This window comes from Xenorhabdus santafensis (genome assembly GCF_033949405.1).
Taxonomy (GTDB): Bacteria; Pseudomonadota; Gammaproteobacteria; order Enterobacterales; family Enterobacteriaceae; genus Xenorhabdus; species Xenorhabdus santafensis.
Map to the genome: position 1 here is coordinate 57,672 of NZ_VCDN01000046.1, position 57,671 is coordinate 115,342.

At 41.9% G+C, this 57,671-nt stretch carries 55 protein-coding genes and 1 other annotated feature (2 of these 56 cut by a window edge); of the genes, 35 read left to right on the forward strand and 20 right to left on the reverse strand.

The genetic code is table 11. From position 1 onward, the window contains the following. Positions 1-700: the 5' portion of an aminodeoxychorismate synthase component 1 gene (gene pabB / locus FE392_RS12460; RefSeq protein ID WP_319930544.1), read on the reverse strand. It extends 671 nt beyond the left edge of the window; 700 of the gene's 1,371 nt are visible here — the first part of the coding sequence; its start codon is at positions 698-700; its stop codon lies beyond the left edge, outside the window. Between the two features lie 177 nt (positions 701-877). On the opposite strand from pabB, the gene FE392_RS12465 reads away from it, so the two are divergent. The 3 genes from FE392_RS12465 to pip all read left to right on the forward strand — a co-directional run bounded on the left by FE392_RS12465 (position 878) and on the right by pip (position 2,568). Then, positions 878-1,057 carry a YoaH family protein gene (locus tag FE392_RS12465; RefSeq protein ID WP_092509303.1) on the forward strand — a complete coding sequence of 60 codons (180 nt, stop codon included), beginning with the start codon at positions 878-880 and terminating at the stop codon, positions 1,055-1,057. Between the two features lie 107 nt (positions 1,058-1,164). After that, positions 1,165-1,536, forward strand: a complete 372-nt coding sequence (gene yebF, locus FE392_RS12470) for a protein YebF (RefSeq protein WP_319930545.1) — start codon at positions 1,165-1,167, stop codon at positions 1,534-1,536. Positions 1,537-1,614: 78 nt separating this feature from the next. Next, positions 1,615-2,568, forward strand: a complete 954-nt coding sequence (gene pip, locus FE392_RS12475; RefSeq protein WP_319930546.1) for a prolyl aminopeptidase — start codon at positions 1,615-1,617, stop codon at positions 2,566-2,568. Between the two features lie 83 nt (positions 2,569-2,651). On the opposite strand, the gene FE392_RS12480 is transcribed toward pip, so the two are convergent. Then, positions 2,652-2,882, reverse strand: coding sequence for a DNA polymerase III subunit theta (locus tag FE392_RS12480; protein ID WP_319930547.1), 231 nt, complete (start codon positions 2,880-2,882; stop codon positions 2,652-2,654). A 328-nt stretch (positions 2,883-3,210) separates the two neighbouring features. On the opposite strand from FE392_RS12480, the gene ftnA reads away from it, so the two are divergent. From ftnA to htpX, 8 genes are all read left to right on the forward strand, one after another. Further along, positions 3,211-3,723: a non-heme ferritin gene (ftnA, locus tag FE392_RS12485; protein WP_319930548.1), complete on the forward strand. Its 513-nt coding sequence runs from the start codon at positions 3,211-3,213 to the stop codon at positions 3,721-3,723. Positions 3,724-3,946: 223 nt separating this feature from the next. After that, entirely contained in the window at positions 3,947-4,333 is a 387-nt protein-coding gene (gene copC / locus FE392_RS12490; protein ID WP_319930549.1) for a copper homeostasis periplasmic binding protein CopC, read from the forward strand. After that, complete coding sequence (gene copD, locus FE392_RS12495; RefSeq protein ID WP_319930550.1) at positions 4,333-5,268, forward strand: copper homeostasis membrane protein CopD; 936 nt, start codon at positions 4,333-4,335, stop codon at positions 5,266-5,268. Before copC ends, copD begins: the two co-directional genes overlap by 1 nt. A gap of 137 nt (positions 5,269-5,405) precedes the next feature. Beyond that, complete coding sequence (locus FE392_RS12500; protein ID WP_319930551.1) at positions 5,406-5,759, forward strand: YebY family protein; 354 nt, start codon at positions 5,406-5,408, stop codon at positions 5,757-5,759. A 622-nt stretch (positions 5,760-6,381) separates the two neighbouring features. Continuing rightward, complete coding sequence (locus tag FE392_RS12505; RefSeq protein WP_319930552.1) at positions 6,382-6,879, forward strand: free L-methionine (R)-S-oxide reductase MsrC; 498 nt, start codon at positions 6,382-6,384, stop codon at positions 6,877-6,879. 95 nt (positions 6,880-6,974) lie between these two features. After that, on the forward strand, positions 6,975-7,670 hold the full coding sequence (gene proQ, locus FE392_RS12510; RefSeq protein WP_319930553.1) for an RNA chaperone ProQ: 696 nt from the start codon (positions 6,975-6,977) through the stop codon (positions 7,668-7,670). Positions 7,671-7,689: 19 nt separating this feature from the next. Then, positions 7,690-9,861: a carboxy terminal-processing peptidase gene (gene prc, locus FE392_RS12515; RefSeq protein WP_319930554.1), complete on the forward strand. Its 2,172-nt coding sequence runs from the start codon at positions 7,690-7,692 to the stop codon at positions 9,859-9,861. 177 nt (positions 9,862-10,038) lie between these two features. Further along, a complete protein-coding gene (gene htpX / locus FE392_RS12520) occupies positions 10,039-10,923 on the forward strand; it encodes a protease HtpX (protein WP_319930555.1) in 885 nt (294 codons plus the stop codon). A 144-nt stretch (positions 10,924-11,067) separates the two neighbouring features. Here htpX and FE392_RS12525 read toward each other — a convergent pair whose 3' ends face one another. The 3 genes from FE392_RS12525 to hxpB form a co-directional block, all read right to left on the reverse strand. Beyond that, a complete protein-coding gene (locus FE392_RS12525) occupies positions 11,068-12,459 on the reverse strand; it encodes an L-cystine transporter (RefSeq protein WP_319930556.1) in 1,392 nt (463 codons plus the stop codon). 493 nt (positions 12,460-12,952) lie between these two features. Next, positions 12,953-13,546 (reverse strand): metal-dependent hydrolase, encoded by a 594-nt coding sequence (locus FE392_RS12530; protein ID WP_319930557.1) that lies wholly within the window; start codon positions 13,544-13,546, stop codon positions 12,953-12,955. Between the two features lie 235 nt (positions 13,547-13,781). Next, positions 13,782-14,447 (reverse strand): hexitol phosphatase HxpB, encoded by a 666-nt coding sequence (hxpB, locus tag FE392_RS12535; protein WP_319930558.1) that lies wholly within the window; start codon positions 14,445-14,447, stop codon positions 13,782-13,784. A gap of 668 nt (positions 14,448-15,115) precedes the next feature. On the opposite strand from hxpB, the gene FE392_RS12540 reads away from it, so the two are divergent. Next, a complete protein-coding gene (locus FE392_RS12540; protein WP_319930631.1) occupies positions 15,116-15,655 on the forward strand; it encodes a YniB family protein in 540 nt (179 codons plus the stop codon). Positions 15,656-15,820: 165 nt separating this feature from the next. Here FE392_RS12540 and FE392_RS12545 read toward each other — a convergent pair whose 3' ends face one another. The 5 genes from FE392_RS12545 to FE392_RS12565 all read right to left on the reverse strand — a co-directional run bounded on the left by FE392_RS12545 (position 15,821) and on the right by FE392_RS12565 (position 20,402). Further along, a complete protein-coding gene (locus tag FE392_RS12545) occupies positions 15,821-16,684 on the reverse strand; it encodes a fructosamine kinase family protein (RefSeq protein ID WP_319930559.1) in 864 nt (287 codons plus the stop codon). A gap of 131 nt (positions 16,685-16,815) precedes the next feature. Continuing rightward, positions 16,816-17,712, reverse strand: a complete 897-nt coding sequence (locus FE392_RS12550; RefSeq protein WP_319930560.1) for a metal ABC transporter permease — start codon at positions 17,710-17,712, stop codon at positions 16,816-16,818. Continuing rightward, positions 17,705-18,583, reverse strand: coding sequence for a metal ABC transporter permease (locus FE392_RS12555; protein WP_319930561.1), 879 nt, complete (start codon positions 18,581-18,583; stop codon positions 17,705-17,707). Before FE392_RS12555 ends, FE392_RS12550 begins: the two co-directional genes overlap by 8 nt. Before the next feature lie 2 nt (positions 18,584-18,585). Beyond that, on the reverse strand, positions 18,586-19,491 hold the full coding sequence (locus FE392_RS12560) for a manganese/iron ABC transporter ATP-binding protein (RefSeq protein ID WP_319930562.1): 906 nt from the start codon (positions 19,489-19,491) through the stop codon (positions 18,586-18,588). Further along, a complete protein-coding gene (locus FE392_RS12565; protein ID WP_319930563.1) occupies positions 19,488-20,402 on the reverse strand; it encodes a metal ABC transporter substrate-binding protein in 915 nt (304 codons plus the stop codon). The genes FE392_RS12560 and FE392_RS12565 overlap by 4 nt, the downstream gene beginning before the upstream one ends. 429 nt (positions 20,403-20,831) lie before the next feature. Here FE392_RS12565 and FE392_RS12570 point away from each other — a divergent pair, with 429 nt between their 5' ends. Next, positions 20,832-21,515 carry a transglycosylase SLT domain-containing protein gene (locus FE392_RS12570; protein WP_319930564.1) on the forward strand — a complete coding sequence of 228 codons (684 nt, stop codon included), beginning with the start codon at positions 20,832-20,834 and terminating at the stop codon, positions 21,513-21,515. 12 nt (positions 21,516-21,527) lie between these two features. Here FE392_RS12570 and FE392_RS12575 read toward each other — a convergent pair whose 3' ends face one another. Continuing rightward, positions 21,528-22,640: an anthrax toxin-like adenylyl cyclase domain-containing protein gene (locus FE392_RS12575; RefSeq protein ID WP_319930565.1), complete on the reverse strand. Its 1,113-nt coding sequence runs from the start codon at positions 22,638-22,640 to the stop codon at positions 21,528-21,530. A gap of 714 nt (positions 22,641-23,354) precedes the next feature. On the opposite strand from FE392_RS12575, the gene thrS reads away from it, so the two are divergent. From thrS to lplA, 19 genes are all read left to right on the forward strand, one after another. Then, complete coding sequence (gene thrS / locus FE392_RS12580) at positions 23,355-25,283, forward strand: threonine--tRNA ligase (RefSeq protein WP_319930566.1); 1,929 nt, start codon at positions 23,355-23,357, stop codon at positions 25,281-25,283. Between the two features lie 3 nt (positions 25,284-25,286). Next, positions 25,287-25,826: a translation initiation factor IF-3 gene (gene infC / locus FE392_RS12585; RefSeq protein WP_092509353.1), complete on the forward strand. Its 540-nt coding sequence runs from the start codon at positions 25,287-25,289 to the stop codon at positions 25,824-25,826. A gap of 95 nt (positions 25,827-25,921) precedes the next feature. Further along, complete coding sequence (rpmI, locus tag FE392_RS12590; protein WP_006118955.1) at positions 25,922-26,119, forward strand: 50S ribosomal protein L35; 198 nt, start codon at positions 25,922-25,924, stop codon at positions 26,117-26,119. Positions 26,120-26,164: 45 nt separating this feature from the next. Further along, positions 26,165-26,521: a 50S ribosomal protein L20 gene (rplT, locus tag FE392_RS12595; RefSeq protein ID WP_010847342.1), complete on the forward strand. Its 357-nt coding sequence runs from the start codon at positions 26,165-26,167 to the stop codon at positions 26,519-26,521. 131 nt (positions 26,522-26,652) lie between these two features. Next, positions 26,653-26,777 (forward strand) — a sequence feature (Phe leader region). Next, positions 26,659-26,703 carry a pheST operon leader peptide PheM gene (gene pheM, locus FE392_RS21290; RefSeq protein WP_366301101.1) on the forward strand — a complete coding sequence of 15 codons (45 nt, stop codon included), beginning with the start codon at positions 26,659-26,661 and terminating at the stop codon, positions 26,701-26,703. (Overlaps the previous feature by 45 nt.) 81 nt (positions 26,778-26,858) lie before the next feature. Beyond that, positions 26,859-27,842, forward strand: coding sequence for a phenylalanine--tRNA ligase subunit alpha (gene pheS / locus FE392_RS12600; RefSeq protein WP_319930567.1), 984 nt, complete (start codon positions 26,859-26,861; stop codon positions 27,840-27,842). A gap of 14 nt (positions 27,843-27,856) precedes the next feature. After that, the gene (gene pheT, locus FE392_RS12605; RefSeq protein ID WP_319930568.1) at positions 27,857-30,244 is read left to right on the forward strand and encodes a phenylalanine--tRNA ligase subunit beta; all 2,388 of its coding nucleotides are present in this window, start codon (positions 27,857-27,859) and stop codon (positions 30,242-30,244) included. Positions 30,245-30,248: 4 nt separating this feature from the next. Next, complete coding sequence (ihfA, locus tag FE392_RS12610) at positions 30,249-30,545, forward strand: integration host factor subunit alpha (protein ID WP_038233943.1); 297 nt, start codon at positions 30,249-30,251, stop codon at positions 30,543-30,545. Positions 30,546-30,644: 99 nt separating this feature from the next. Next, complete coding sequence (gene btuC / locus FE392_RS12615; RefSeq protein WP_319930569.1) at positions 30,645-31,640, forward strand: vitamin B12 ABC transporter permease BtuC; 996 nt, start codon at positions 30,645-30,647, stop codon at positions 31,638-31,640. Between the two features lie 67 nt (positions 31,641-31,707). After that, positions 31,708-32,475, forward strand: a complete 768-nt coding sequence (gene btuD, locus FE392_RS12620; protein ID WP_319930570.1) for a vitamin B12 ABC transporter ATP-binding protein BtuD — start codon at positions 31,708-31,710, stop codon at positions 32,473-32,475. A 153-nt stretch (positions 32,476-32,628) separates the two neighbouring features. After that, positions 32,629-33,774 (forward strand): UDP-4-amino-4-deoxy-L-arabinose aminotransferase, encoded by a 1,146-nt coding sequence (gene arnB / locus FE392_RS12625; RefSeq protein WP_319930571.1) that lies wholly within the window; start codon positions 32,629-32,631, stop codon positions 33,772-33,774. Then, positions 33,775-34,752 carry an undecaprenyl-phosphate 4-deoxy-4-formamido-L-arabinose transferase gene (arnC, locus tag FE392_RS12630; RefSeq protein ID WP_319930572.1) on the forward strand — a complete coding sequence of 326 codons (978 nt, stop codon included), beginning with the start codon at positions 33,775-33,777 and terminating at the stop codon, positions 34,750-34,752. It begins immediately after the preceding gene. After that, the gene (arnA, locus tag FE392_RS12635; protein WP_319930573.1) at positions 34,752-36,737 is read left to right on the forward strand and encodes a bifunctional UDP-4-amino-4-deoxy-L-arabinose formyltransferase/UDP-glucuronic acid oxidase ArnA; all 1,986 of its coding nucleotides are present in this window, start codon (positions 34,752-34,754) and stop codon (positions 36,735-36,737) included. Before arnC ends, arnA begins: the two co-directional genes overlap by 1 nt. 21 nt (positions 36,738-36,758) lie before the next feature. Continuing rightward, the gene (gene arnD, locus FE392_RS12640; RefSeq protein ID WP_319930574.1) at positions 36,759-37,652 is read left to right on the forward strand and encodes a 4-deoxy-4-formamido-L-arabinose-phosphoundecaprenol deformylase; all 894 of its coding nucleotides are present in this window, start codon (positions 36,759-36,761) and stop codon (positions 37,650-37,652) included. Between the two features lie 7 nt (positions 37,653-37,659). Further along, positions 37,660-39,321: a lipid IV(A) 4-amino-4-deoxy-L-arabinosyltransferase gene (gene arnT / locus FE392_RS12645; protein WP_319930575.1), complete on the forward strand. Its 1,662-nt coding sequence runs from the start codon at positions 37,660-37,662 to the stop codon at positions 39,319-39,321. Then, complete coding sequence (gene arnE, locus FE392_RS12650) at positions 39,318-39,665, forward strand: 4-amino-4-deoxy-L-arabinose-phosphoundecaprenol flippase subunit ArnE (protein ID WP_319930576.1); 348 nt, start codon at positions 39,318-39,320, stop codon at positions 39,663-39,665. The genes arnT and arnE overlap by 4 nt, the downstream gene beginning before the upstream one ends. Then, complete coding sequence (gene arnF / locus FE392_RS12655; protein ID WP_319930577.1) at positions 39,662-40,066, forward strand: 4-amino-4-deoxy-L-arabinose-phosphoundecaprenol flippase subunit ArnF; 405 nt, start codon at positions 39,662-39,664, stop codon at positions 40,064-40,066. Before arnE ends, arnF begins: the two co-directional genes overlap by 4 nt. Before the next feature lie 132 nt (positions 40,067-40,198). Further along, positions 40,199-40,684 (forward strand): C40 family peptidase, encoded by a 486-nt coding sequence (locus FE392_RS12660; RefSeq protein WP_319930578.1) that lies wholly within the window; start codon positions 40,199-40,201, stop codon positions 40,682-40,684. A gap of 97 nt (positions 40,685-40,781) precedes the next feature. Then, positions 40,782-41,798: a lipoate--protein ligase gene (lplA, locus tag FE392_RS12665; RefSeq protein WP_319930579.1), complete on the forward strand. Its 1,017-nt coding sequence runs from the start codon at positions 40,782-40,784 to the stop codon at positions 41,796-41,798. 173 nt (positions 41,799-41,971) lie between these two features. Here lplA and FE392_RS12670 read toward each other — a convergent pair whose 3' ends face one another. After that, the gene (locus tag FE392_RS12670; protein ID WP_319930580.1) at positions 41,972-42,337 is read right to left on the reverse strand and encodes a helix-turn-helix domain-containing protein; all 366 of its coding nucleotides are present in this window, start codon (positions 42,335-42,337) and stop codon (positions 41,972-41,974) included. 257 nt (positions 42,338-42,594) lie between these two features. On the opposite strand from FE392_RS12670, the gene FE392_RS12675 reads away from it, so the two are divergent. Further along, positions 42,595-43,215, forward strand: a complete 621-nt coding sequence (locus FE392_RS12675; protein ID WP_319930581.1) for a hypothetical protein — start codon at positions 42,595-42,597, stop codon at positions 43,213-43,215. Between the two features lie 212 nt (positions 43,216-43,427). On the opposite strand, the gene FE392_RS12680 is transcribed toward FE392_RS12675, so the two are convergent. The 7 genes from FE392_RS12680 to ppsR form a co-directional block, all read right to left on the reverse strand. Then, positions 43,428-44,222: a heme ABC transporter ATP-binding protein gene (locus FE392_RS12680; RefSeq protein WP_319930582.1), complete on the reverse strand. Its 795-nt coding sequence runs from the start codon at positions 44,220-44,222 to the stop codon at positions 43,428-43,430. Then, positions 44,222-45,223 (reverse strand): FecCD family ABC transporter permease, encoded by a 1,002-nt coding sequence (locus FE392_RS12685; RefSeq protein ID WP_319930583.1) that lies wholly within the window; start codon positions 45,221-45,223, stop codon positions 44,222-44,224. Before FE392_RS12685 ends, FE392_RS12680 begins: the two co-directional genes overlap by 1 nt. Then, positions 45,220-46,038, reverse strand: coding sequence for a heme/hemin ABC transporter substrate-binding protein (locus FE392_RS12690; protein WP_319930584.1), 819 nt, complete (start codon positions 46,036-46,038; stop codon positions 45,220-45,222). The genes FE392_RS12685 and FE392_RS12690 overlap by 4 nt, the downstream gene beginning before the upstream one ends. After that, a complete protein-coding gene (locus FE392_RS12695; protein ID WP_319930585.1) occupies positions 46,035-47,108 on the reverse strand; it encodes a hemin-degrading factor in 1,074 nt (357 codons plus the stop codon). The genes FE392_RS12690 and FE392_RS12695 overlap by 4 nt, the downstream gene beginning before the upstream one ends. Before the next feature lie 76 nt (positions 47,109-47,184). Next, a complete protein-coding gene (locus tag FE392_RS12700; RefSeq protein WP_319930586.1) occupies positions 47,185-49,239 on the reverse strand; it encodes a TonB-dependent hemoglobin/transferrin/lactoferrin family receptor in 2,055 nt (684 codons plus the stop codon). 474 nt (positions 49,240-49,713) lie between these two features. Continuing rightward, entirely contained in the window at positions 49,714-50,760 is a 1,047-nt protein-coding gene (locus FE392_RS12705) for a 3-deoxy-7-phosphoheptulonate synthase (protein ID WP_319930587.1), read from the reverse strand. A gap of 158 nt (positions 50,761-50,918) precedes the next feature. Next, positions 50,919-51,779, reverse strand: a complete 861-nt coding sequence (gene ppsR, locus FE392_RS12710; protein WP_439153484.1) for a posphoenolpyruvate synthetase regulatory kinase/phosphorylase PpsR — start codon at positions 51,777-51,779, stop codon at positions 50,919-50,921. A 270-nt stretch (positions 51,780-52,049) separates the two neighbouring features. Here ppsR and ppsA point away from each other — a divergent pair, with 270 nt between their 5' ends. Further along, positions 52,050-54,428 (forward strand): phosphoenolpyruvate synthase, encoded by a 2,379-nt coding sequence (gene ppsA, locus FE392_RS12715; RefSeq protein ID WP_319930589.1) that lies wholly within the window; start codon positions 52,050-52,052, stop codon positions 54,426-54,428. A gap of 479 nt (positions 54,429-54,907) precedes the next feature. On the opposite strand, the gene ydiK is transcribed toward ppsA, so the two are convergent. Beyond that, positions 54,908-56,017: an AI-2E family transporter YdiK gene (gene ydiK / locus FE392_RS12720; RefSeq protein WP_319930590.1), complete on the reverse strand. Its 1,110-nt coding sequence runs from the start codon at positions 56,015-56,017 to the stop codon at positions 54,908-54,910. A gap of 205 nt (positions 56,018-56,222) precedes the next feature. Here ydiK and ydiJ point away from each other — a divergent pair, with 205 nt between their 5' ends. Continuing rightward, positions 56,223-57,671, forward strand: the 5' end (the start) of a protein-coding gene (gene ydiJ / locus FE392_RS12725; RefSeq protein ID WP_319930591.1) for a D-2-hydroxyglutarate dehydrogenase YdiJ. 1,623 nt of this gene lie beyond the right edge of the window; 1,449 of the gene's 3,072 nt are visible here — the first part of the coding sequence; it begins with the start codon at positions 56,223-56,225; the stop codon falls past the right edge of the window.

Genomic DNA, 57,671 nt, shown 5'->3' on the forward strand with positions numbered 1-57,671 from the left:
CATTGAGTTGGATGAAGGCTTGCCATTCATCGCCTTGATAATTGGCCTGAAAACGTTGTGATAAATTGATTTGGTAGCAGTCCCCGCTTTGTAGATAGCGATGAATTTGAGCAATTTTTTCGTGATATTGATGCTCAGTCATATTTGATTTCCACTGATTGGTCAGGGAGAAATGGGACGCTTTATTTTGCGGCAATGATTCCAGCCACGCCAGCCTTTCATCGATATTTTGATAGCTCAGCAAAGTCGCTTTTTGTTGCTGGTGATCAACAATCACGCCCCAATCGTAGACGCCGATGGCCATATCAGGAAAATCCAGCTCATTTACTGCAAGGGTCGGTAATTTTTCAACGCGGCGGCCAAGGTCGTACCCCCATATTCCCAGAGCCCCTCCTTGAAAAGGCAAATCAGGATCAAATGCTGGGGAGATATCACAGGCACTTAGATAGTCTTTTAACAAAAGAAAAGGGTCTTCTTGAGAAACAGCAGTTTCATCCCCCGAATGGATTTCAGTTGTTTCTCCTCGGGTAACCAGTGTTGCTATCGGTTCAGCGACAAAAATATCAAATCGATTGTGCGGGTGTTCGGCTGTTCCTGAGTGTAGCAGCATCGCCCAAGGAGAAGCGGATAATGGGGCGAAATAATTAATCGCAAGGTCAGGAGAATATGGTAGTTGTTTTTTTTGTAATGCAGTATTCATGATGGAATTAGTGTCAGCGTTTGGCAACCTTAGTCAATATTTTTATAGGTCATTAGCACGTAATGAGAAGTCGTGTATTAACCTAGGGAGATTAGCAGAGAATCTCGCTCCTGACTTTAGGTAAAAAAGGCTATAATCTCCGTCTGCTATTAAATTGCTATGTTTGAGGTTATCGCCATGTTTTCAGGTATGCCAGCATTATCCCATAAAGAGCAGCAAGTTGCTGTAGAGAGAATCCATCAACTTATTTCTGAAGGAATGGGAAGTGGAGAGGCCATTGCCATCGTTGCTCAGGAGTTGCGCGAAAAACATAAGGATAATGAGCACATTCATGTTTTATTTGAAGATGATGAATAATAAACGCAACGTATTTTTAACAAAAATCACATAATTACTTTCTATGACATGTTAATTTGTCTCAACTTTTAATCCATAGAGTTTGGATGGTAATAGGAGGTAACTGTATGAAGGTGGCTCAATTTATTCATCGAATTGGTTTGGTAGGCGCAGGGATTCTGTTTTCTGTCTCATTTACTGCGGCAGCCGCCGAAAATGAAAGAGTGGCAAAGTTTGTTTCTTGTGGAAATTTGACTAAAGAGCAAGTTGCCGCACAGGTTAAGCAAGACTTTTTACAAAATCGCATAACTCATTGGAATACTGACAGAAAGCAATTAGGTACCTCAAAACCAATTGCATGGGTAAATGTCAACGATATTACTGGTGATGAAAACGCATTGCAGATCCCACTTATCGTCCGGGGTTCCAAAAAAGACAAAAGTTATAGTGTTAAGGTCGATTGTAAAAAAGAAACAATTAGTTATAGTGAAGTGAAGTAAATAGCTTGTCATACTATTTTTAAATATGAGCGGGATACTGGAATGTATCCCGTCTTGTTTAAACAGTGAGAGGGCTTTATGACGGAACTACGGAAACTATATCCCGCTTATGGCGCGTATCGAACAGGGTATTTAGATACAGGAGATGGACACCAGATTTATTGGGAATTGTGTGGTAATCCGAAAGGCAAGCCCGCAGTATTTCTCCACGGAGGCCCCGGTGGCGGTATTTCAAGTTATCATCGGCAATTATTCGATCCTGAACATTATCACATTATGTTGTTTGATCAGCGGGGCTGTGGCCGTTCTAAGCCTCACGCCAGTCTGGATAACAACACAACCTGGCATTTAGTCGATGACATTGAACGGTTGCGGAACTTGATGGGGGTTGAGAAGTGGCTGGTTTTTGGTGGTTCGTGGGGCTCTACGCTGTCCTTGGCTTATGCTGAAAAACATCCAGAACGTGTTTCAGAATTAGTGCTGAGGGGCATTTTTCTATTCCGTCCACAAGAGTTGCATTGGTATTTTCAGGAAGGGGCATCCCGTTTTTTCCCTGAAAAATGGGAGCGTACACTATCCATCTTAACCGAAGAAGAACGCACAGATGTGATAGCGTCTTACCATAAGAAGCTGACAAGTGATGATATGCAGGTACAGTTGGAAGCGGCGCGTTTATGGAGCCTCTGGGAAGGCGAAACGGTAACGTTGCTGCCTTCTGAACATGCCGACTCATTTACAGAAGATATGTTTGCTTTGGCATTTGCACGCATTGAAAATCATTATTTTATTAATAACGGTTTCATGGATGAAAACCAACAATTGTTGGACAATATTGAGGTCATCCGCCATATCCCCACCATAATTATACATGGGCGCTATGATATGGCGTGTCAGGTACAAAATGCATGGGAACTTGCAAAAGCATTGCCGGAAGCTGAATTGCACATTGTTGAAGGTGCAGGCCATTCATCTGACGAAGCTGGCATTTTGCATCAGTTAATTAAGGCAACGGATAAATTTATTGGTAAATAGTTGAGATAACCACCCAATTTGCGGTGGTTATTTTTCATTTCATGCCATTTTAAACCCGTCGTAATCTTCTATTTGCATACTTCTTAGCGACTTCTTGGCTCATAAGGCAAACGTGACATTAACCTCGATTGTTGACGGTAGTAATGCAAGCGCTGCTGGAAGTACTCTCTCAGATGCGGTAATTGCGATTTCTCAACAGCATCGGGAATAACTGGCATGTTATAGCGTTCTTTAAAAGCAACGCCGGACGCTGCTAAATCAACATTGATTTTATCCATTTCATCTTTAGGTAATTCGGCTAAGTTATATCCCATGGTAATTCTCTTTGCAAACTGATCTCTTGACAGTGAAAACTAATCAACTATCTTTTTTTTAGCAAGTAGTTTAAAGCGTTTTAAAAGAAATGATGAAAATAAATAATATCCATTCTCATTTTTATTAAAGAATTTATTTTTTAAGTAGAAACTTAATTAAATAAAATTGATTCTTATTTCGTTATATTTAATGATATTTATTCTTATTTGATATGGTCTTAATATATTGATTTTAAATAAATTATTTTATTTAATTTTATTTTTGTCTTATGGGTTTTTAATTGGCATAATATCTAAAACCTTAATGAATTATCGGGAGGAACGGCTAATGTTAAAACAAGAAATGATTAAAAAATTAAATGAGCAATTGAATCTGGAATTCTACTCTGCGAATTTATATCTGCAAATGAGTGCATGGTGCAGTGACAAAGGGTATGAAGGTGCAGCAGCTTTTTTAAAAGCGCATTCTCAAGAAGAAATGCAGCACATGCATCGCTTATTTGATTATTTGGGTGACACTGGCTCAATGCCTATACTGGGTGCAATTCAAGCTCCTCCTGTTGAATTCAATTCTATTGCTGATGTGTTCAATCAAACTTATGAACATGAAAAATTGATCACAGAAGAGATCAATAAGCTGGCTCATGTTGCAATGATGACGCAGGATTACTCTACGTTTAATTTCTTGCAATGGTATGTTGCTGAGCAGCACGAAGAAGAAAAATTGTTTAAATCCATTCTGGATAAACTGGATATGGTGGGCGAAAGCGGTAAGGCTCTCTTCTTGCTTGATAAAGATTTGAAAAATTTATCTACAGCACCTACATATGCCGGACAATGATAAAAAATTAAGCTAATTTGAACGGTTTCTCAGCGTAATTCTTGTTTTTTCGCTCATTGTTGAAGCAAGAATTACGGTTCTTTTCATTTTCCCCCTCATTTTTGCGTAGTGCTTCACAGGTCAAGACATTGTCCATCAATGAACGCAGATTAAACTGATTTTTTGATATAGAATCCCTGCTTAAGTGTAAGAAATACATCTACATATTAAAGGGTTATCTATTATGTCTATTCTCAACATCCGTTCATCTTGGGCCAAATTGTCCGCTTTGGTGGTTTTGTTTGTCGGCATGTCTTGTCAGCAAGCTCTGGCTCATGCTCATTTGAAAGATCAAACTCCGGCGGAAAACACGACGGTTGAAGCTGCTCCACAAGCTATAACTCTGAGCTTTTCAGAGCGCATTGAGCTGGGATTCAGCAAGGTAAAATTGATTGGCCCAGAAAAAGCAGTGGTTAAAACAGGTAAATTGGAACTGGATCCGGAAACCAAAACCAAATTAATTCTGCCAGTTGAAGGTAAACTTACTGCGGGTGAATATAGCGTCGATTGGAGTGTGCTCTCAGTCGATGGTCATAAAACAAAAGGTGTTTATAGCTTTATTGTAAAATAATGATCTCTCTAGAGGCGTTATACGTATTTTGCCGTTTTTCTCATTTTATTGTTGCTATGCTGATGTTTGGCCTCAGCTTATTTAGTGTCATGCTAGTTTCAGGCCCTTTTGCGACTTTGATGAGAGAACGGCTAAAAACTGGAATTTTGATCAGCACGGTATTGGCTCTGATAACCTCAGTGGTGTGGTTTGTTACCCAAGCTGGGTTAATGGGGGATGGCTGGCATGATGTTTATATGCCGGAAATCTGGTTAGCCGTGTTGAGCACCTCGTTCGGAAAAGTTTGGCAATGGCAATTGTTGGTTGCAATACTTGCTGTTGGCGGATTGTATCTTTCCAATGCAAACCTCAGGAATATCCTATTACTGGGTTGTTCGGCCATTTTATTGTCCAGCCATGCATTTATTGGTCATGCAGCCATGTATGAGGGCAACATAGGGCTATTACTTCAAGCAAGTCAGGTGATTCATTTATTGAGTGCAGGGTATTGGTTTGGTGGGTTATGGCCGTTTTTGTTGTGCCTGCAATTCTTGCGTTTGAAAAAGATACCAACTGAAGTTGCTTGCAATACAGTCGATCAAAATACAGTTGACCTATACTCAGACAGCATCTCAGCGATGAAAAAATTTTCCCTTTACGGCCATTTTGCTGTTTTTTTGGTGATAGCAACAGGCATTATGAGCAGTGTCATCTTAATTCCGGGTTGGCCTACATTCAGTCGTTCCTTGTCTGAGTATCAATCAATGCTATGGCTTAAGATAGTTTTAGTCGCGGGTATGGTACTTTTGGCATTGATTAATCGTTACATCCTAGTCCCTAAGCTCAGGCAGAAAGGAAGCTATCAATTGTTAATAATCAACAGTTGGCTGGAGATCCTCTTAGGAACATGTGCATTATTATGTGTAGCGATTTTTGCTATGCAACCTCCTGCATGATCCCTGTATGATTAGCATGAACCTGACTATTTATCCTAATGGGTATCAAATCACAGCCAATAAGGCTGTGATTTGTAAAATATATCAGCGATAAAATTAACGATAGATCATAAGATGTGACTATTTGGGAAATAATAATGAAACGAGTTATTTGGGCTTTACCTTTTTTTCTGCTTTCCTTTCAGGGAGTAGCAGCACCAATACAAACGGTCAGTAAGCTACAATTTGGCAAAGAATGGGCATTTACCCGTGAGGAAGTTATGCTTGATTGCCGTATGGGTGGAGCGTTGTTTGTAATAAATCCCAGCACCTTGATGCAGTATCCGTTGAATGAGCGGGCAACACAACTGATGAAATCTAATAAAGTTATTGCGACTTCATTAGATACGATCCTCCTTGACGATCCGGCACAACCGAATAAAAAGATGAGCATTGAACCGTTTCAGAAAGCCGCATCGGCTTTATGCGACCATTCAGATAATCAAAAGTAGTGACAAATCAATGCAGTTAACATAATTGGTGGTCGGGTTTATCTGACAGTAATGAAAACGCCTGGAAGTATAAATTTGGTAAATAATGGCCTGTCAACTACTCTTTAAGTGGTAAGTTGTCCTACGTCTCAATGGAAACTTTTAGCACAAGGCTCTCCTAAGAGGGCCAATTTTCCCTAGGCCGAGTAGAGGAATAGACTCGGCCTCTTTTTATTTATCGTGAGGAACGAATATTTTTGCTCTCTTTTCAATAAATTATCTTGTTTTCTTCTATATATAATGAACAAGAGAGGATAAAAACCGTTGTTCGGGCGTAGCTTGACAAGTTATTTTTTTATAAAAAGAACATGAACAAGGGCACGGTAATGACTGCAAGTTAGATTGGGTTTTAACATAAGCTGTGATATCTCCCTGAATTTTATAAGCGAATACTGGTAAAAATAATTAAAGAAAATTTAAATTAAGGGAAGCAGACGTTATCTTGAAATAATTTACATTATGACAACAAATTGTTTTTCATAAATAGTTTGGGGAAAATGTCTAAAAAGCTAATGTCTGACAAGCTTTGATGTAAAAAATATGTTTTTATTTTGTTAAGATTAAATTTGTGTCATAGGGGTATATGGATAAGAGCGAATTTTATCAAGAGCTAGCTGATGGCATGATGGCTCTGCTGTCAGGTGAGTACGATCTCATCGCTTCTCTTGCCAATGCAAGTGCATTGTTATATGAACGTTTGGATGGTGTTAATTGGGTTGGATTTTATTTAGTAGATGGTGATACCCTAATTTTGGGGCCATTTCAGGGTAAAATCGCCTGTGTTCGTATTCCTGTCGGAAAAGGTGTCTGTGGAACGGCTGTTGCAACTAATACAATACAACGTATTTCAGATGTGCACGCTTTTCCCGGTCATATCGCTTGTGATGCTTCCAGTAATGCAGAAATTGTTCTTCCTTTGGAAATCAATGGAAAGATTATTGGTGTTTTAGATATTGATAGCACGATTTTCGATCGGTTTGATATGAGTGATGAAAAAGGCTTAAAAGCGCTAGTTATCAGGCTTTGTGAACATTTAAGGCAATGTGTAGTGTCAAAATATCTACAACAGAATGTAACTTAACATACGTATAACGTGGCATTTATCAGTAACGCTATTATAATGTCGCCTGTTCATGCCTGCGCTGGTTGGCAAAACCGTTGTAATCAGGAAATTTCATGGAAAATCAACCTAAGTTGAACAGTAGTAAAGAAGTCATTGCTTTCTTGGCTGAGCGTTTCCCGCTTTGTTTTGTAGCAGAAGGTGAAGCACGTCCTTTGAAGATTGGTATCTTCCAGGATATCGTTGAACGTATTCAGGGCGAAGAGTGTTTAAGTAAAACACAACTTCGTTCTGCCTTGCGCTTGTATACATCCAGTTGGCGTTACCTCTATGGTGTAAAAGAGGGCGCTCAGCGTGTTGACCTTGACGGTAATATATGTGGTGAGTTGGAAATAGAACATATTGAACATGCCCGTCAGCAATTAGTTGAAGCTAAAGCGCGAGTTCAAACTCAGCGAGCTGAACAGCGTGCCAAGAAACGTGAAACCGAAAACGTATCAGACAAAAAAAGTGAACGCCCTGTGAGTAAAAAGCCGGCTCCTCGCCGTCAAAAAACAGGTGATGGTGCAAAACGCCCAGAACGTTCGCAAAATCGTCTGCAACAATCGCGTAAACCAGCAGAGAAAACTACACGGCCTGAATTAACTTCAGTTACCGACGTCTCTTCTTTGAAAGTCGGCCAGACAATCAAAGTAAATGTAGGAAAAAGCATAATGGATGCATCTGTGCTTGAAATTGCAAAAGATGGTGTAAGAGTGCAGTTACCTACTGGTTTGGCAATGATTGTACGCGCAGAACACTTAAAGTTCTGATACGGAGGCCAACTCGGGCATGAACAAACTCATTATTTTGGCTTTCGTTTTAGGTCTATCGTTTTCTGGTGCAGGATATGCTGATACCAGTAATGGTAACGGGGCTGGCAACAACAATGCTAATGCTAACAATGTAACCAGCAACGATGTTACCAATAACAATGCTACCAACAATACCGTTACTAATAATAAGGCTGCCAATGGCAATGCCGCTAATGGTCATAAAACTGTTGTAGTCAGTTTGAATCAGCTGCCTGATTTAAAACCGGAGCTACAACATCCAACAGTCAGTAAGCGAATAGTTTCTCGCTTTCTTCGTTCCCATTATCGCCAATTTTATTTGGATGCAGATTTTTCAGGAAAGATTTTTGATCGTTACCTGAATTTATTGGATTATGGGCACAATGTTTTTCTGGCATCAGATATCGCACAATTTGCGAACCAAAAGGGCGCATTAGGGAAAGAGCTTGAAAACGGTGACTTAAAGCTACCTTATGCCTTGTTTAATTTGATGCAAAAGCGTCGTTTTGAGCGCTACCAATATGTTCTTTCTCGTTTAGAGCGGCCAATTGATCTTAATGGCAATGGTACGATTGAAACAGAACGTTCCAAGGCTCCGTGGCCAACGAGTGTTGAAGAATTGGATAAACTTTGGGATGCCAAAATTAAATCTGATTGGATAAACCTCAAACTATCTGGCAAAAGCGATAAAGAAATCAAAGAAACTCTGGTTAAGCGTTATCGGATGTTATTGAAACGCCTCACTCAGACCAAGAGTGAAGATGTTTTCCAAACAGTGATGATGGCTTTTGCTCGTGAAATAGACCCACATACCAGCTATCTTTCTCCTCGTGATACAGAACAGTTTAATTCAGAAATGAGCTTGTCTCTTGAAGGCATTGGTGCTGTTTTACAATACGAGGATGAATATATTGTCATTCGCTCACTCGTTGCTGGAGGGCCTGCGGCTAAAAGCAACTTACTGAAAGTGGGGGATAAAATCATAGGTGTTGGACAAATTGGTAAACCTATTGTGGATGTTGTTGGATGGCGTCTGGAAGATGTTGTTGCATTAATCAAAGGGCCAAAAGGAAGTAAAGTCCGCCTTGAGATCATCCCAAGTGCAAAAGGTACCAAGAATCACATCATTACTCTCACTCGTGAGAATATTCGCCTCGAAGACAATGCAGTTAAGATGTCGGTGAAAACTGTTGGCAAAGAAAAAGTCGGTGTCCTTGATATACCGAGCTTTTATGTTGGTTTGACTAATGATGTAAAAGTACAGTTACAGAAACTCACTAAACAGGGCGTTTCCGCGATCGTGATTGATTTGCGCAGTAATGGTGGCGGAGCATTAACAGAGGCTGTATCGCTTTCTGGTTTGTTCATTCCTACAGGCCCAGTTGTTCAAATCCGGGATAATACAGGTCGGATTAAAGAAGATTCGGATACTGATGAAGCGGTCTATTATAAAGGCCCTTTGGTTGTCTTGGTTGATGATAGAAGCGCTTCAGCGTCTGAAATTTTTGCTGCTGCGATGCAAGATTATGGACGAGGGTTAATTGTTGGGGAACCTACTTTTGGTAAAGGTACAGTTCAGCAATATCGTCCTTTGAATCGTATCTATGACCAAATGTTAAAGCCTGATTGGCCGGAAATTGGCTCTGTGCAATATACTATTCAGAAGTTTTACCGGGTAAATGGTGGCAGTACCCAGCTTAAGGGAGTTACACCTGATATCGTTATGCCGACAGGGGAAGATCCTTCTGAAACAGGTGAAAGCCAAGAAGACAATGCATTACCGTGGGATAGTATCCCACCTGCAAGCTATAGTTCTTCAAAGGTAATTTCAACTTTGGTTCCATTACTGACTAAGTTGCATAATCAACGTATTGCCAGTGATCCTGAGTTTAAATATATCAAACAAGACATGGTGTATTACAAAACCATAAAGGATCGTAAGGGTGTTTATTCCTTAAATTATGCTGAAAGAGAAAAAGAAAATAAGGAATATGAAGCAATTAAGCTGAATCGCATTAATGAACGATTTAAACGGGAAGGGAAAAAGCCACTTAAGTCGCTTGAAGACTTACCAAAAGACTATAAAGGGCCGGATCCTTACTTGGATGAATCAGTAAAAATTGCTCTGGATTTGTCACATCAGCCTGCTGAAATTGCTGTAACGAAGTAGTTTGTAGGCTCGTTATTAGAAGGCCGGCTTGATAGCTGGCCTTTTTTTATCACATTGTAAAGTTGTGTTGATTGTATCGCTTAACATCTTAAAAAACTTGAATAATATAGGTTCAGCCCCCATTTTATGGTTCAGTTCTTAGTTGAATGGTTTGATTATTAGAGGAAGCAAATTTATATGATGAGAATAGCCTTGTTCCTTCTCACTAACCTTGCTGTCATGGTTGTGTTTGGGATAATACTTTCACTTACAGGGGTTCAGCGAAGCAGTGTTGCAGGCCTCATGATTATGGCTGGTCTGTTTGGTTTTGGTGGAGCATTCATTTCTTTGTTAATGTCGAAATGGATGGCTTTACGTTCTGTTGGTGGGCAAGTTATCGAAAAACCTTCCAATGAAACCGAAGCCTGGTTGATGGAAACAGTGCGCCGCCAGTCCGAGCAGGTTGGCATTACTATGCCGCAAGTGGCTATCTATGACGCTCTTGATATCAATGCGTTTGCGACAGGAGCCCGTCGAAATGCTTCTTTGGTCGCAGTCAGTACAGGGTTGCTGAACAACATGAGCCGTGATGAAGCTGAGGCCGTCATTGCTCATGAAATTAGTCACATTGCTAATGGCGATATGGTAACGATGACTCTTTTGCAGGGTATCGTGAATACATTTGTTATCTTTATTTCACGCATCATTGCGCAGGCAGCAGCAAGCTTTCTTTCCAGCAGTGATGATGAAAGTGAGAGCAGCAGCAATGGTAACCCTATCGTGTATATGGTGCTTTCCATGGTACTGGAACTTGTATTCGGTATTCTGGCAAGTATTATCACCATGTGGTTCTCCCGCTACCGTGAATTCCATGCCGATGCAGGGTCTGCAAAATTGGTTGGGCGTGAAAAGATGATTGCTGCATTACAGCGTCTTAAAACCAGCTATGAACCTCAGGAAGAGGGCAGTATGATGGCATTTTGTATCAATGGTAAGGGTAAGAGTTTCAGCGAGTTGTTCTTATCTCATCCGCCATTAGATAAGCGAATTGAAGCATTACGTAATAACGAATATGTAAAATAATATTTTAAGTTCCTTAATCAGGGAGCTTGAAAAAGTTAGCGAGAAGCCGGAACTCTTTTGGAGTTCCGGCTTCTTTTGGAGTATATGTTTAAACGATTTTGATTAACTGCTTTAAATAAAACAGCTAATTCCTCTCAAATTCGCTTAGTGTTGACTCAATGCAACTTCTTCCTCTTGTTCTAAGATATCTTTCTTAGTTTGCCCCATCAATTGGCTGGTGATTGTACCGGCTGCCATTGCACCATTGACATTTAACGCGGTGCGTCCCATATCGATAAGTGGTTCAACTGAAATCAGCAGGGCGACTAAAGTTACAGGAAGCCCCATGGCTGGCAAAACAATCAAGGCTGCAAAAGTTGCACCACCACCAACACCGGCAACGCCTGCGGAACTAATGGTTACAATCCCAACCAGAGTTGCTATCCATAATGGATCAAAAGGATTAATGCCTACGGTTGGAGCAACCATCACTGCTAACATGGCCGGATAAATACCAGCACAGCCGTTTTGACCGATTGTTGCACCAAAAGTGGCAGAGAAACTGGCGATAGATTCGGGGACGCCAAGGCGGCGAGTTTGTGTTTCAACATTCAGCGGAATACTTGCTGCACTTGAGCGGCTGGTAAATGCGAATGTTAATACAGGCCCTGCTTTTTTGAAAAATTTCAGTGGATTAATACCGGTAATTGCCAGAAGCCCGCCGTGTACAACAAACATTAATCCGAGGGCAATATAGGAAGCAACGACAAAGTTACCTAATTGTGCGATGTCATGAATGTTGGAACTAGCAACAACTTTGGTCATCAACGCCATAACACCATAAGGCGTCAGGAGCATAACCAGTCTTACTAATTTCATTGCCCAAGCTTGCATGGTATCAATGGCAACCAGTGCGCGCTCACCTCGCTCATGATCATCTTTAAGCATTTGCAATGCAGCGATACCTAAAAATGTCGCAAAAATCACAACGCTGATAATGGATGTCGGGTGTGCTCCAGTCAGATCAGCAAAAGGGTTTTTAGGGATAAAAGAGAGAATGATTTGCGGCACACTCATATCTGCAACTTTACCAACATAATTGGTTTCGATAGCGGATAAACGAGCCGTCTCTTGAGTTCCTTGAATTAAGCCTGCTGCGCTTAGCCCAAATAAATTGGCAATAATGATACCCAGTAGGGCGGATATTGCTGTGGTGAACAACAATGTACCAATTGTCAGGAAACTGATTTTGCCTAAAGAAGATGCCTTATGTAAGCGTGCAACAGCGCTCAGAATTGAAGCAAAGACCAAAGGCATAATAACCATTTGCAATAGTTGTACATAGCCGTTACCAACAATATTGAACCACTTTATTGATTCTTTTACTGTCGGATTATCTGTGCCATAGATAATGTTCAGAGCTAATCCAAAGACAACGCCCACAATTAGTGCAATAAGCACTTTTTTGGATAAGCTCCATTTATTTGAACTGGTTTTTGCCAATAAAATAAGCAGTGCGACAAAAACGAGCACATTGATGATGAGTTGTATATTCATCCCTAGTCTCCAAAAATTTTACCCCTTCATCTTGTAAGTTGTTGCTTTTATTCGTAGCGCTACAACTTGCAATCTATCGGGCATAATAATAGTTATATGATCTGTAGTTTTTGATTCATGGTATGTGTGTGCTAAGTGATGACAGGTAACTTTCAAGCAGCTAATTGATTATTGGTGCTGTAAATTCAAAAACCATCGGAGATGCATACCATGACAATCTGTATGGATGAATAATATCAGTATAAAAATTATGTTTCTTATAATTAAATGGAATTAAATATAATTATTTTTCACAAAAGAGTAAAAATGGTTATAAGGCCTAATCTATTTGGTCTTACTTTCCATAATTATTTTTTATTAGATACGCAGGATTGGGGAATTAACAATGCTGGCGGAAAATGAAAAAACAATATCAAGAAATATTGTTTATGTTTTAAAGGATGACCCTATCTAGTAAATAGGGCCATTATCTTAGTAATGCATTATAAATTAGTTAATTGTATAAATTTTGTAACTTATCAATTTGTAATTTGTCGAGCGACAATTTATCAAATGGTAATTTATCAAAATAATGATTGAGTGAAAAATTGATGTGTTGGGGAAGGGCAATCGCAATAACCACGACCAAAACAGCAATAGCTCGCTCCGCTTTTTTACGCTCTTTGCCTCTGAGAATAGGAATGCAAAAACGTGTTCTCAGGGGCCATAAGAGCGGAATGCCGGCAGGAGTGAGCATATCTGCGATAAGGTGGCTGATATAGCCTACAACCATTGCATGGATAAAATCGGTAGGAATAGGCCAATCGGCAGGTATTTCAGTTTGGAAAAGAATAATCCCTGCTATCAGTGCCAATAAACTGTGCGTAAAACCGCGGTGCCCGCATAACCGTGCAATGGGGATGGATATAAAGCGAAATAACCTTCCTAAAGTGGAACTGGGGTGATCAATATCAGGTAACAATGAAGCCAAAAGTACGCCCGGGAGCATATGTAACCAATCTCCTTGAGCTATTTCTGGTGTGATTTGTAGCTGGTGAGCCAATACAAGGCTGGCAACGGAAAAAAGGAGGTGCCCTTCTGCTGTCATAACGTTTTATACTAATTATTTATGCTGATTGCTGTTTATACATACAGTTGGCAGTATAGAGTGTTTCGCATGAGGATGGTAGAGGGTAAATAAGAAAAATCTGTTATTTATTAATATATAACACTATTATTTAGCTAGTTTTTTCCTAGATCAGCTAAAAAAGTCATATGGAGATTGAAATTTGCGCTGCTAAATCTAGTTGGAGAAAGTTTGAAAAATAGCAGCGCAATAGGTGTTAGCTAATATTTTCTTTCGTTAACTTTTCCAGTGAGCTTAACTTAATATCAGCTAATGACCAGCGCGGGTCATTGAAATTTTGGGCTGATGGAACAACGATGGAACGCATTCTTGCCGCTTTGGTCGCTATCATTCCATTAAATGAATCTTCTAAGGTAATACAATGAATTGGATTGATACCAAGTTGAGCGGCTGCCTGCAAATAAACTTCGGGATGAGGTTTGCTGTAAGGTAGTTTGGCGGCTGAAACAACGGTATCAAAGTAATGCCGTAAATTAAACAATTCAAGTACTTCTTCCAACATTTCGTGAGGAGATGCCGAGGCTAAACCAATTTTTAGTCCACGTTCCCGGCAGAGGTTCAACGCATGTTCTACACCAGGTAACAGAGGGCGTTTTTCTTTTACTAAGCGAACGACATGATCAATGATACGTTGTTCAACCTCACTTTTAGATGCTCCTTGCCACGGTGATGCTTGGTACCACAGCTCAACGACGTGGTCTATCCGCAATCCCAACGTATCAGGCAATGTTTTTGCTAATGTTAAATCGACCCCTAATTCGCTGAATACGAATTTTTCCCCTTGTTCCCAGTAAGGCTCAGAATCAATGAGCAAGCCATCCATATCAAAAATAGCGGCTTCTATAGATAAACAAAATGACATTTCATATCTCTCTGCAATGATAGTCGCGATTAGTAAGGATTAATTGTAACAATCTCCATAAGTTAAGTCTTGTCACGGGGAAGAATGTGTGAACAGCCTGACTGAAATATAGAGAAAGCGCTATAACCACTGATACATAATTTGCCCCCAATGTCAGGGCGGAGATATAAGCCGAGTTCTATTGTCAGTCGCTTATGCCGAATCCAAGGTTTATTCACTTGATTTTTGATGAAAAGGCATGGGGGTTGATAGCTCAATTTATCGTCTTGGTTCAGCCCCAAGCTCTACATTTGAATTCATCTATGGTTATAAGATACAAAATGACTAGGCGATTTGCTGAAACAAAACGAAGACATAACACTGAGTTTTTGCTTCAACTGGTTTGATGAATAAAGTTGCTCAAACCCATACCTTAAACCCAAAGCTGCGTTCTGTAAGTGACCTCCAATGGTTGGTCAACCAATATTGGGGTTGCTTCATCTGGTGTGGACTTTTTTCTCACCTCTACCTTGAGACTGATCTCAACTATTCCTATCTAACCAGTATAAAATCCATTGCTATACTCTGTATTAAATGTTTTTTCTGTTTATGCATAGTAGTGTGCAGATATGAATAAATTAAGACAATTACATATTATAATTAATTGTTTTTATGGAGAATTTAAAACAATGGGGTATTCACAAGCTGGGTATGTAGCTATTGCTAAACGAATCTTGGGTTGGGTGATTTTTATACCCGCTTTTTTATCAACTATCGTCTCAATTGTAAATCTGGCATGGCAACATGGCCTTAAAGGTGATGGAATTAATGCCGTATTCAATGATTTTATCAAGATGATGGCAGAAATGATTAAATTCAATACACCTTTTTTAGATTTTTTCTGGAAAAACTCACCAACGCCTGATCGAGTGATGGGAGTGACCAGTGTAAATATCAGTTTTATTGTTATTTATTTTTTAATGTTTGTCGGCTTGGCGATGAGTGCATCTGGTTTAAGAATGTACCGCCAATTTAAATACATTAAAGAACATATTGAAGATCAAATGCTCCTTGAAGATACTAAAGAAAATGGAATGACTAAGGAGCAGTTAATAGAAAAAATTAAATTTCCCCGCCATAGCTTATTTAGCCAAATCTTTACTCTCTACATATCACCAGTCATCATCGGAGCAATAGTTTATTTTCTATTCAGGCTATTGGGTTGGTAATATAAAAATAATAGCTGCGCAAGGATGAACTACGCAGCTTTTTGATATTCATAGTTATATCGTTTTAGGCGAATCTATTCCATTTTTATTTTATTCACATTTTCTAATGTGAGCGCTTTTACTTTTTCCTTGGAAAGCACTTAGTATTAATAACTTTTTGTATGGTTATTCAGATAAGATTTGATCAATTATGCTTTGCGCTACGATGAAGTTATTTCCTCCGAAAAGGTTACATCGATTCAGCAAATGATAGAGTTGGTAAATGGGTTGACGCTCAATAAAATCATGTGGCAATGGCCAAATGCTTTGGTAACCATCAAAAATTTGCAGAGGAAGTTCCGGATAAAGAGGCAACATCGCCAGATCGCATTCACGATCTCCCCAATAACAGGCCGGATCAAATATTACAGCACATTCATCATTCAATGACGCGCAATTGGTAGGCCACAAATCACCTTGTAAAAGAGAAGGTTGAGGGTGGTGAGAGTGTAATTTATCACTGATTATTTGGACAATCTGATTAATATCGCCAAATATCATTCCGTTATCCGCCGCGATTTGTAATTGCCAGCCTATCCGTTTTTCGGCATAAAACTGATTCCAGCGTTTTTGCCAGCCATTGGGTTGTATGGTGGTCGCAAGCATATTATCAAAGTCAAAACCAAACTTTGGTTGTTCACTCCATTGATGCAGCTTCGCTAAGTGTTGGCCGAAGCAATATGCGCTATGGGCATTGAATGGCTTAAGAGGAAGATATTCCAGCAAGAGGAAACTATACTCGCGATCATGCCCCACGCCAAATACTTCAGGAACACGAATTGTTTTACTGCGAGCCAATAATTCTAACTGCTCTGCTTCCGCTTTAAAAATTGGCAGCATTTCTTTCACATTGGATTTGACAAAAATATACTGTTCGCCATATTCAATGCACCAAGAACGATGTATATCGCCACCCGTTAATTCTGTTTTATTGTGAATTTCAGCGTCACCAAAATGCTCACTTAATAGACGGTTCACGGTCTGCCACATGATACACCTCATTAAGTTGACAATTGCTAAGCTCATATTACAGCCAGATGCAACATTTGAACAGGATAAAAAGAAATTTAATAGCAATTAATAAGGCCATATCTCAAATTTGATATGGCGCTCGACGTTGGTTAATTTGATTTTTCTGGAGCTGATACAGTTTGAGGGGACGTTCTATTGCTAAATTCTTTGTTCGCTTTTTTACGAGCCAGTCTTATTTGGCTATAAATAAGTGCTGCGACGAAAAAGATTGCTTGAATAATGACAATGCACGGCCCTGTTTCTCCATCAATATGGAAGCTGATAATTGTACCGAGCACACTGGATGCCACGGAGGCAATCGTGGCGACAATCAGCATGCGATCAAAACTCCGGCAAAGAATAAAAGCAATGATGCCAGGTGAAATCAGCATTGCAATCACAAGAATAATGCCCACTGCTTGCAGCGATGCGACAATAGTTAGCGCCAATAGAGACAACAATCCGTAATGCAATAGCTTAACAGGCAGGCCAACAACACGTGCCTGATTGGGGTCGAAGCAATAGAGCATAAAATCTTTTCGTTTCAGTAATACAACTGCAAGCGTGATCCCTGCAATGCACAGTGTTTGAAGTAATTCATTTTGTGTGATGCCAAGGATACTGCCAAACAATATATGTGTCAGGTGCTGATCGGTGTCTATCCGGGTAAATAAAACTAATCCAAATGCAAACATGCCAGAAAAAACAATCCCCATGACTGTATCTTCTTTAACTCTGCTGTGTTCTTTCAAGTATCCAGTGGCAAATGCACAAAATATGCCGGATAAAAAAGCCCCTATTGCAAGCGGTATGCCAGCGACAAAGGCCAGAACGATACCAGGCAGAACTGCATGGGAAATGGCATCTCCCATCAGTGACCAGCCTTTTAAGACCAGATAACAAGACAGTACTGCACAGACCGCGCCCACCATAATGGCCGCCAGAATGGCTCGCTGCATAAAATCGTGCATAAATGGTTCAGTGATTAACTCAATAAATTCATTCATGGATGCTTTCCTGAGTTAAGGCCATAGATTCCTTTCTGGCGCGTCTGCGAGAAGCCAACATGCCGTGTTTGGGAGCAAAGAAAAAAGCCAGCAAAAAGATTAATGTTTGCATCGTGACTATCACTCCACCTGTTGCGCCATTGAGGAAATAGCTTAGATATGCCCCGGCACCACTTGTGAGTGAGCCAATAACCACAGCAATGATCAGTAGATTCTTAAATCTGTCTGTCAATAAGTAGGCCGTTGCCCCAGGAGTGACAACCATAGCAATGACCAAAATGGCTCCTACCGTTTGTAGTGCAGCAACAGTGCAGGCACTTAATAAAGTAAAGAAAATTATTTTTAATCTTAATGGGGATAAACCGATAGATCTCGCATGGGTTTCATCAAAGAAAACAACCAACAAATCTTTCCAGAGCAGCATTAAAACCACAAAGGAAACGGCGATAATAATCTCGACTTGTAGAACGTCTTCATCAGCAATACCTAAGATATTGCCCATAATAATTGTTTGCACATTCACAGAAGTGGGATTTAAAGAAACGATGAGCAACCCAACGGCAAAAAACGTTGAGAATATAAACCCGATCACAGCATCTTCACGCAATCGAGTAATGTGGCGTACTAATGTCATTGATAACGCGGCGAGCATGCCGGTAAAAAAAGCGCCACCAGCATAAGGCAAACCCAAAGCATATGCGCCGGCCACGCCAGGTACAACGGAGTGGGAGAGGGCGTCTCCCATCAATGACCAGCCTTTCAACATCAAATAAGCGGATAAAAAAGCACAGACGGCACCAACGATGGAACTTACCCACATAGCTTTTACCATGTAGTTGTAATTGAAAGGCTGTAATAACAACTCCATCATGGCTAATTTTCCTTCTGTTTTGGACTCTGTCGTGGAGGAACATGATGGTCATGCCCATAAAAGACGGCCGCACGCTCATCATCAGTAATGACGGTCAGTGAACGAGGATCATCATCATCATGTAATTCGGGGCCGGAAAGATTGATATGGCGTAAAACACCACCGAACGTAATTTCCAAATTCTTTTGAGTAAAAGTGGTTTCAGTTTGCCCACTGGCCAATACCGTACGGTTAATCAAAATAACGTGATCGCAAAATTCGGGCACACTTCCGAGGTTATGAGTGGAGACTAAAATTAAATGGCCTTCATCTCGCAAATCACGCAGTAAACTAATGATGGCATTTTCCGTTTTAACATCAACGCCAGTAAAAGGCTCATCCAGAAGCAATACCTTCCCTTCCTGAGCTAATGCCCGGGCTAAAAACGCCCGTTTTTTCTGCCCGCCAGAGAGCTCACCAATTTGCCGGTCGCGCAGCCCGCTTAGGCCAACACGCTCGAGGGCTTTCTCCACGATTTCGTGATCATGCTTACTGGGGCGGCGCAAGAATCCCATTTTTCCATAGCGACCCATCATCACAACATCGGAAACTAAAACCGGGAAGTTCCAATCAACTTCTTCAGTTTGTGGGACATATGCGATGATATTTTGTTTTAACGCCATTTTGATCGGCTGGCTATTAAGGGTAACTTTACCTTGGGAAGGGTTTACCAGCCCCATAATGGTTTTAAATAATGTGGATTTCCCACTGCCATTCATGCCAACCAATGCGCAAATCGTGCCACCAGTAATATCAAAACTGGCATCATAGATTGCAGTATGTCCATTGTTATAAGTGACGGTAGCGTTATCGACAATTAAATGAGGTGGCTCAATTAGTGGTCGCTGGTTCAACGATGAGCTGTTCATTGATTAAACCCTTTTGCAATGGTGTCAACAGTCGTGTTAAGTAAATCAATATAAGTAGGAACTGGCCCTTTTGCGGTGGAGAGAGAGTCTACATAAAGTACGCCGCCGTAACGTGCCCCGGTTTCTTTACTGACTTGTTTTGCTGGTTTATCTGAGACAGTACTTTCACTGAAGACTACGGGGATCTTATTGGCTTTTACGGTATCAATAACACTGCGTACCTGTTGAGGGGAGCCTTGTTCTTCAGCGTTGATTGGCCATAAGTAAACTTCTTTGAAACCATAGTCTTGCGTGAGATAGCTGAAAGCACCTTCACTGGTCACTAGCCAACGCTGTTCTTGCGGAATGCGTGAAAGCCGCTCTCTAAGTGGTGAGTCTAACTGGGCAATTTTTTCTGCATAGGCTTTGGCATTGCGATTATAGATTTCAGCATTTGCTGGATCGTGCGTGACAAGCGCTTTACGAATATTTTCGATATAAATCAGAGCATTTTTTGGTGACATCCAAGCATGAGGGTTGGGGTTTTTATTGTAAGGTCCTTCACGAATAGGCAGAGGGGTAATGCCTTCAGTAATGACAGCAACAGGTATATCTTTCATATTTTCAAAAAAACGTTCAAACCAACGCTCAAGATTCAATCCGTTCCAAAGAATAAGGTCGGCACGTTTTGCTTTGATAATATCTTTTGGTGTTGGTTGATAATCGTGAATTTCTGCACCGGGTTTTGTTATGGACTCGACAATGGCGGCGTCACCGGCGATATTTTGAGCCATATCTTGAATTATGGTGAATGTCGTAACAACCCTGAATTTTTTCTCAGCATGGGCAAGTTGACTAAAGAAGAACATTGCTGATAGCGCAATGAACAAGGTAAATATGGGGAAAACAGAAATAGAGTGCTTTTTGACCATTATAATAAACCTTACTTGTTATACATATAATTATTGATAATGATTATCAGTATCATTTGTGTAAAGTCAAGGTGTTAACGAATTAAATTCGTAATAGATTTGATAGCTGCATGCTTAATTTCCGATAACTCAACATGGCAGTCATGACACCATGCGAACAAAAAAACAAGATATTGTCCAGAGTTATCCAAGATAAATAGATTAATTTATTTTGATAAATATAGCCCATAGATTTTGAGTTGTGCCTGCCATGCCAAAACTGCCTTCTTATCCATTCCTGTAAGCTTAGATAATGCTGCTAACGAGAGTGGAGAGTGTAGCCAACAAGATGTCACTTGAAAGTTGATAGGCATAACAGAAAAATATTTTTCTGTTATCAATAAAATTATATATCCTTTATAAGATCAATTTTATCTTAGGGGAAAACGCGTGAAATTAAGATCCGGCTATATTGCATTAGCTCTGTTATTGGTGGGATGCTCGGGACAGAATGCGCAGCAATCAAGCGCCAAAACTCAGCCAACTGCAAAACAACGTATGCTTAATGACAACAGCGTTGTTTTTGGCTCTCGAAAGTTTACAAATAAACTTGAGCCGACACCATTTGACGCCTTCATTGAACAAGCATCAAAACGCTATGGTGTTGATGAAATGCTTATTAAAGCGATTATTCAAGTGGAATCTGGTTTTCGCCCTGAAGTTATCAGTAAATCAAATGCTGTTGGATTAATGCAAATTAAAGCATCTACAGCGGGACGGGATGCTTACAGAATGAAAGGCAAATCCGGGCAGCCAACGATACGAGAGTTGAAAGATCCGGCAACCAATATTGACCTTGGCACTGCCTATATCAGCATATTGAAAAAACAGCATTTAGGTGGGATCGTTAACCCTGAAACGTTGTATTATGCCACGATAGTCGCTTATGTGAATGGCGCAGGAGCTCTGTTACGGACATTTGATTCCAATCGGGCTTTGGCTATCACCAAAATCAATCGAATGACGCCAAATGAATTCTATCAATATGTGCAAAATAATCATCCTGCCCCACAGGCTCCGCGTTATTTATGGAAAGTGAAAAATGCTTATCGTGCATTAGGGGAAGTTCAATGATGGCATAGCCCACTATTTTCTATTTTTCATTAAAAATGATGGTAGGCTTGGTGTTTTTTTAAAAAAGTTTATAGCATCAGTGAATGCTTGCTTTCTTATCCTTGTAAACCTACTAGGCCAATTTGGATTGATGTTAGTATAATAGTCTTCATTTCTCATTTTTTGGATTAAATCAAACAATTCATCATCATTTTTGATAGCACATACCACATTAAACGGTGCAATATATTTTGGTAATACAAATATGGCGGGATAATTAGTGGTTGGATCAGTAAAAGGATTCTCTGTATCTGCACCATGGTGTATAAGGTTATTTTCAGCAATCAAGACATTAATATCATTTATGATTTTCATGATTCGCCTAGTAACAACGCCCATATCAGGTTGTTTTTCGTAATTTTTAAGATTGCTTTCACTACAGCTGGGGTGGATACCGGCATTTTTATCATGTTTTATGATTTTATCGTTTTCTCCATAATCAGCGATATGTACCCCGACTAATAGTAAATCATAATCTGCTGTTAATGGTTTGCTTTGTTTATTGGGAGCTAACACTTTGATAGGTGCGTTTTTGTGAAGAACTTTAAAATATTGTTCTTCTTGTGTTTGACTTGAGTTTGATGGGACTAGTTCGAACGAATATTTTCTTTTATCTTCTCTCATTGAGAAATAAGCATTAACATTTTGGGAATTACAGTCTTTTTTAATAATATTTTGATTCATTAGTTCTTGCAATCGCTTGCTGGTTATTTCTAAAGGGATTGATGTTGCATAACCAGCATTAATGCAATCTTTTACTTTCTGAGTAAATTCCTTAGTTATTGCACTAGGGGAGCCTTCGAGTTTGCTAAATGATTGATCTTCACAAATGAATCCTGCCTGGGGCCCCCAAGTTGAGCTTTTTCCTTTAATATCAAGTGATTTGGTAGGATACCCATCCCTAATTAATGAACCAGCCAGGCTTTCTACTGGACGGATACCGATAATACAATTACTGGCCGCTGCATATCGCTGTAGTATAATTACATGATTATAATCAATGCCACCTAGGAAACTTGCTAAACCTGCAATCAACTCATTAGGTGACTGTGAAATTTCTTCTTTTGCATTGTGTTCAGTTTGCATACAAAAACCTTTTACTTACTTTCAATGTGAAACACACAATAAACTTAATGTGCCTTTTTGATTATTTTAGATTCCTTTAACTGGATTATAACTGTAAGAAAATATATCTCTATGTTTTTTATCATTAAAATTTAAGGTGAATCAGACTTATATATAAAGTTTTTGTTTTTATATCTGTGATATTAATGAAATATATAGAGGATGAGTGGTTTTTATTTTAATTCATTAAAATTCAGGGAATATATGTTATATGGAATAAACTAAAGTATCGTATGTATGCTAAATAAAATATGGTGATTCAGCGCAAACAATATAATAATTTAATGAAACATGATTTTCTCAATAATAAAAAAAAGAAAAAATGTCGCTGTATCGCAAAAAGATAGATTTTTTTGTTAAAAAACAAAAAGCTTTCTGTCTATGGAATGCATACCGAAAAAATAGCTTTTGATTTTCCAAAAGAATAAATAATTATCAGTTAATTGATCAAATTGATTTGATATCAATATGAACTATTTCAACATCTGTTCTGTGTGATAGTATGTTCAACGAGTTAGGATAAATGTACCGGATACATCTGAATAATGTGCCATAAATGTGTACACATCTTGCGGAGTGAAGCAAGAGTTTGTTTCTAACGTATTGATTAACAATGAATTTGATTTAATACAAGTGATCTTTCGTATGGGTCACCACTGTATATAAGGATTTTAAATGCCTGTAATTACTCTTCCTGATGGTAGTCAACGTCAATTTGAGCATGCTGTTTCTGTAATGGATGTGGCGCGTGATATCGGTACTGGTTTGGCAAAAGCGTGTATTGCCGGCCGTGTTAATGGTGAATTGGTTGATGCTTGTGAATTAATCGAAGCTGATGCAAATCTTGCTATTATCACCAGCAAAAACGATGAAGGTCTGGAAATAATCCGTCACTCATGTGCTCACTTATTAGGCCATGCAATCAAACAATTGTGGCCTAACACTAAGATGGCCATTGGCCCAGTGATTGACAATGGTTTCTATTACGATATCGATTTGGATCGCTCTTTGACGCAGGAAGATATCGAGTTGCTTGAAAAGCGCATGCTGGAACTTGCCAAAAAAGACTATGACGTCATTAAGAAAAAAGTCAGCTGGCAGGAAGCGCGCGACACATTTGCAGCTCGTGGCGAAGAATATAAGGTCCAGATTCTGGATGAGAATATCAGCCGTGATGATCGCCCTGGCTTATATTTCCATGAAGAATATGTTGATATGTGCCGTGGGCCGCATGTTCCCAATATGCGTTTCTGCCATCATTTCAAACTGCAAAAAGTTGCAGGGGCATATTGGCGTGGCAATAGCGACAACAAAATGTTGCAGCGTATTTATGGCACGGCCTGGGCTGATAAGAAACAGCTCAATGCTTATTTACAGAGATTGGAAGAAGCGGCCAAACGCGATCACCGCAAAATTGGTAAGCAGCTTGATTTGTATCATATGCAAGAAGAAGCGCCAGGCATGGCTTTCTGGCATAACGATGGCTGGACTATTTTCCGTGAACTGGAAACTTTTGTCCGCATGAAGCTTAAAGAGTACCAATATCAGGAAGTTAAAGGTCCATTCATGATGGATCGCATCCTGTGGGAAAAAACAGGTCACTGGGAAAACTATAAAGAAAATATGTTTACCACTTCATCGGAGAACCGCGAATATTGCGTAAAACCGATGAACTGCCCGGGTCATGTCCAGATTTTTAATCAGGGTTTGAAATCTTATCGTGATTTGCCTCTGCGTATGGCTGAATTTGGCAGCTGTCACCGTAATGAACCATCGGGTGCATTGCACGGATTGATGCGTGTGCGTGGTTTTACTCAGGATGATGCACACATTTTCTGTACTGAAGAACAAATTCAGCAGGAAGTTAGCAGCTGCATCAAAATGATTTATGATGTATACAATACTTTTGGTTTTGAGAAGATTATTGTTAAATTATCAACTCGCCCAGAAAAACGTATTGGTACGGATAAACAATGGGATGAAGCAGAAGCGGATCTCGCTAAAGCCCTCACCCAAAATGGTATCGAATTTGAATACCAACCGGGAGAAGGGGCATTTTATGGCCCTAAAATTGAATTTACTCTCTATGATTGTTTGGATCGTGCGTGGCAATGTGGTACTGTGCAACTGGATTTTTCACTGCCAGCGCGTTTGAGTGCGTCATATGTGGGTGAAAATAACGAACGTAAGGTTCCTGTAATGATTCACCGTGCGGTTCTGGGCTCTCTGGAACGCTTCATCGGGATTCTGACAGAAGAATATGCTGGGTTTTTCCCAACATGGTTGGCACCTCAGCAGGTCGTCGTCATGAATATTACCGACGGTCAGGCAAATTATGTACAGGAATTGGTTAAAAAACTTCAAGATGCAGGCATTCGTGCAAAAGCAGACTTGAGAAACGAGAAGATTGGCTTTAAAATTCGCGAACACACTCTGCGTCGTGTGCCTTACATGCTTGTTTGTGGTGATAAAGAAGTCGAGTCAGGAAAAATTTCTGTCCGTACTCGCCGCGGCAAGGATTTAGGTAGCATTGACGTCAATGAGTTTACAGAAAAACTGCTGACAGAAATTCGCAGTCGCAATCTTCATCAATTGGAGGAATAAGGTATTAAAGGCGGAAAAAGAATTCAACCGGCGCGCCCAAATCGCATTAATGAAGAGATTCGCGCCACTGAAGTTCGTTTAACTGGATTAGATGGCGAACAGATTGGTATTGTCAGTCTGAAAGAAGCTCTTGAGAAAGCCGAGGAAGCTGGTGTTGATTTAGTTGAAATCAGCCCAAATGCCGAACCGCCGGTTTGTCGTGTGATGGATTACGGCAAGTTCCTCTATGAGAAGAGTAAGTCGATCAAAGAGCAGAAAAAGAAACAAAAGGTTATTCAGGTTAAGGAAATTAAATTCCGTCCTGGTACAGATGAAGGCGACTATCAGGTCAAACTACGCAACCTGATTCGTTTTCTGGAAGATGGCGATAAAGCTAAAATCACCCTGCGTTTCCGTGGGCGTGAAATGGCGCATCAACAAATTGGTATCGAAATGCTGAACCGCATTCGTGACGATTTGAGTGAACTGGCAGTAGTCGAATCCTTCCCAACGAAGGTTGAAGGCCGCCAGATGATCATGGTGCTCGCTCCTAAGAAGAAATAGTCAGGCAAACAAGTAGTAGACTCCAACCAATTCTGGAGGGAGTCTATTCGCCTTACTAATTCGTTGTAATTAACAATGCGAAGTGGAAATTTAAAATGCCAAAGATTAAAACAGTACGCGGCGCAGCTAAACGCTTCAAAAAAACCGCAAGTGGTGGTTTCAAGCGTAAGCACGCTAACCTTCGTCACATTCTGACTAAAAAATCAACTAAGCGTAAACGTCATTTACGTCCAAAAGGCATGGTCTCCAAAGGTGATCTGGGTCTGGTTGTTGCTTGCCTGCCTTACGCATAAGCAAGTTTTTTTTAGAATAGAATATAGAGACGATAGGAGAAGTATATGGCTCGCGTAAAACGTGGTGTTATTGCCCGTGCACGTCACAAGAAAATTTTAAAACAAGCGAAAGGTTACTACGGTGCTCGTTCGCGCGTTTACCGTGTTGCTTTCCAGGCTGTTATCAAAGCTGGTCAGTACGCTTATCGTGACCGCCGTCAGCGTAAACGTCAATTCCGTCAACTGTGGATTGCTCGTATCAACGCTGCTGCACGTCAGAACGGCATGTCTTACAGCCGTTTCATCAACGGCCTGAAAAAGGCTTCGATTGAAATCGACCGTAAGATTCTAGCTGACATCGCTGTATTCGACAAAGTAGCATTTGCTGCTCTGGTTGAAAAAGCGAAGGGCGCTCTGGCATAAGTCAGGTTAAAAGAGGGAGCTTGCTCCCTCTTTTACTTTTTCTCAAAATGTGGCTTACTATTATTTGGTTAATCTAGGTAACTAGTAGTATCCAAATTAATTAACTCGGAATGAATGTGGAGGAAATAACGAAAATGATGAAATTAGCCTTTTTTCGTTTCTTTTTTTACTTTAGCACCTGAAATCAGGAGGCTATGCGCGTAGGAAAAGAAACGAAAAATAGCGCTTGAGCCTCCAATGTGGAGGCTTTTTTATTTTTATGCATTCACAAGTCGATACACTTGTGAGCATAGTCGATAACAACTAAGGGGCCATCTGGCCGAAGGAAGAGGAAACGATGTCACATCTTACTGAGCTGGTTGCAAAGGCAAAAGCAGCCGTAGAAGAAGCCCAGGATGTTGCTGCGTTGGATTTGGTGCGAGTTGAATACCTGGGAAAAAAAGGCCATTTAACCCTCCAGATGTCATCGCTACGTGACTTACCCGCCGAGGAGCGTCCAGCGGCAGGGGCAGTTATTAATCAGGCTAAACAAGAAGTTCAAGAAGCATTAAACGCGCGCAAAGCAAAGCTTGAATCAGATGTTCTGAATGCACGCTTGGCAGCCGAAAAAATCGATGTTTCATTGCCTGGCCGTCGTATGGAAAACGGTGGATTACATCCTGTTACACGCACGATTGAACGTATTGAAACTTTCTTTGGTGAGTTAGGTTTTTCTGTTGAATCCGGCCCAGAAATTGAAGATGACTATCATAATTTTGATGCCCTGAATATACCAGCACATCATCCAGCCCGTGCGGATCATGATACTTTCTGGTTTGACGCAACGCGCCTGCTGCGTACCCAAACCTCCGGTGTACAGATCCGTACAATGAAAAATAGCCAGCCACCTATTCGTATCATTGCTCCGGGACGTGTGTACCGCAATGATTATGATCAGACGCATACACCAATGTTTCATCAGATTGAAGGATTAATTGTTGATAAAGATATCAGCTTTACCAATCTGAAAGGGACACTGCATGACTTCCTGAATAACTTTTTTGAAGAAGATATGCAGGTTCGTTTCCGCCCTTCATATTTTCCGTTTACAGAGCCTTCAGCAGAAGTGGATGTAATGGGTAAAAATGGCAAATGGTTGGAAGTATTGGGCTGCGGTATGGTGCACCCGAGTGTGTTGCGCAATGTAGGTATTGATCCTGAAGTTTATTCTGGTTTTGCCTTTGGTATGGGTATGGAGCGCCTGACCATGCTTCGTTATGGAGTTACAGATTTACGCGCATTCTTCGAAAATGATTTACGTTTCCTCAAACAATTTAAATAAGGCGGGTATATCTCATGAAATTCAGTGAACTCTGGTTACGCGAGTGGGCAAACCCAGCCATTAATAGCGATACATTGTCTGATCAAATCACCATGGCTGGTTTAGAAGTTGATGGTGTTGAGAAAGTGGCAGGCCAATTCCACGGTGTATTTGTTGGTGAAGTTGTTGAATGTGGCCAACATCCAAACGCAGATAAACTGCGTGTTACCAAAGTCAATGTTGGCGGCGAACGTCTGCTAGATATTGTTTGTGGTGCACCAAATTGTCGTCAAGGGCTTCGTGTTGCGGTTGCTACAGTGGGTGCTGTGCTTCCGGGTGATTTCAAAATCAAGGCCGCTAAATTACGCGGTGAGCCATCAGAAGGGATGCTGTGTTCATTTTCCGAACTGGGTATTGCTGATGATCACGATGGTATCATTGAACTCCCTGTAGATGCACCGATTGGCACCGATCTGCGTGAATACATGAAACTGGATGATAATGCGATTGAAATCAGCATTACTCCAAACCGCGCTGACTGTTTGAGCATTATGGGTGTAGCCCGTGATGTTGCGGTCATCAACAAACTGCCTTTGACCGAGCCAAAAATTGAAGCAGTTAAACCAACGATAGATGCAACATTCCCTATTCGTGTTGATGCCGCTGAAGCTTGCCCTCGTTATCTGGGACGCGTGATCAAAAACGTAAACGTTAAAGCGAAAACGCCATTGTGGATGCGTGAAAAATTACGCCGTGGTGGTATTCGTTCTATTGATCCTGTTGTTGACATCACCAATTACGTTTTGCTTGAATTGGGACAACCGCTGCATGCCTTCGATTTAGAGCGTTTGAGTGGTTCAATTATTGTCCGTCTGGCTGAGCAGGGCGAAAAGCTTACCTTGTTAGACGGCAATGAAACCGAACTTTCTGCTGATACACTTGTAATTGCTGATGAAAAGCAATCACTTGCAATGGCAGGGATCTTTGGCGGAGAACATTCTGGAGTTAATGCCGAAACGCAGCATATTATGCTGGAATGTGCATTCTTCGCGCCGTTGGCAATTACTGGTCGTGCTCGTCGCTATGGTCTGCATACGGATGCATCTCACCGTTTTGAACGTGGTGTCGATCCACAGCTTCAACATAAAGCGATGGAATATGCCACTCAATTGTTGATTGATATTTGTGGCGGGGAAGCTGGGGAAATCGTTGATGCTACCAGCGAAGCCCATTTGCCGAAATCAGCAACAATTACTCTGAGCCGTCAAAAATTAGATCGCTTAATTGGCCATCATATTTCTGACGAGCAAGTAACTGATATCCTGACTCGTTTAGGTTGTCAGGTAACCGTACAGACTGATAGTTGGCAAGCTGTGGCACCTAGCTGGCGCTTCGATATGCAGATCGAAGAAGATCTGGTGGAGGAAGTTGCTCGCATTTATGGTTATAATAACATTCCAGATGTGCCAGTACGCGCTGACCTTGTGATGACTTCACATCGTGAAGCTAATTTATCTCTGAAACGCGTTAAAACCATGCTGGTGGATTGCGGTTATCAAGAAGCAATTACATATAGTTTTGTTGATCCAAAGATTCAGCAACACTTACATCCTCAGCAAGAAGCATTGATTCTGCCAAATCCAATCTCAGCCGATATGTCAGCAATGCGTTTATCTCTGTTGACGGGGTTATTGACAACGGTTGCCTATAACCAGAATCGCCAGCAAAATCGTGTACGTTTATTTGAAACAGGGTTGCGTTTTGTACCGGATGAAAGTGCAGAACACGGCATTCGTCAGGAATTGATGCTTGCTGGTGTCATTGCAGGCAATCGCGTTGACGAGCACTGGTCGATGGAAAAACAACCAGTTGATTTCTTTGATCTGAAGGGTGATTTAGAATCTGTTTTAGAACTGACAGGTAAACTATCGGATATTTCCTTCAAAGCAGAAGAACATCCTGCTTTACATCCTGGGCAAAGTGCTGGGATTTATCTGGAAAATAGTTACATTGGTCATATTGGCGTTGTTCATCCAGAACTAGAGCGTAAACTTGACTTAAACGGCCGTACCGTGGTATTCGAGGTATTATGGGCTAGTCTGGCAGACCGCGTAATTCCTGAGATGAAGGAAGTTTCTCGCTTCCCATCTAACCGCCGTGATATTGCTATTGTTGTGCCTGAAAATGTAGCCGCAGAAGATGTTCTGGTTGAATGTCAGAAAGTTGGCGTAAATCATATAGTTGGCATAAACTTATTTGACGTGTATTGTGGTAAAGGTGTTGCGGAAGGTTATAAGAGCCTTGCTATTAGCTTAATCTTGCAGGATACCACGCGTACACTGGAAGAAGAAGAAATTGCTGCGACTGTCTACAAATGCGTTGCTGCATTAGAACAGCGATTCCAAGCATCCTTGAGGGACTGAACTTATGGCGCTTACTAAAGCTGAAATGTCAGAAAATCTGTTTGAAAAACTGGGTATTAGCAAACGTGACGCTAAAGATCTGGTAGAGATGTTCTTTGAAGAAGTGCGTCGTTCTTTGGAGAATGGGGAGCAGGTTAAGCTATCTGGATTTGGCAACTTTGACTTGAGAGATAAAAATCAACGCCCAGGTCGTAATCCGAAAACTGGAGAAGATATTCCGATTACTGCTCGCCGCGTTGTTACTTTTCGCCCAGGCCAAAAGTTGAAAAATAGGGTAGAAAAAGCGTTACCCAAAGAATAGATAAATAAAAAAGGCCGCATATTGCGGTCTTTTTCTTACCTTCAATTTCCTATTACATACAATGGGAAGTGTTCCTTATTTCCGAATGGTTTTATCACCATGCACTCTGTTCATGAATTGGTCACGTTGCAGAAAAAACGCAGCTATCGAATCATTATTACCCTGTCTGTTTTACTCATTATGCTGTTTATTTTGTCATTATGCGCAGGCGAAATTTGGTTTCGGCCTGATCAGTGGCTATCTGAGCCCGCCCAATTATTTATCTGGCAGTTAAGATTACCCCGAGCGGTTGCGGTAATCATGGTTGGTGCAAGTTTGGCTGTATCAGGTGCAGTCATGCAGGCGTTGTTTGAAAATCCGTTGGCAGAGCCGGGGTTGCTTGGCGTCAGTAACGGGGCAGGTGTTGTCGTGGTATGCCTGATACTGGCTTTTCATGGCATAGCCCCATTATGGATATTGAGCATTGGTGCTGTGTTGGGGGCGCTTTTTATGACGGCCATTTTGCTGTTTTTTTCCAGAAAACATCATGTGACTAATGCCCGCTTGTTATTAATTGGTGTTGCTTTTGGCGTGATATTTGGTGCCTTGATGACATGGATGGTTTATTTCAGTACCAGTTTAGATTTGCGGCAACTGATGTATTGGATGATGGGGAGTTTCAGTGGCATTGACTGGCGCCAGAAATGGTTGGTTATTGCATTGTTTCCTGTTGTCTTATGGCTAAGCAGCAAGGGAAATGTCTTGAATTATTTGTCACTGGGAGAATTACAGGCCCGACAACTGGGGGTTTCCCATCATGTATGGCGTAATGTTTTTGTATCTGTAGTTGGGCTGTTAGTGGGTTTGAGTGTTGCCCTTGCGGGTGCGATTAGCTTCATTGGTTTGGTTATTCCTCATATTTTAAGGTTGATTGGCCTGACAGATCATAAAACTTTGCTGCCGGCCAGCGCATTGGCGGGAAGCAGCGGCCTCTTGCTGGCTGATTTATTCTCGCGTTTGTCACTGTCTCATGCAGAAGTGCCAATTGGTGTTGTTACTGTGACATTGGGCGCACCAATTTTTATATGGCTTTTGTTGAGAACGCGTCACTATTGAGGAATACGCTGAATATGCCGATGAAGGAAAAGGAATTAATAAAATGGGGATTGTGAGATGAGGAACTATGGCTGACCAACCGATTGTGATGTTGAATGAAGTCACTGTTGGTAACAGACTGAATTCATTATCTGCCTCTGTTATGGCGGGAGAGCAAATCCATTTGGTCGGGTTAAATGGTTCAGGGAAAAGTACTTTGCTCTCTGCGATTGCAGGCGTTTTACCTTATCACGGGAACATTTACTTAAATGGCAGAGGGTTAGATGATTACCGGCAACATGAACTGGCGCAATACCGGTCCTGGCTCTCTCAATCTGCCTCCATCCCTGCCATGCCAGTGTTTCAATATTTGGATATGTTTCGCCCCCAATTGGCACCATTGGATCGGAGTGAGCAGGTCTTGCATGATCTTTGCCAGCAAATGAAACTTGTTCCTTTACTTTCTTCACCCATCGGGCAGTTATCTGGCGGAGAATGGCAGCGTGTCAGGTTGGCTGGAACTTTTTTCCAAGCATGGCCCGAGCTGAATCCTAATGGGCGATTACTTTTACTTGATGAACCAACAAATAACCTTGATATCACTCAACAAGCCATTTTAGATGAATTAATTGAAGCATTTTGTTCATTGGGGGGTTCTGTTCTCTTGAGTAGCCATAACCTTGATCACACTTATGAAAAGGCAACGAGCGTATGGTTACTGCTACACGGAAAATTATTGGCGTCTGGTGTACCACAAAATGTTATGACTGAACAAAATTTGTCAGAGATTTTTGAGGTAAACATTAGACATATCAGAAATACCCGCTATAAATTATGGAGGATCAATCATAGGTAATTTTTATAAGTGGATTCACTACATTTATAGCTTTTGTGATCGTTTAGTGCTCTGGTTGATTAAAAATTGTTTATCTGTTGATGATTGGTTAAACTAATTTCATCTAGGATTGTCTGATTATAAATATTAGGTAATGCAAGGCATAAGGCGATTATGGATAGTTTTTTGCCATTTTCTCGTCCTGCGATTGGCAGTGAGGAGATAGAAGCAATTGAAAAAGTTTTACGTTCAGGTTGGATCACTACAGGGCCACAAAACCACCAATTAGAGCAAGATTTTTCTCGTATGTTTGGGTGCAAACATGCGATTGCTTTGTGTTCCGCAACAGCGGGAATGCACTTGGCTTTGTTGGCGTTGGGCATAGGCCCCGGTGATGAAATCATCACTCCCTCCCAAACTTGGGTTTCCACAATCAATATGATTTGCCTGCTGGGCGCTGAGCCAGTCATGGTGGATATCGACCGTGATACGCTGATGGTGAGTGCAGACACAGTCAAAAAAGCCATCACCCCAAGAACCAAAGCGATTATTCCTGTGCATTATGCTGGGGCGCCTTGTGATCTTGATGCTCTGCGCGTAGTGGCCCAAGAAGCTAATATTCCCCTGATTGAAGATGCAGCTCATGCTGTCGGAACGCGTTATAAAAATGAATGGGTAGGAGAGCGGGGCACTGCTATCTTTTCTTTCCATGCCATTAAAAATATGACGTGTGCCGAAGGCGGGATGTTCGTTACAGATGATGACGAATTAGCCAGTAGGATCCGTTGCTTAAAGTTTCATGGTTTGGCTGTCGATGCATTCGACCGACAAATTCAGGGGAGAAAACCGCAAGCAGAAGTTATTGAACCGGGTTTTAAATATAACCTATCCGATATCCATGCGGCGATGGCAGTCGTGCAATTAGGCAAACTGGCGTCAATGAACCAGCGCCGCAAAGAGCTTGTGGCACGTTATTCTGCCGCTCTCATTGATTCACCTCTTCAGATGTTAAGTGTTCCTGAATATGAACACTTGCATACCCACCATCTTTTTATGGTTCGTGTTGACAAGAATGTCTGTGGTATTGACCGGGATACTTTCATGGCGCGCCTAAAAGACAGAAATATTGGTACAGGCTTGCATTTTAGGGCCGCGCATACGCAGAAATACTACCGCGAACGTTACCCGCAACTCTCTCTGCCTGTATCTGAATGGAACTCGTCAACACTCTGTTCATTGCCACTTTTTCCAGATATGAGCAATGCTGATGTTGATCGTGTCGTGAATGCAATAACTGCAATCCTTTCGGAGCATAATTAAGTGACATTTGAGAAGATCAAAAAAGTTTCCGTCGTTATTCCTGTTTATAACGAAGAAGATAGTTTGCCCCAATTACTGGAAAGAACTATCGCAGCGTGTCGGGAACTTGAACAAGAATACGAACTCATTTTGGTGGATGATGGCAGCAGTGACAGTTCCGCCGATATTCTGACTCAGGCAGCAGAAGTTCCTGAAAACCACGTTATCGGAATTTTGCTGAATCGCAATTATGGCCAACATTCAGCAATTATGGCTGGGTTCCATCAGGCAGATGGCGACTTAGTGATTACACTTGATGCCGATTTGCAAAACCCACCGGAAGAGATACCCCGGTTGGTTAAAACAGCAGAAGAGGGATATGACGTAGTTGGAACGCGTCGTGCCAATCGTCAAGATTCTTGGTTCCGTAAAAGCGCATCTAAACTCATCAATGCAATGATCACTAAAGCGACCGGGCGTTCAATGGGCGATTACGGCTGCATGTTACGTGCCTACCGTCGCCACATTGTGAGTGCAATGTTGCAATGCCATGAGCGGAGCACTTTTATTCCCATCCTTGCCAATACGTTTGCCCGCAGAACGATAGAAATTGATGTAGGGCATGCAGAACGTGAGTTTGGGGATTCTAAATACAGTTTCATGAAACTGATAAACCTGATGTATGACCTGTTGACCTGCTTAACAACCGCACCATTGCGGTTACTGAGCGTAGTTGGAAGTATTATTGCCATAACAGGTTTCTTGTTGGCAGTACTATTAATAACTTTGCGCCTTATTTTTGGCTCAATGTGGGCTGCTGAAGGTGTATTTACTCTGTTTGCTATCCTTTTCATGTTTATCGGTGCGCAGTTCGTCGCAATGGGATTACTCGGTGAATATATCGGCCGGATATATAACGACGTTCGTGCCCGCCCGCGTTATTTTATTCAAAAAGTGGTCGGAGTTAACAAGACCAAGGACAATCAGGAAAAAAGCTAATGAAAGCAGTTATCTTTGCCTATCATGATATTGGTTGTGTCGGACTTAATGCGCTCGCAAATGCAGGTTTTGATATTCAGGCAGTATTTACGCATACCGATGATCCAAATGAAAATCACTTTTTCTCGTCTGTTGCACGTGTCGGGGCAAATATGGGATTGCCTGTATTTGCACCAGAAAATGTGAATCATCCACTTTGGGTTGAGCGCATTCGAGAGATGAAACCGGATGTCATTTTCTCTTTCTATTACCGAAACATGATTAGCCAAGAAATCTTATCCTTGGCCGAGAAAGGCGCATTTAACTTGCATGGTTCCTTATTGCCGAAATATCGTGGTCGGGCGCCGGTTAACTGGGCGGTACTCAATGGTGAGACTGAAACAGGCGTAACGCTGCATAAAATGCTGGCGAAACCAGACGCTGGCGATATTATCGCGCAGCAGTCCGTACAAATCGGAGAAGCAGATACTTCGCTGGAAGTACACGGAAAAATACGTGAAGCAGCAGCTGAGTTATTGAATGGTATTTTGCCGCAAATAAAATCAGGCCATTATCCTGCTATTCCACAAGACGAAAGTCAGGCAACTTATTTTGGCCGTCGCTCAGCTGAAGATGGCGAGATAAATTGGAATAAGTCTGCGAAAGAAATCAATAACTTAGTTAGGGCTGTCACGGAACCATATCCAGGCGCATTCACTTTCTTGGGTGAACGTAAAATTACCATTTGGCGTTCCCGCCCATTGGAACAAAATCATGGCAAACGTCCTGGCACCGTCATTTCGACTGAACCATTTGTTATTGCTTGCGGCGACGGAGCACTGGAAATCATCAGCGGGCAGGGTGAATCAGGCCTCTACGTCCAAGGTAATCGTTTGGCTCTTGAAATGGGTATCGTAGCGGGTATTCATGTTGGTCCAAAAGCAACCGCGCACGTCAGCCGCCGCAAACGTGTTTTAATTTTAGGTGTTAATGGGTTTATTGGTAATCACCTGACAGAACGCTTGTTGGATGATGGCAATTATGACATTTACGGAATGGATATCGGCTCTTCTGCCATTGAACGGTTCATCGGCAACCCTCGTTTTCATTTCATTGAGGGGGATGTCAGTATTCATACTGAATGGATTGAATACCACATCAAAAAATGTGATGTTATTCTGCCTTTAGTGGCCATTGCCACTCCGATTGAATACACCCGTAATCCTTTACGTGTCTTTGAGCTGGACTTTGAAGAAAACCTGAAAATTGTCCGTTACTGCGTGAAATACAATAAACGCATTATTTTCCCGTCGACGTCTGAAGTTTATGGAATGTGTGACGACAAGGAATTTGATGAAGATAATTCACGTCTTATTGTTGGGCCGATTAACAAACAGCGCTGGATATATTCAGTTTCTAAACAGTTACTTGATCGCGTTATCTGGGCTTATGGCGCAAAAGAAGGTTTGAAATTCACCTTATTCCGTCCATTCAACTGGATGGGGCCAAGGTTGGATAACTTAAATTCAGCGCGTATTGGCAGCTCAAGGGCAATTACCCAATTGATATTGAACTTGGTGGAAGGTTCGCCAATTAAGCTGGTGGATGGCGGGGAGCAAAAACGCTGTTTTACTGATATCCATGATGGCATTGAAGCCTTATTCAGAATCATCGAAAATCGTGATGGTTTGTGCGACGGGCAAATTATCAATATCGGTAATCCAACGAATGAAGCCAGTATCCGTCAATTGGCCGAAATGTTGCTGGATAGTTTTGAAAAACACGAACTGCGTGGACATTTCCCTCCATTTGCAGGGTTTAAGAAGATTGAAAGTAGCAGTTATTATGGTCAGGGTTATCAGGATGTAGAACATCGTAAACCCAGCATTAAAAATGCGGAGCGCTTCCTTGGCTGGAAACCAACCATTGATATGACACAGACCATTGATGAAACGTTGGATTTCTTCTTGCGTGGAGCAGTAGAAGAATTACAAAGGAAAAGCTAGGAAGAGATAGGGACTTAAGTGATGAAGAAAGTTGGTTTAAGAATTGATGTTGATACATATCGAGGTACAAAGGAAGGCGTACCGCAGTTGCTTGAGATTTTGCAAAAGCATCATATCCAAGCCAGCTTTTTTTTCAGCGTAGGTCCGGATAACATGGGGCGCCATTTATGGCGCCTGTTGCGGCCTAAATTTCTCTGGAAGATGTTGAGATCAAATGCCGCTTCTCTTTATGGCTTGGATATTTTGCTGGCTGGCACAGCGTGGCCGGGAAAGAAAATTGCCAAGGATCTAGGATACCTGATGAAACAGACAGCAGAGGCAGGTCATGAAGTTGGTTTGCACGCATGGGATCATCAGGGCTGGCAAGCGAAAGTCGGGCGTTGGTCGGAAGCTGAGTTAGCAGAACAAGTACAATTGGGAACTGATGCATTAAAGCAGGCGATAGGGCAAACTGTGACATGTTCAGCAGTTGCCGGCTGGAGAGCAGATGAACGCGTAGTGGCTGTCAAACAGCGTTTTGGTTTTGACTACAATAGCGATTGCCGTGGAACGCACCCATTCAGACCAATTTTATCCGATGGCAATATTGGAACTGTACAAATCCCAGTTACGCTGCCCACGTACGATGAAGTCGTTGGCACACAGGTCAGTGACGCTGATTTCAACAATTTTATCCTTGAAGCAATCAAAAATGCTCAGGGTGTTCCTGTTTATACCATTCATACCGAAGTTGAAGGTATGTCGAAATCTTCTCAATTTGAAACACTCTTGAATATGCTTCATCAGCAAGACATTACTTTTTGTAAATTAAGCGATTTATTACCTGAAAATAGAGACTCGCTTCCTGTTGGGAAAATTGTTCGTTCGGATTTTCCCGGTCGTGAAGGCTGGTTAGGTTGCCAACAAGAGGTATAACACAAATATGTTGAATACTCGGACGAGTAAAGCTGGAGCCGTACTGATGGCTCTTTTTTTTATCCTCACTTATCTGATACCGCTGGACGGTCGCCTGTTATGGCAGCCAGATGAAACTCGATATGCTGAAATTAGCCGGGAGATGCTGCAACGCGGTGACTGGATTGTGCCTTACTTTTTGGACATTCGTTATTTTGAAAAACCAGTAGCAGGGTATTGGATTAACAATATTAGCCAGTGGATTTTTGGTGATAACAATTTTGCTGTTCGCTTTGGCTCAGTATTCAGTATCTTAATCAGTGCATTTTTACTTTATCGATTAGCAATGATGATGTGGCAATGCCGTCAGACTGCATTTGTTTCCAGTTTGATTTACATCTCTATGTTCATTGTTTTTTCCATTGGCACATACAGTGTTCTTGATCCTATGTTTTCTTTGTGGATCACCGCCGGGATTGTCAGTTGCTATTGGACGCTCAAAGCCAGCAGTACACGAGAACGAATTTTTGCTTGGTCTGCATTGGGGATGGCTTGTGGCATGGCTTTTATGACAAAAGGCTTTTTGGCACTGGCATTGCCTGTAATTAGCATGATACCCATCACTTTATACCAAAAACGTTTTTTAGAAATGCTCCGTTTTGGCTTTATTGCCGTGATTTTTGCAATTCTGATTAGTTTGCCTTGGGTCATTGCTATTGCGTTACGTGAACCTGATTACTGGCACTATTTCTTCTGGGTGGAGCATATACAACGTTTTGCCTCTGAAAATGCGCAGCATATTGCGCCTATTTGGTATTACCTGCCAATACTGGTTTTAGGTGTGATTCCGTGGTTGGGCTTACTGCCAGGGGCTTTAATTAAAAGCTGGAAAGAGAAAAAAGAACGGCCAGAAATGTTTTTCCTGCTTTGCTGGTTTGTCGTGCCGTTTATTTTTTTCAGCATTGCAAAAGGCAAATTACCAACCTATGTTTTGCCGTTCATCGGCCCCTTAGCTGTGATGATGGCAAAATATGCTGTTGATTGTGTCAAGAATGGCAAGATGAAAGCATTGAAGGCTAATGGTCTGGTTAATGTCTTCATTGGATTGGCGGCGATTTTAACCCTTTTCATTATGGACAAATTTACCAGTCATCCACTTTATCAGCCTGATGAGCGATTGAAATGGGTAACGGGAATTATCGCTTTCGGTTTTTGGGGAATAGTTGGCTACTTGTGTTTTACCCGTAATGGTAAATATTGGTTATGGGCTGCCGCGTGTTCACTGGTACTGAGTTTGTCTATCGGCAGCGCATTACCGACCAATACGATTAATTCCAAACTGCCTCAGAATTTTATCCGGCAGAATGAAACCGAGCTGGCGAACAGTAAATATATTTTCACTCAATCTGTTGGTGTGGGAGCTGCCATTGCATGGGAGTTGAAACGTGATGACATTTATATGTTTGATCGTACAGGTGAATTGGAATATGGTCTTTCATACCCTGATAGCCAATACAAATATGTGACGCAAGATGAATTTCCTGAATGGCTAGCCAATGCGCGTAAAAATGGTCAGGTATCGATGGTTTTTTTACTCTCTTCAAAAGGAGAATTGCCGGACTTGCCAAAACCCGATCTTGTACGCAGAGACCATCGTTTTGTCCTCGTTACTTATAAGAAACAGCCATGAGCAGCAGTATAGCGTTATTAATGTTGGTGAGTTTGCTGACTTGTGTTGGGCAGTTATGCCAGAAACAGGCTGTTATTTGTTGGCAGAAAAACACCCCTCATAGAGGGGTGTTTATAGCGATATGGCTATCTGGTGCTATTCTTTCGTTAGGAATAGGCATGATATTTTGGCTACGGTTGCTGCAATTTTTGCCATTGAATATCGCATACCCCATGTTAAGTATTAATTTTGTTGTTGTAACTTTAATTGGGCAATTCCTGTATCGGGAAAAAGTGGGCCTAAAAGACTGGATAGGCATTTTTGTCATTATGTTGGGAATTTTGTTGATGAGTCTGGAGCAATGAAAGGTTACCTTTGGGGAATAACAAGTGTTTTGCTGATCACAATAGCGCAATTACTATTGAAGTGGGGGGTTGTTCATCTGCCACCGCTTTCACTATCGGCACATTGGCTGGATATTGATTGGCTTTGGCAGCACCATAATCCTTTGCTCATGATTTTGGCAGGGTTGTCGGGTTATGCACTATCCATGCTATGTTGGTTCTTTACCCTAAAATATCTGCCACTGAACAAGGCATACCCCATAATTAGTTTGAGCTATGTTTTTGTTTATTTAATGGCGGCCATGCTGCCGTGGTTCAATGAACCTATCTCATTATTAAAAACGGCTGGGGTAATCTGTATCTTATACGGGGTTTGGCTAATCAGTCGGCCGGGGAAAATTAACTTCACTGAGCGTCAATAACCAATCGTCAATAACAGGGGGAAATAAACAGTTTTAGCCCGTATGGCAGGAAATTTGGTATATAAACTGGTCTTTTTACCTCATGACAGATAAAATTTGTTTGTTTCCATTATGGTCACCGGGAGAAAGCAAATGATAACAAGAGCAGGCTATTTATGCTTACTATTTAGCTTTTTTCTTATTGGGTGCTCCAATCAGATCTCAAAATCCCTCCCTCCGCCGTCAAAGTCCGCACTTTCTGACCCAATAATGGTCATTGCCCAGCTAAAAGAACAATTGAAACAATGGCATAATACACCTTATCGCTATGGAGGAATGGATAGACGTGGCGTTGATTGTTCTGGCTTCGTCTACCGCACGTATTATGATCGCTTTAATATCCGGCTTCCACGCACAACGAGTGAACAAACTAAATTAGGCACACGAATTGACAAAGATGATCTGATGCCGGGGGATTTGGTTTTTTTCAAAACAGGCAGTGGTGAAAGTGGGTTGCATGTAGGCATTTATGATACGAATAATGAATTTATCCACGCATCAACCAGTAAAGGTGTAATACGTTCCTCCCTTGATAATGTGTATTGGCGCCGTGTTTTCTGGCAAGCTCGCAGGATGTGATTTAATTTTTTCCAGCAAGTGGGCATCAATATCCAGATTATGAGCGATATCAATAAATTATAGTTATCACTTACGTTTCTCTTTGCTGGAGTCAAATATGTCCACATTACGTCTGTTATTGTCAGACTCGTACGACCCTTGGTTTAACCTCGCTGTAGAGGAATGCATTTTTCGGCAAATGCCGTCAAATCAACGTGTTCTGTTTTTGTGGCGTAATGCCGATACTGTCGTTGTTGGCCGTGCACAAAATCCGTGGAAAGAGTGTAATACCCGGCGAATGGAGCAGGATGGCATAAAGCTGGCTCGCCGTAGCAGTGGTGGTGGTGCGGTTTTCCATGATCTGGGCAATACATGTTTCACCTTTATGGCAGGCAAACCTGAATATAATAAGACGGTTTCCACACAGATCATTTTGGAAGGATTAAAAAAATCAGGGATCCATGCAACAGCTTCCGGCCGTAATGATTTGGTTTTATCTTCTCCAGAAGGGGAGCGAAAGATCTCCGGCTCTGCCTATAAAGAAACTAAAGACCGTGGGTTTCATCACGGTACTTTATTGATTAATGCGAATTTAAATCGCCTTGCTGATTATCTCAATCCTGATCCCAAGAAACTGCAAGCGAAAGGGATCACATCTGTACGTTCCAGAGTCACGAATTTATCCGAGTTAATACCGGATATTACACATGAAACCGTCTGTGCAGGGATCATTGAGTCATTTTTTGAATACTTTGGCGAGATGGTTAAGGCGGAAGTGATTTCACCACAAGCTTTGCCTGATCTGCCGGGGTTTAGTGATATTTTCGCTAAGCAGAGTAGTTGGGAATGGAATTTTGGTCAGGCTCCTGCATTTAGCCATACATTGGATACGCGGTTCGTCTGGGGTGGAATTGAACTGCATATTGATGTTGAGCATGGCGTGATCAGCCGTTGCCAAATATTTACTGATAGTTTGGAGCCAACACCGTTTGAGTTATTGGCGGAAAAACTTATTGGTGTGTTGTATCAGCCTGAGGCGGTAGGGCAGAACGTTCATCAAATCCGGGAGCTATATTCTTCCCTAGATGCGGAATTACAGCAATTGCACGACTGGCTGGTCAGTGAATTAAAATGAAACGGAAATCAAACCGGATGGAATAATTGCCACATGAATTCAGGATGAAAATCCTATAACGGGATTTTCATCTGTCTATAATTTAGCAGGAAATTAATTGTTAACTAATCTTCTGGGGACGGAGCCATAGAGGCGGCTCTAACGGAAGAGCCTTAAGGTTGCTTATATGTAAATTATTTCTCGCTATTGCTACAAACGTTTAATTCAGACAAGTGATTGTTTGCCCTGAACTTAGCCGGTGTCGTATTGAAATGTTTTTTAAAAATCCGGGTGAATGTGGCCTGAGAGCTGAAACCATATTGCAAAGCAATGTCAAGGATCGGTAATTTATCTTCACGCAGAGATTTGGCCGCTTCATGAAGACGGCGCTGGCGGACATATTGACCCAGTGTACATCCTTTCATCTCTTTAAATATGCGTTGTAGATGCCATTTTGAATAGCCACTTTTATGAGCAATCGTTTCGATTTTGATTCCTTCAGCTCGTTGAAGCTGGCCTTCTAACCATCTCACAATATCGTTAATAACATTTTCTGACATATCTACCTCCCACATAGGTGGGTAATTGCTGAAAAGATAGCGTTGTGCATAATAAACACAGATAGTAACTTACGTTATTATGTGGCACATTTTAAGTGTTTCTTTTTTAGCGTATATGCAAAATGTGCTGTTTTAGAGTAACAAAAATCATGCAGTGGTTGCTTTTCTCTTACTAAACAAGTGATAGCATCGGATGCTCATCAGGTTTTTACAGTAATGGTATTATTGCCGCGTTGTAAATGATGAACGAGGCTGTAATGCAATCTGATTTGACTTATTTAACCAGCAAGCTGGTTTTTTTTATTTTATACGCACTGGTAATCGCTGGAGTGACCGGTTTACTGTTTTTGGATGTAAATTATCTACACAATGGAGTACAGGAAAATTCACTGACTGAAATTTTTCAGGAGCTGTTCTTACTGATTATTGCGATTTTGCTGTTTTATGAAGCGAAGAATAATCTAAAACTGCGTCCGGCATTGTTATTAATGGCTGGTTTTTTTAGCAGTCTCTTAATCAGAGAATTAGATGCTTATTTTGATGATGTCTTCTTTCACGGAGCATGGTCGTGGCTTGCCATCCCGTTGTCTCTGGCTTGTATAGGATATGCTGGTATGAAAGGAAACCAGTCTCTCTCCGGCCTTGTTCATTTCACCCGCCATCAGAGTTATTCCATGATGGTATGTGGTTTACTGTGTGTTCTGGTGTTTTCCCGTCTATTTGGTATGGGGAGTTTATGGCAAGGATTGATGGATGAACATTTCAATCGGACAGTCAAAAATATGGTGGAAGAAGGCTGTGAAATGTTAGGTTATGCGCTGTGTTTAATCGCTACACTTTGGTATTTATCTTCCGCCCGTAAACAACGTATTGCATAACAAATAACTGACTCAATAAATTAGTGTGATCAAATAATATTGGTCTGATTGCTTTTTTGTATTTGAGGTGGGTTAGCTTTAAATCAGTTTAGATTAAAACGAAGGCAAATTTTACAGGGATTATAAAATTTGCCTTTTTGCTTTATCCATTTTTGTCCATTTGGCCGCCGTTAACTTATTGCCGGCGGGATATGCCTCGAGGAACGGCTGTTCTATTGGCGGAGATAAACTTGTGGCTGATGAGTTTCAGGATGTTGGGTAACACCTAAATCTGCCTGATACCATTGTTTAAGAATATCATCACGCAACACTTCCTGTGGTGTACCCGTTGCCACTAATTTCCCCTTATGCAGCAGAATAATCTTATCGGCATACAGTGCTGCCAAATTCAAGTCATGCAATACACAGCAGACCGCAAGGGGAGATTGTCGTGTTAGCCGATGAACTAACCGTAATGTATGTTGTTGATGATAAAGATCCAGTGCGGAAGTTGGTTCGTCTAAAAACAGGCACGATTCTGTGGGCTCTGGATGCCAGAGTTGCGCCAAAACCCTTGCCAGTTGTACTCGCTGTTGTTCTCCCCCGGATAGCTGCTGGTAATTTCTATTTCTCAGCTCTTCACATTCGGTTAATGCAATAGCTTCATCAATGGCAATTTTTTTGTGGCTGTTTTCATGGGGGACACGCCCCATAGCAATAACTTCTTCTACGCTGAATGAAAAAGACAAAGAGCTATATTGCTTCATTACAGCACGCGTGCGCGCCAGTTGTTGAGTTGGCCATTGAGAAATAGGAGTACCTTTCAATAAACACTCACCTGAATGCGGAGGGTTATACCCTGTTAACAACCGTAAAAGAGTAGATTTTCCTGCCCCATTCGGGCCAATAATCGCGACGACTTCACCTTGACGAATAGACAGTGAAACATCTTTGATTATCTGCTGTTGACCGATGAAATAATTTAAATTCTTGGCTTCAATTAAACTATCAGACATAACAGGTTTCATTATAAACGTCTCCCGGATGGCTTAAGGATAAGCCATAAAAAGTAGGGAGCACCGATCAAACCAGTGATAAGCCCCACGGGCATTTCAGCTGGAGAAACTAAAGTTCTGGCCAGTGTATCTGCTGTCAATAAAAGGCATGCCCCACCAACAGCGGATATTGGCAGTAGCCAAGTATGATCACCGCCAAACCGAAGCCTGACAAGATGCGGGATAACCAAGCCGATAAAACCAATAATCCCAGTTAATGCAACAGAGCATCCAATCAACAAAGCACTCAGTAACAATAATTGATACTTGGTACGGCGAACATTAACGCCTAAATAGTGAGCTTCTTCATCCCCCAATTGTAGTAAATTGAGTTTTCGCGATTGACTGAAAGCCAGTATACAAACAGGGATAATGAGTGATGCAGCAATAAGTAATGTTGGCCATTCAATTCGGCTCAGTGAACCCATCATCCAAATAGTGAATTGACGTAATTGCTGATCGTTACTGATATAGCTTAAAACACCAATAAATGATGCACAAAGTGCATTAATGGCGATACCTGCAAGCAATAACTTAGACAGGCTGCCGTGGTTATATTTCCCAAGGGAAAAGATGAGCACTGAAACCAACAGACTGCCGATAAAGGCTGCAATAATGTGGCTGTATAAGGCAATACTGGCAAAAAAAGTAATAGGTTGAACAATAGCCACGGCAACCATCAAAGCCGCGCCACTGCTGATCCCCAATAATCCGGGATCAGCAAGGGGGTTGCGGAACAGGCCTTGCATGATGGCGCCTGATACAGCCAACGCGCATCCAACAAGGATGGCCAATAGAATTCTTGGTAACCGGATATTTAACCAAATTTGCCACTGTGGGTCATCCAAAGAGGATTCCCACAGGGTTTTGAAGGAAAGTGGCAATGCCCCCAGGTTGGCTGAACTAATTGCTAAAAATATTAGCAAAATACTCAGCACCATTAAGCCAAGAAGGGGGGATTGAGAACGACTCATTGCACTTGCTCCGCTGCTTCACGGACTTTTCTCATTACGGTAGGTGTCTGCAACCCAAACCCAAGCAGACCCATTTCATCCACAACAACGACCTGTTTTTTCATACCAGCAGGTGTGAAATTCAGACCCGGAAGTTGCCAGACTTTATCAATGCCACCTAAGGTTTTTAGCCCTTCAGTACTGATCAGCAGTAAGTCTGGTTTACTGGCAATGACACCTTCTTGAGACAAAGGACGATATCCCTGAAAACCTTGCATGGCATTTTTTGCGCCAATGGCACGGATCATTTGATCTGCGGCTGTTTGTTGACCGGCAGCCATTGGATTGAGACCACCGTGGCTCATGATAAAGATCACTTTGGTGGGAATATCTGACGTGGTGATATCAGCCAATTGTTGGCGGTATTGGGCAATTAACTCTTCGCCACGTTTTTTCTGATTGACCGCCTTGGCGACGGTCATGATTTTAGCTGGAACGGCTTCTAACGAGGTTTCGCTGGTCACTTTAATGACTTTTACACCGGCATCTTCGACTTGCTTGAGTGCCAGAGAAGGCTGAGCCGATTCACTTGCGATCACCAGTGATGGGCGCATGGATAAGATCCCTTCGGAATTAAGCATTCTCATATACCCGATATCAGGCAGAGAAAGCAATTCCTTCGGATTCAGGCTGGTGCTATCCCTTGCGACAACATGTTGTCCTTCGCCAAGTGCAAAAACAATTTCAGACACATCGCCACCGATTGTCACAATGCGTTCAGCAGAGAATGCATTGGAAGAGATGGCAAGCATAAATGTTAGAAGCCATTTTTTCATGCTATGCAAGTTTCCTGTTCTGGTTGTAATTTAGGCAGGGCACTAATTTGATCACGCCACTGAGCCTGTTCAGAGGTTCCTTCAGTACGTTGGCCGTACAATTGTGCGATCTGGTTGCCATTGGCATCGAACAATTCCAGGCTGGTAACAAAACCATCAGTGGTTGGTTTGCGAGTTACCCAACTTTCAGCAATGGCACTTTCAATCAGGTGCAACGTGAAGTTACGGTTGAAAATGTTGATCCACTTCTGCGCGGAATTCTCTTCCTGATAAGGCATCAGGCGTTCCAGTTTGCCAGTGAAAATCTGGATACAGCCACGGTTTCCGACAAAGACCATAATTTCATTCTGATCTTTATGCGCGATTTCAACAAGTTGAGATAACGCCGAATTGTCCACACGATATGCCAAATCATCTTTTACGGCATTGAAAATCTGCTGGCGGTTCAGATTGTGGCGTTTCATCATAACGAAGAACTGATGTACATCAGTCATGGCACGCCATTCTTCATCCAGTTGTACTTGCAGTTGTTCTGTCATTTCAGCAAGTACAGGCACTTCTTCTGGCTGGATAACCAATTCAGGGTTTTCATCGGTCTGGTATTTTTCGATCAGTGCTTCCCATGCCGCCATATCAGTTTTGTTGGTGGTATAGACTTTGTGCAGGGCATCACCTTGGCGGTCGAAGAATTGAATGCTGTGGCGCATGCCGTTCTTGGCAGGTTCTACCAGAGAAAAAACACTGCTCCAGTGATCGAAAAACAGACGCAGATCCAGCTCACGAGGATTGAGGATCAAACCGACATGTTCGCTGAATTTGGTATTTTCGTAACAGCCAATGTGTTCATGAACCGCAAAATCATTACGGGTAATCGCCTTAGTTTCACCAACAACCGCCAATTCCTTAAGCAGTGTAGGAGCATCAACGTTCAGGCGTTTTGCATCAATGCCGACACGGCTATGCAATAACTCTCCTTCGCTGACATTGAGGTAAGCAGCCAGATCACGTGCGTATTTTGCTTTGTTATCTGCTTTGGCTTGTTGGTAACGTTCATAAAGTGATTGAGTCACAGTTACTAGCTCCTTAAAAACACTGCGTTAAAAATAAATTTAGTCTTAAAATCATCTTATTGGGACACTGCTATTTTTACCACTGGTAGCTGACAAACAGTTTGGCGCTGCGGCCATTCTGTGGCGCTCCCTGTGATGAGTAATATTCTTTATCAAAGGCATTAGCCAATACGACTGAGGTGGTTAATCCTTTTAGTGCGTCTTCGCCGTGGTAGCTGACATAGAAATCATTGACGCCGTAACCCGCATATTGATGCATGGGTCGGCCATATTCGTCTTTATTAGTACCGTATACGCCTTGGTATTGGGTATGGCGGGCAAATTTACCGATCCAGCCAATGGAAAACCCTGTTCTAGGCAGAGGAATATCTAATGTGCTGGTCAGAGTATCTGGACTGATAGCCGCTATAGATTGCCCTGTTTCTTCGTTTTTGCCCGTTGTACGGTTATAAGCGAGATCCCAAGTGAACCAATCAGAGTCATAAGTCATCGAAACATCCCAGCCCCAAATTTTAGACTTTGGAATGTTGAATGATTTTGTGAATCTTTCTTCCTGGTTTATGGTGAATGTGATGTAATCTTTTGCTTTAGTATCAAAATAACTAGCCTTAAATTTTAGGTCGTCATTATCAATCAACACATCATCGAAACGGAGCCCGAAACCATATTCTTGTGTTTCATTACTTTCAGGTCGCAGGTTGGGATTTGGTGTCCAATAGTTTCCAGGATAGTGTTTTGAATCGTTATACATTTCTCCCATCGTCGGAGCACGGAATGCCTGGGAATAGGAAGCAAACAACATCGACCAATCTGTCGGCGTTATGCTGATAGCCCCTTTAGACGACCATTTATCGGCACTGACATCGTCATATTTGCTATTTGAGGCTTTGTAATTGTCGTAGCGGGTGCCGGCAATAAACGAAACGGGCAAATCATGCAAAGTGATTTCATCTTGCAGCCAACCTGAAGCAAAACGGATATCGGCATCAGGGAAACTCTCTGTATTGCCACTTGGTTTTTGTTTCTGCTTATAAGTTTCACCGCCGTAGGTTAATTGGTGGGCAGCAAAGGTATTCGTCCCAAAATGGGAACGATTTTCTAATTTCAAGCCATAAGTTTCTTGTTTACGGCCTTCAAAGCCATCTTTTTTGGTTTTAACGTTAATATTAACGTCAGAATAATAGGTATCAGCCTTGAGATTTAACCAAGTGTAGCTTGAAGGGTTAAATTGATATGTCAGTTGGGCATCACGTTGTGTTGTAGTACGGTCTGCTCGTTGATTATTATCGGGATAGGTTATGTCCTGAGGATTTTTGGGTTCATGGGCTTCATTGCGGTAATAACGCAAATTGCCACTGAGTGTTTGGCTGTCAGTGATTTTCCAAGAACCTTTGGACAGAATATTACCGATGCTTTCATCATTGCGTCCTTGAAACCCGCCACCGTAACGGATATTACCTACATCTCGGGTAGCAAATGACAATAAACCATCAAATTGTTCTGTTCTGCCAAATGCAGAGCCACCAAACCCGAGGCTATGGTCACCGCTTCCGGCACGATTGAATACACGGAAACCCGCATTTTGGCCTTCTTTTAATAAATCGGCGGCATCGACTGTCTGATAGGCGATAACACCACCCAACGCACCACTGCCATATAGTAAGGCAGACGGGCCACGAACGACTTCAGTTTGTTTAATTAAGGCCGGATCGAGGAATACACCATTAAGGTGCCCGGTATCCGTTCCTTGTCGAATACCGTCGACCAGCGTCAAAACCCCACTTTTAGAATAACCACGCAGACTGATGTCCTGCCCATTGGCCCGCTCGGTGCCAGAAATATGAAGCCCCGGGATATTGCGCAGCAAATCATTTGCATTGCCTGCAACTTTACTGTTGGCTGAGTTGTTTTCAATGACCGTAACCATCATTGGAGCTTCAAAACTGTCACGTTGATTGCCCGTGGCATACACAGTTATTGTATCCCCGGATGATTTGCCTTTTTCGGCATGTGTCGTTTTGGTATGAACTGGCTCGGAAGGTATTGTCGCCGCATTCGCAGAAGCTAAACTCGCGAAGATAACTACACTTAATGTAGACAGCTTTAGATTTGGCGATTTAATTAGGGTCATGTAGTTCAATCTCCATGTTGAAACGGCATTTTAATCAACACAAATAGCCACGTACCTCGCTGATATTCAACGGGCAGGCATACTGGTTTTTGAATGTGTCAGAATAAATTTGCTGAGTTTGGTTGGATGTAATGAAAAAATCTGTTTTGGCAGTACATATTCATTGCATACAATTTCCCCAGAAATGGCTGACTATTGATGCAATTGCTGGACGCAGTGTTGCTGAATAGGTCAGGGTGAGTCTGCTGCTGTAGAGAATTAGTGTAATTGAATGGGTAATGCGCTAACTTTTCCATACCAAAAGTGAACAGTAATTATTCTAATATTGAGAATAATTATCGTTTCAACAAAGACTAACTTCAAGCTATTTTTTTCTATACCTAAAATTATGTATTAATTGACTGATTTTAGATGTTTTATTTTTAGCGCAGGCTGGCTCCCATAGGCAAACAGGAGCCAGAATAAAGAAAGGATTCAGGAACGACTTTCGATGGCATCTGCAAGAATACTGATAAATTGTTCCGTATCTTGCCAGCCAAGGCATGGATCAGTGATGGATTGGCCGTAAGTCAAAGGTTCCCCGTGGATCACTTTTTGTGTGCCTTCAACCAAAAAGCTTTCAGCCATAACGCCGGCAATGGCTGTTGAACCAGTTTTAATTTGCTCACTGATATTTCTTGCAACATCCAGTTGGCGGCGGTGGATTTTTTGGCAGTTAGCATGGCTACAATCAACAATCAGGCGTTCTGGCAAATGCTGGTCGCGTAATTTATGGCAAGTTTCTGCAATATCTTCAGCACTGTAATTCGGTTTTTTCCCGCCACGCATAATAATATGGCCGTAAGGATTGCCACTAGTTTGATAAATGGTCATCTGACCATTCTTATCAGGAGACAAAAACATGTGTTTGGCACGTGCGGCGCGGATTGCATCAATGGCGATGAGCGTGTTGCCATCCGTGCCATTTTTAAAGCCTACAGGGCATGAGAGAGCTGAGGCCATTTCCCGATGAATCTGGCTTTCGGTTGTTCTGGCTCCAATCGCTCCCCAACTGATTAGATCGGCAATGTATTGGCCTGTCACCATATCCAGAAATTCTGTCGCAGTAGGCACGCCCAACTCATTAATATCAATCAATAGCTTACGAGCAAGAGAAATACCTTTATTGACTTGGCATGAGCCATCTAACATAGGGTCAGAAATCAAACCCTTCCAGCCAACCACTGTCCGCGGTTTCTCGAAATAGGTTCTCATTACAATTTCCAGACTATGTTGGTATTTCTCACGCAACACGCTCAGGCGGGAAGCATAATCAATGGCGGCATCAACATCATGGATAGAGCAGGGGCCGATAATGACGAGCAGGCGTTGGTCATCTCCTGCCAAAATTGATTCAATATGCTTTCGTGACAATGTCACATTTTGCAGACTCTTTTCTGATACAGGATATTGCTCAGCAAGTGCTTTAGGTGTGATTAGGCTATCAATGCGGCGCGTTCTTAACTCATCTGTTTTGTACATATACTTTTACTTTCTCGAATTCTACTTCACATTGAAACAGTATCTGGAATGACTGAAATCACAATAACTCAACTTCCAGCAAATTCAACAGACAATGACTGATATTTGTGTGAGAAAGTATCGTGAATAATTATTGTGAAATTTATAGGGTTTTCCAATCAGAACATTCGGCGTTTCAACCCCATAATATCAATAATTTTGGTTGAAATTTCTTCGACAGAATAATTGGTCGTGTTTAAATAATTAATCTGATTTTTGCGAAACAGTGCTTCAACTTCAGCAATTTCAACCCGGCATTGGCGCAATGAAGCGTAACGGCTATTTTCTCGCCGCTCTTCCCGAATGGCTGCAAGCCTTTCCGGGCTGATTGTCAGGCCAAATAATTTATTCTGAAAAGGCTTTAAAGCAGCAGGTAACTGAAGGTTATCCATATCATCGGCAGTGAATGGGTAGTTTGCCGCTTGAATGCCAAATTGCATTGCAAGGTAAAGGCTGGTTGGTGTTTTTCCACAGCGTGATACGCCAAGAATAATAACCTGGGCTTGATCGAGATTGCGCAATGAAACACCGTCATCATGGGCGAGGGCATAATCAATGGCAGCAATGCGGGCATCATATTGCCCCAGATTCTTTTTAGATAAACCATGAGTCCGGTGTAATTCCGGTTTTGGTTCCAAGCCTATTTCTTGTTGCAGTGGAGCGACCAATGTTTGAACAATATCCTGACAAAAACCTTCACTTTGGGTAATAATATTTTTAACTTCATCTGAAATGATGGAATAAAAAACTAATGGCCTGATTTGTGTTTGTTGGTATATCGCGTTTATTTGGCCCCGAATTTCTTCTGCCCGTGCTTTATTAGTGACAAAAGGTAGAGTGTAGGAAGTGACAGTAATTGGAAACTGGGATAAGACAGCATGACCCAATACTTCGGCAGTTATTGCGGTTCCATCAGAAATAAAAAATACGTTGCGTTTCAGTAAATCATCTTCTGATGTCATGGGTGTATAAACTTCCATCATCATCTCATTTTTAATTGTTTGATTAACTATTGTTCGATTAATTGCATGCGATCGGATTTTTTTAGCATTATCGGCTGAATCGTTTTTAACAAACGCTACCAGAATAACCAGTGTTCTTGATTATATCTATAAAAAAATAATATTGCTGGGTTGATCGATTCACCTTTCCGTCTCTGGCAAAACAATGTGCTAGTCTATCTCTGCTGTTAAAAGCAGCGATAATTTTTCCGATTTGTACCTCTGAATGTAAAAAAAGGATAGTTTCTAATGTCCAATAATGGCCTCACCCTAAGCAACGTGCTCTGGTATAACCAATTAGGCATGAATGACGTTGATCGAGTCGGTGGTAAAAACGCCTCCCTTGGCGAGATGATTACCAATTTAGCTGAACTTGGTGTGTCTGTTCCTAATGGTTTTGCAACAACGGCACAGGCATTTAATGATTTTCTGGAACAAAGTGGCGTGAACCAGCGTATTTATCAGTTGCTGGATGAAACCAATGTTGATGATGTTAATCAATTGGCCAAGGCAGGCGCACAAATCCGTCAGTGGGTGATTGATACGCCATTTACGGCCCAGCTTGAAAAAGATATCCGTGATGCTTATCTGCAATTGTCTGAAGGCGAGCCTGAGGCATCTTTCGCAGTACGCTCTTCTGCAACAGCAGAAGATATGCCGGATGCTTCTTTTGCCGGGCAGCAAGAAACTTTCTTAAATGTACAGGGCATTGACGCGGTCATGGTTGCAATTAAGCATGTCTTCGCATCATTATTCAATGACCGTGCGATTTCTTACCGTGTGCATCAAGGATATGACCATCGTGGTGTCGCGCTTTCTGCGGGCATACAACGCATGGTGCGCTCAGATTTGGCATCATCAGGCGTGATGTTTACGATTGATACTGAATCTGGTTTTGATCAGGTGGTATTTATCACATCAGCCTATGGCTTGGGAGAGATGGTTGTTCAAGGGGCTGTAAATCCAGATGAGTTTTATGTTCATAAGCCTACTTTATTAAACAATAATCCTGCGATAGTGCGCCGTAATCTTGGTTCCAAAAAAATACGCATGGTTTATGCCGATAGTAAAGAACATGGAAAACAAGTGCGTACAGAAGATGTTTCAGATGAACTACGCAATCGTTTCTCTTTAACGGATAGCGAAGTTGAAGCACTGGCAAGGCAGGCTTTATTGATAGAAAAACACTATGGCCGTCCGATGGATATTGAATGGGCAAAAGATGGGCACAATGGCAAATTGTATATTGTACAGGCGCGTCCCGAAACTGTTCGTTCAAATCAGCAGGTCATGGAACGCTACCAACTCAATGAACAGGGCAAGGTTCTGGTAGAAGGCCGGGCTATCGGGCATCGGATTGGTGTCGGAACGGTTAAGGTCATTCATAATCTCAGTGAAATGGATCGTATCCAGGCAGGTGATGTGCTGGTAACAGACATGACCGATCCTGATTGGGAACCCATCATGAAAAAAGCGGCGGCGATTGTCACAAATCGTGGTGGCCGTACCTGCCATGCTGCCATTATTGCCAGAGAGCTTGGGATCCCGGCTGTAGTTGGTTGCGGCGATGCTACTGAGCGTCTGCAGGAAGGCCAGCAGGTGACAGTTTCTTGCTCGGAAGGTGACACAGGGTTTGTTTACCAGAATAAACTGGATTTCAGTATCCAAAGTTCTCAGGTTGATGAACTGCCAAAACTTGATGTCAAGATCATGATGAACGTAGGCAATCCTGATCGCGCATTTGATTTCGCTTGTTTACCGAATGAAGGGGTAGGTCTGGCCCGTCTGGAATTTATCATTAATCGAATGATTGGTGTTCATCCGCGTGCCCTGCTTGAGTTTTCCCAGCAATCTCCTGAATTGCAAGAACAGATTAAGTCATTGATGGTGGGTTATGATGACCCTGTTGAATTCTATGTCGGGCGCCTGACGGAAGGGATTGCAACACTGGCAGCAGCATTTTGGCCTAAACGTGTCATTGTTCGGTTGTCAGATTTCAAATCCAATGAATATGCGAATCTGGTCGGTGGGGATAGGTACGAGCCGCACGAAGAAAACCCGATGTTAGGTTTTCGTGGAGCCGGGCGCTATGTTTCTGACAGCTTCCGCCAGTGCTTTGCTCTGGAGTGCGAAGCAGTCAAACGGGTGCGCAATGTCATGGGGCTAACGAATGTTGAAATCATGATCCCGTTTGTGCGTACAGTCGCTCAGGCAGAAGCGGTGGTGGCCGAACTGGCATCCCAGGGTTTGAAACGTGGCGAAAATGGGTTGAAAGTTATTATGATGTGTGAGATCCCATCAAATGCACTTTTGGCCGATCAATTCCTGGAGCATTTTGATGGTTTTTCAATTGGCTCAAATGACATGACACAATTGGCATTAGGGCTAGACCGTGATTCCGGTGTTGTTTCTGAGTTGTTTGACGAGCGCAATGACGCAGTGAAACAATTACTTTCCATGGCAATTCGGGCAGCTAAACGTCAGGGGAAATATGTCGGCATTTGCGGTCAAGGCCCTTCAGATCACGAAGACTTTGCTGAGTGGTTAATGAAAGAGGGAATTGACAGTTTATCGTTGAATCCTGATACCGTAGTGAAAACTTGGATTTCTCTGGCTAAGAACAACTAACGGAATATAACGCTAATGAAAGCCTGTTAAAATATTTGCAGGCTTTTATATTTTGTATAATAGAATACTTTTTAACAGGGATGCTTAATTACCGAAAACAAAGGCAGAAAAAAACAAAAGTAGAAAAATTCCAAAAAAAAAGCCTATCATGGGCTGACAGGCAAAGACTACACACAGCAATATATGTATTACTTGGTACATACAGCCTATGGCGTTATAGGCTGTGATAGCAATTCACTGGGAAACATTCGTTTCGATGAAAGGAATATTAATTTAATAAGAGAGTTTATTCTTTAAGAATCCTCTTAATAAATAGAGCCAGGAAAAAGAAATTTTAAGAAAACGACTTTTTTGCGGAAATTTTTAAGAGTGGGTTATTTTTGGGAAGAAATGAATTTATTTTTCCAATAAGAAACAAGAAATGCATTCACTTATTTTATAATTGCGCGAGAAAATAATATTCTCGCGCAGTTATTTGGTTATTTTACATTCTTTTTGCCAAAATATTTTTCTGATGAGAGCATATCTTCTTCAGGCTCGGGAACTTCATTCATCCATGCCAGTAGTAAGCTGTAAGAAACAGCCAGAACGACAGGGCCAATAAATAATCCAATAACGCCCAGCGAAAGTATGCCACCGATAACGCCAGTGAGAATTAAAATCATGGGCAGGTCAGCACCGAGGCGGATCAGGAAAGGCCGCAACACACCATCCATTGTGGTCAGAATGACACTCCAGACAACCAAAATAGTTCCCCATGTTGTATCCCCTGTCCAGTAAAGCCAAGCGATAGAGGGAATGAGAACCAGAAGAGGTCCAAGCTGGGCAACGCAACAAACAAACATCAATAACGTCAGTAGCATTGGGTAAGGGATGCCTGCAATGGCCAACCCGACCCCACCAGCAATGGCTTGCACCAGTGCTGTGACCACAACGCCAAGAGCCACAGCCCGGATGGACTTCGCTGCCAGCAACACTACGGCATCGCCACGTTTATCAGCCAGCCGGACAGCAAAATGGCGGATGCTCAGCATAACTTGCTCGCCTTTCCAATAAAGTAAGACACTGAATACAACCATGAGTGCTAAATGGAAAAGGAAACGGCCTGCATTGGCGGCTTGAGTCAGAAACCATGTTGTCGCTTTGCCAATATAAGGTGGAATTTTATTGAGGAGCATGTTACCGCCATCAGCGATCAGGGCCTGCCATTTAAGATATAAATCTTCGCCAACGACAGGAACACGGTTTAGCCATTCCAGATGCGGCAATTGAATGGTAGAAGGCGATTTTGCCCAGGCAATCAACGGAGCGCTGTTCTCTACTAAGCTACTGACAAGTAGCGCGATGGGGATAACAAATAGCAAGACTAATAATAAAGTCATAATGGCTACAGCTATCCAACGTTTTCCCCATAAGCGTTGTTGTAATTTTTCTAATAGTGGCCAAGTAGCAATGACAACCATTCCTGCCCAAATAAAGCCAAAAATAAAAGGGCTTAAGACCCAAAAACTGGTCGTGATGAGCAATAAAATGAAAAATAATGCAAATAATAGTTTGGGCAAGTCCTGGTATGGTTGCGATTTTTCCATGAAATAATTTCCCGTTTCGATTGAATACACTGTTGGCAATACCAATGGTAATTAACTATACGTTATTTCGCCAAAGGCTCAAAATTGATAAATTTGTGATATGGTTTAAAGCCTTCCTGCTCGGAAAGTTGTCTGAGTAACATTATCGAAGATAGTATATAAATAAAGCAATGTGGATACTAATTACAAAAGGGGCAACCTGCCAATGATCCCACGTATATCCCAAGCCCCCCATGTCAGTGAACTGACTCAGGATTATTTGACTGCACTGAAAGAAGCTGGTTTTACTGGAGACACCGCCAGCAGTTATGCCGACAGGCTGACGATGTCAACAGATAACAGTATTTATCAACTATTGCCACAGGCGGTTGTGTTTCCGCGCTCCAGCGCAGATGTTGCACTGCTGGCAAGGGTTGCCGGAGAAACGCGTTTTCATGCCTTGACCTTTACTCCACGTGGTGGAGGAACCGGTACAAATGGGCAATCACTCAATAATGGCATTGTGGTGGATATGTCCCGCTACATGAAGCGTATTCTGGAGATCAACCCAGAGCAGGGATGGGTTAAGGTTGAAGCAGGTGTAATCAAAGATCAACTCAATCAATATCTAAAACCTTATGGTTATTTCTTCTCTCCTGAACTCTCGACCAGTAACCGTGCCACGTTGGGCGGGATGATCAATACAGATGCTTCCGGTCAGGGATCTCTGGTTTATGGTAAAACCTCTGATCATGTACTTGGTGTGCGGGCTGTTTTATTGGGCGGGGAAATGCTTGATACCCGCTTGATGGACACGGCGCTGGCGGAATCGGTTGCTCAGGATGATACAACGATAGGGCGTGTCTATAAAACGGTATTGGAACGATGCCGTGAGCAACGAGAATTAATCATTGAGAAATTCCCCAAGCTCAATCGATTCCTGACCGGGTACGATTTGCGCCATGTATTCAGCGATGATATGCAATCATTCGATCTGACGAGGATTTTGACCGGCTCTGAAGGCACCTTGGCTTTTATTACGGAAGCAACTCTGGATATTACGCCACTGCCAAAAGTCAGGAGGCTGGTGAATGTCAAATATGATTCCTTTGATTCGGCTTTACGCAACGCCCCCTTTATGGTGGAAGCCAAGGCTCTTTCGGTAGAGACGGTGGATTCTAAGGTTCTCAACCTGGCACGTGAAGATATCGTTTGGCATTCTGTGAAAGAATTGATTACTGATGTGCCCGACAAAGATATGCAAGGGTTGAACATTGTCGAGTTCAGCGGTGATGATGAACAGCAAATTGAGCAGCAGATTAAGCACCTTTGTTTGCGCCTTGATGAATTGATGGAAAAAAATGAAGCGGGGATCATTGGTTATCAAACGTGCCATGATTTGGCAGATATTGAACGCATTTATGCCATGCGGAAAAAATCTGTCGGATTACTTGGTAACAGCAAAGGAGCCGCTAAACCTATTCCGTTTGTTGAAGATACCTGTGTTCCGCCACAACACCTTGCTGATTATATTGCTGAGTTCCGCCAGTTATTGGATAGCTATCAGCTTGATTACGGTATGTTTGGGCATGTTGATGCCGGTGTTTTGCATGTGCGTCCTGCACTGGATATGTGTGATCCACAACAAGAAGTGTTGATGAAGCAGATTTCTGAT

Excerpts from the sequence above, each read along its gene's own strand:
- pip (WP_319930546.1), top strand. The coding sequence starts at position 1,615 with ATGACGGAACTACGGAAACTATATCCCGCTTATGGCGCGTATCGAACA.
- FE392_RS12575 (WP_319930565.1), bottom strand. The coding sequence starts at position 22,640 with ATGCAAACTGAACACAATGCAAAAGAAGAAATTTCACAGTCACCTAAT.
- ftnA (WP_319930548.1), top strand. The coding sequence starts at position 3,211 with ATGTTAAAACAAGAAATGATTAAAAAATTAAATGAGCAATTGAATCTG.
- pheS (WP_319930567.1), top strand. The coding sequence starts at position 26,859 with ATGTCACATCTTACTGAGCTGGTTGCAAAGGCAAAAGCAGCCGTAGAA.
- FE392_RS12545 (WP_319930559.1), bottom strand. The coding sequence starts at position 16,684 with ATGTGGCAGACCGTGAACCGTCTATTAAGTGAGCATTTTGGTGACGCT.
- FE392_RS12560 (WP_319930562.1), bottom strand. The coding sequence starts at position 19,491 with ATGAACAGCTCATCGTTGAACCAGCGACCACTAATTGAGCCACCTCAT.
- arnD (WP_319930574.1), top strand. The coding sequence starts at position 36,759 with ATGAAGAAAGTTGGTTTAAGAATTGATGTTGATACATATCGAGGTACA.
- ppsA (WP_319930589.1), top strand. The coding sequence starts at position 52,050 with ATGTCCAATAATGGCCTCACCCTAAGCAACGTGCTCTGGTATAACCAA.
- ppsR (WP_439153484.1), bottom strand. The coding sequence starts at position 51,779 with ATGGAAGTTTATACACCCATGACATCAGAAGATGATTTACTGAAACGC.
- rpmI (WP_006118955.1), top strand. The coding sequence starts at position 25,922 with ATGCCAAAGATTAAAACAGTACGCGGCGCAGCTAAACGCTTCAAAAAA.
- FE392_RS12550 (WP_319930560.1), bottom strand. The coding sequence starts at position 17,712 with ATGAATGAATTTATTGAGTTAATCACTGAACCATTTATGCACGATTTT.
- FE392_RS12465 (WP_092509303.1), top strand. The coding sequence starts at position 878 with ATGTTTTCAGGTATGCCAGCATTATCCCATAAAGAGCAGCAAGTTGCT.
- hxpB (WP_319930558.1), bottom strand. The coding sequence starts at position 14,447 with ATGTCATTTTGTTTATCTATAGAAGCCGCTATTTTTGATATGGATGGC.
- proQ (WP_319930553.1), top strand. The coding sequence starts at position 6,975 with ATGGAAAATCAACCTAAGTTGAACAGTAGTAAAGAAGTCATTGCTTTC.
- arnT (WP_319930575.1), top strand. The coding sequence starts at position 37,660 with ATGTTGAATACTCGGACGAGTAAAGCTGGAGCCGTACTGATGGCTCTT.
- FE392_RS12680 (WP_319930582.1), bottom strand. The coding sequence starts at position 44,222 with ATGAAACCTGTTATGTCTGATAGTTTAATTGAAGCCAAGAATTTAAAT.
- FE392_RS12530 (WP_319930557.1), bottom strand. The coding sequence starts at position 13,546 with ATGACAGCAGAAGGGCACCTCCTTTTTTCCGTTGCCAGCCTTGTATTG.
- FE392_RS12675 (WP_319930581.1), top strand. The coding sequence starts at position 42,595 with ATGCAATCTGATTTGACTTATTTAACCAGCAAGCTGGTTTTTTTTATT.
- arnF (WP_319930577.1), top strand. The coding sequence starts at position 39,662 with ATGAAAGGTTACCTTTGGGGAATAACAAGTGTTTTGCTGATCACAATA.
- FE392_RS12705 (WP_319930587.1), bottom strand. The coding sequence starts at position 50,760 with ATGTACAAAACAGATGAGTTAAGAACGCGCCGCATTGATAGCCTAATC.
- FE392_RS12690 (WP_319930584.1), bottom strand. The coding sequence starts at position 46,038 with ATGAAAAAATGGCTTCTAACATTTATGCTTGCCATCTCTTCCAATGCA.
- FE392_RS12685 (WP_319930583.1), bottom strand. The coding sequence starts at position 45,223 with ATGAGTCGTTCTCAATCCCCCCTTCTTGGCTTAATGGTGCTGAGTATT.
- FE392_RS12670 (WP_319930580.1), bottom strand. The coding sequence starts at position 42,337 with ATGTCAGAAAATGTTATTAACGATATTGTGAGATGGTTAGAAGGCCAG.
- FE392_RS12565 (WP_319930563.1), bottom strand. The coding sequence starts at position 20,402 with ATGGTCAAAAAGCACTCTATTTCTGTTTTCCCCATATTTACCTTGTTC.
- thrS (WP_319930566.1), top strand. The coding sequence starts at position 23,355 with ATGCCTGTAATTACTCTTCCTGATGGTAGTCAACGTCAATTTGAGCAT.
- FE392_RS12480 (WP_319930547.1), bottom strand. The coding sequence starts at position 2,882 with ATGGGATATAACTTAGCCGAATTACCTAAAGATGAAATGGATAAAATC.
- FE392_RS12500 (WP_319930551.1), top strand. The coding sequence starts at position 5,406 with ATGAAACGAGTTATTTGGGCTTTACCTTTTTTTCTGCTTTCCTTTCAG.
- prc (WP_319930554.1), top strand. The coding sequence starts at position 7,690 with ATGAACAAACTCATTATTTTGGCTTTCGTTTTAGGTCTATCGTTTTCT.
- btuC (WP_319930569.1), top strand. The coding sequence starts at position 30,645 with ATGCACTCTGTTCATGAATTGGTCACGTTGCAGAAAAAACGCAGCTAT.
- yebF (WP_319930545.1), top strand. The coding sequence starts at position 1,165 with ATGAAGGTGGCTCAATTTATTCATCGAATTGGTTTGGTAGGCGCAGGG.
- rplT (WP_010847342.1), top strand. The coding sequence starts at position 26,165 with ATGGCTCGCGTAAAACGTGGTGTTATTGCCCGTGCACGTCACAAGAAA.
- FE392_RS12525 (WP_319930556.1), bottom strand. The coding sequence starts at position 12,459 with ATGAATATACAACTCATCATCAATGTGCTCGTTTTTGTCGCACTGCTT.
- arnB (WP_319930571.1), top strand. The coding sequence starts at position 32,629 with ATGGATAGTTTTTTGCCATTTTCTCGTCCTGCGATTGGCAGTGAGGAG.
- arnA (WP_319930573.1), top strand. The coding sequence starts at position 34,752 with ATGAAAGCAGTTATCTTTGCCTATCATGATATTGGTTGTGTCGGACTT.
- FE392_RS12700 (WP_319930586.1), bottom strand. The coding sequence starts at position 49,239 with ATGACCCTAATTAAATCGCCAAATCTAAAGCTGTCTACATTAAGTGTA.
- FE392_RS12540 (WP_319930631.1), top strand. The coding sequence starts at position 15,116 with ATGGGGTATTCACAAGCTGGGTATGTAGCTATTGCTAAACGAATCTTG.
- htpX (WP_319930555.1), top strand. The coding sequence starts at position 10,039 with ATGATGAGAATAGCCTTGTTCCTTCTCACTAACCTTGCTGTCATGGTT.
- FE392_RS12555 (WP_319930561.1), bottom strand. The coding sequence starts at position 18,583 with ATGATGGAGTTGTTATTACAGCCTTTCAATTACAACTACATGGTAAAA.
- btuD (WP_319930570.1), top strand. The coding sequence starts at position 31,708 with ATGGCTGACCAACCGATTGTGATGTTGAATGAAGTCACTGTTGGTAAC.
- FE392_RS12505 (WP_319930552.1), top strand. The coding sequence starts at position 6,382 with ATGGATAAGAGCGAATTTTATCAAGAGCTAGCTGATGGCATGATGGCT.
- ihfA (WP_038233943.1), top strand. The coding sequence starts at position 30,249 with ATGGCGCTTACTAAAGCTGAAATGTCAGAAAATCTGTTTGAAAAACTG.
- pheT (WP_319930568.1), top strand. The coding sequence starts at position 27,857 with ATGAAATTCAGTGAACTCTGGTTACGCGAGTGGGCAAACCCAGCCATT.
- arnE (WP_319930576.1), top strand. The coding sequence starts at position 39,318 with ATGAGCAGCAGTATAGCGTTATTAATGTTGGTGAGTTTGCTGACTTGT.
- ydiK (WP_319930590.1), bottom strand. The coding sequence starts at position 56,017 with ATGGAAAAATCGCAACCATACCAGGACTTGCCCAAACTATTATTTGCA.
- copC (WP_319930549.1), top strand. The coding sequence starts at position 3,947 with ATGTCTATTCTCAACATCCGTTCATCTTGGGCCAAATTGTCCGCTTTG.
- FE392_RS12660 (WP_319930578.1), top strand. The coding sequence starts at position 40,199 with ATGATAACAAGAGCAGGCTATTTATGCTTACTATTTAGCTTTTTTCTT.
- lplA (WP_319930579.1), top strand. The coding sequence starts at position 40,782 with ATGTCCACATTACGTCTGTTATTGTCAGACTCGTACGACCCTTGGTTT.
- copD (WP_319930550.1), top strand. The coding sequence starts at position 4,333 with ATGATCTCTCTAGAGGCGTTATACGTATTTTGCCGTTTTTCTCATTTT.